Annotated in this window: 55 protein-coding genes, 3 pseudogenes and 1 riboswitch (2 of these 59 only partly in view); of the genes and pseudogenes, 28 read left to right on the forward strand and 30 right to left on the reverse strand. The window is 67.3% G+C overall.

The genetic code is table 11. The annotated features are described in order from the left end of the window. A protein-coding gene (locus ACIG5A_RS28090) for a DUF6348 family protein (protein ID WP_397245252.1) crosses the window boundary here: on the forward strand, positions 1-22 show its 3' portion. Its footprint begins 1,043 nt before the window's first position; only the last 22 of its 1,065 coding nucleotides appear in the window; the start codon falls outside the window, past its left edge; its stop codon occupies positions 20-22. A 30-nt stretch (positions 23-52) separates the two neighbouring features. On the opposite strand, the gene ACIG5A_RS28095 is transcribed toward ACIG5A_RS28090, so the two are convergent. Beyond that, complete coding sequence (locus ACIG5A_RS28095) at positions 53-1,987, reverse strand: acyl-CoA dehydrogenase (RefSeq protein ID WP_397245254.1); 1,935 nt, start codon at positions 1,985-1,987, stop codon at positions 53-55. A gap of 110 nt (positions 1,988-2,097) precedes the next feature. Here ACIG5A_RS28095 and ACIG5A_RS28100 point away from each other — a divergent pair, with 110 nt between their 5' ends. The 3 genes from ACIG5A_RS28100 to ACIG5A_RS28110 are packed head-to-tail and all read left to right on the forward strand — an operon-like array spanning position 2,098 to position 5,317. Beyond that, positions 2,098-2,751, forward strand: a complete 654-nt coding sequence (locus ACIG5A_RS28100) for a TetR family transcriptional regulator (RefSeq protein WP_397245256.1) — start codon at positions 2,098-2,100, stop codon at positions 2,749-2,751. Beyond that, a complete protein-coding gene (locus tag ACIG5A_RS28105; protein ID WP_397245258.1) occupies positions 2,751-3,683 on the forward strand; it encodes an ATP-binding cassette domain-containing protein in 933 nt (310 codons plus the stop codon). The genes ACIG5A_RS28100 and ACIG5A_RS28105 overlap by 1 nt, the downstream gene beginning before the upstream one ends. Continuing rightward, positions 3,680-5,317 carry an ABC transporter permease gene (locus ACIG5A_RS28110; protein WP_397245260.1) on the forward strand — a complete coding sequence of 546 codons (1,638 nt, stop codon included), beginning with the start codon at positions 3,680-3,682 and terminating at the stop codon, positions 5,315-5,317. Before ACIG5A_RS28105 ends, ACIG5A_RS28110 begins: the two co-directional genes overlap by 4 nt. A gap of 143 nt (positions 5,318-5,460) precedes the next feature. Here ACIG5A_RS28110 and ACIG5A_RS28115 read toward each other — a convergent pair whose 3' ends face one another. Then, positions 5,461-5,748, reverse strand: a complete 288-nt coding sequence (locus ACIG5A_RS28115; protein ID WP_397245262.1) for a hypothetical protein — start codon at positions 5,746-5,748, stop codon at positions 5,461-5,463. A gap of 193 nt (positions 5,749-5,941) precedes the next feature. Between ACIG5A_RS28115 and ACIG5A_RS28120 the strand changes: the two genes are divergently transcribed. Together ACIG5A_RS28120 and ACIG5A_RS28125 are read left to right on the forward strand one after the other, a co-directional pair. After that, a complete protein-coding gene (locus ACIG5A_RS28120; RefSeq protein ID WP_397245264.1) occupies positions 5,942-6,511 on the forward strand; it encodes a cytochrome b in 570 nt (189 codons plus the stop codon). A gap of 7 nt (positions 6,512-6,518) precedes the next feature. After that, a pseudogene (locus tag ACIG5A_RS28125) lies at positions 6,519-6,755 on the forward strand (hypothetical protein); the annotation flags it as partial. Between the two features lie 11 nt (positions 6,756-6,766). Here the strand turns inward: ACIG5A_RS28125 and ACIG5A_RS28130 are convergent. After that, on the reverse strand, positions 6,767-7,969 hold the full coding sequence (locus ACIG5A_RS28130) for a glycoside hydrolase family 76 protein (RefSeq protein ID WP_397245266.1): 1,203 nt from the start codon (positions 7,967-7,969) through the stop codon (positions 6,767-6,769). Between the two features lie 217 nt (positions 7,970-8,186). Here ACIG5A_RS28130 and ACIG5A_RS28135 point away from each other — a divergent pair, with 217 nt between their 5' ends. Continuing rightward, entirely contained in the window at positions 8,187-8,696 is a 510-nt protein-coding gene (locus ACIG5A_RS28135; RefSeq protein ID WP_397245268.1) for a hypothetical protein, read from the forward strand. Between the two features lie 28 nt (positions 8,697-8,724). Further along, entirely contained in the window at positions 8,725-9,324 is a 600-nt protein-coding gene (locus ACIG5A_RS28140; protein WP_397245270.1) for a DUF4126 domain-containing protein, read from the forward strand. Here the strand turns inward: ACIG5A_RS28140 and ACIG5A_RS28145 are convergent. The 5 genes from ACIG5A_RS28145 to ACIG5A_RS28165 all read right to left on the reverse strand — a co-directional run bounded on the left by ACIG5A_RS28145 (position 9,321) and on the right by ACIG5A_RS28165 (position 14,603). Further along, entirely contained in the window at positions 9,321-9,956 is a 636-nt protein-coding gene (locus ACIG5A_RS28145; protein WP_397245272.1) for a phosphatase PAP2 family protein, read from the reverse strand. The genes ACIG5A_RS28140 and ACIG5A_RS28145 overlap by 4 nt on opposite strands. A 69-nt stretch (positions 9,957-10,025) precedes the next feature. Continuing rightward, positions 10,026-10,373, reverse strand: a complete 348-nt coding sequence (locus ACIG5A_RS28150; protein WP_397245274.1) for a hypothetical protein — start codon at positions 10,371-10,373, stop codon at positions 10,026-10,028. 65 nt (positions 10,374-10,438) lie between these two features. Beyond that, the gene (locus ACIG5A_RS28155; RefSeq protein ID WP_397245276.1) at positions 10,439-11,338 is read right to left on the reverse strand and encodes a nuclease-related domain-containing protein; all 900 of its coding nucleotides are present in this window, start codon (positions 11,336-11,338) and stop codon (positions 10,439-10,441) included. A gap of 67 nt (positions 11,339-11,405) precedes the next feature. Next, positions 11,406-12,797 carry a DUF2252 domain-containing protein gene (locus ACIG5A_RS28160; RefSeq protein ID WP_397245278.1) on the reverse strand — a complete coding sequence of 464 codons (1,392 nt, stop codon included), beginning with the start codon at positions 12,795-12,797 and terminating at the stop codon, positions 11,406-11,408. Between the two features lie 111 nt (positions 12,798-12,908). Further along, a complete protein-coding gene (locus ACIG5A_RS28165; RefSeq protein WP_397245281.1) occupies positions 12,909-14,603 on the reverse strand; it encodes a GMC oxidoreductase in 1,695 nt (564 codons plus the stop codon). 246 nt (positions 14,604-14,849) lie between these two features. On the opposite strand from ACIG5A_RS28165, the gene ACIG5A_RS28170 reads away from it, so the two are divergent. The 6 genes from ACIG5A_RS28170 (at position 14,850) to ACIG5A_RS28195 (ending at position 18,743) form a co-directional block, all read left to right on the forward strand. Continuing rightward, positions 14,850-15,458 (forward strand): CDP-alcohol phosphatidyltransferase family protein, encoded by a 609-nt coding sequence (locus tag ACIG5A_RS28170; protein ID WP_397245283.1) that lies wholly within the window; start codon positions 14,850-14,852, stop codon positions 15,456-15,458. A gap of 47 nt (positions 15,459-15,505) precedes the next feature. Continuing rightward, complete coding sequence (gcvH, locus tag ACIG5A_RS28175; protein WP_397245285.1) at positions 15,506-15,904, forward strand: glycine cleavage system protein GcvH; 399 nt, start codon at positions 15,506-15,508, stop codon at positions 15,902-15,904. A 165-nt stretch (positions 15,905-16,069) separates the two neighbouring features. Then, on the forward strand, positions 16,070-16,549 hold the full coding sequence (garA, locus tag ACIG5A_RS28180) for a glycogen accumulation regulator GarA (protein WP_397245287.1): 480 nt from the start codon (positions 16,070-16,072) through the stop codon (positions 16,547-16,549). A gap of 64 nt (positions 16,550-16,613) precedes the next feature. Further along, positions 16,614-17,396, forward strand: a complete 783-nt coding sequence (locus ACIG5A_RS28185; protein ID WP_397245932.1) for a MerR family transcriptional regulator — start codon at positions 16,614-16,616, stop codon at positions 17,394-17,396. Positions 17,397-17,532: 136 nt separating this feature from the next. Further along, the gene (locus tag ACIG5A_RS28190) at positions 17,533-18,006 is read left to right on the forward strand and encodes a bifunctional nuclease family protein (RefSeq protein ID WP_397245289.1); all 474 of its coding nucleotides are present in this window, start codon (positions 17,533-17,535) and stop codon (positions 18,004-18,006) included. Between the two features lie 143 nt (positions 18,007-18,149). Next, complete coding sequence (locus ACIG5A_RS28195; RefSeq protein ID WP_397245291.1) at positions 18,150-18,743, forward strand: MerR family transcriptional regulator; 594 nt, start codon at positions 18,150-18,152, stop codon at positions 18,741-18,743. Here ACIG5A_RS28195 and ACIG5A_RS28200 read toward each other — a convergent pair whose 3' ends face one another. After that, positions 18,744-19,343 (reverse strand): TetR family transcriptional regulator, encoded by a 600-nt coding sequence (locus tag ACIG5A_RS28200; RefSeq protein WP_397245293.1) that lies wholly within the window; start codon positions 19,341-19,343, stop codon positions 18,744-18,746. A 93-nt stretch (positions 19,344-19,436) separates the two neighbouring features. Here ACIG5A_RS28200 and ACIG5A_RS28205 point away from each other — a divergent pair, with 93 nt between their 5' ends. Further along, positions 19,437-20,777 carry a M14 family zinc carboxypeptidase gene (locus ACIG5A_RS28205; protein WP_397245295.1) on the forward strand — a complete coding sequence of 447 codons (1,341 nt, stop codon included), beginning with the start codon at positions 19,437-19,439 and terminating at the stop codon, positions 20,775-20,777. Between the two features lie 76 nt (positions 20,778-20,853). Next, positions 20,854-20,956: riboswitch (glycine riboswitch) on the forward strand. 142 nt (positions 20,957-21,098) lie between these two features. Beyond that, positions 21,099-23,945 (forward strand): aminomethyl-transferring glycine dehydrogenase, encoded by a 2,847-nt coding sequence (gcvP, locus tag ACIG5A_RS28210; RefSeq protein ID WP_397245297.1) that lies wholly within the window; start codon positions 21,099-21,101, stop codon positions 23,943-23,945. A 199-nt stretch (positions 23,946-24,144) separates the two neighbouring features. Here gcvP and ACIG5A_RS28215 read toward each other — a convergent pair whose 3' ends face one another. Then, a complete protein-coding gene (locus tag ACIG5A_RS28215) occupies positions 24,145-24,639 on the reverse strand; it encodes an HAD domain-containing protein (RefSeq protein WP_397245299.1) in 495 nt (164 codons plus the stop codon). Positions 24,640-25,048: 409 nt separating this feature from the next. Here ACIG5A_RS28215 and ACIG5A_RS28220 point away from each other — a divergent pair, with 409 nt between their 5' ends. Beyond that, positions 25,049-25,951, forward strand: coding sequence for an alpha/beta hydrolase (locus tag ACIG5A_RS28220; RefSeq protein WP_397245934.1), 903 nt, complete (start codon positions 25,049-25,051; stop codon positions 25,949-25,951). 90 nt (positions 25,952-26,041) lie between these two features. On the opposite strand, the gene ACIG5A_RS28225 is transcribed toward ACIG5A_RS28220, so the two are convergent. Further along, positions 26,042-26,599 (reverse strand): hypothetical protein, encoded by a 558-nt coding sequence (locus ACIG5A_RS28225; RefSeq protein WP_397245300.1) that lies wholly within the window; start codon positions 26,597-26,599, stop codon positions 26,042-26,044. Positions 26,600-26,944: 345 nt separating this feature from the next. Here ACIG5A_RS28225 and ACIG5A_RS28230 point away from each other — a divergent pair, with 345 nt between their 5' ends. From ACIG5A_RS28230 to ACIG5A_RS28250, 5 genes are all read left to right on the forward strand, one after another. Continuing rightward, positions 26,945-27,496 carry a DM13 domain-containing protein gene (locus tag ACIG5A_RS28230; protein ID WP_397245301.1) on the forward strand — a complete coding sequence of 184 codons (552 nt, stop codon included), beginning with the start codon at positions 26,945-26,947 and terminating at the stop codon, positions 27,494-27,496. Between the two features lie 74 nt (positions 27,497-27,570). Next, the gene (locus ACIG5A_RS28235; protein WP_397245302.1) at positions 27,571-27,708 is read left to right on the forward strand and encodes a hypothetical protein; all 138 of its coding nucleotides are present in this window, start codon (positions 27,571-27,573) and stop codon (positions 27,706-27,708) included. 52 nt (positions 27,709-27,760) lie between these two features. After that, positions 27,761-28,306: an HNH endonuclease gene (locus ACIG5A_RS28240; protein ID WP_397245303.1), complete on the forward strand. Its 546-nt coding sequence runs from the start codon at positions 27,761-27,763 to the stop codon at positions 28,304-28,306. Between the two features lie 22 nt (positions 28,307-28,328). Further along, entirely contained in the window at positions 28,329-28,592 is a 264-nt protein-coding gene (locus ACIG5A_RS28245; protein ID WP_397245304.1) for a WhiB family transcriptional regulator, read from the forward strand. 201 nt (positions 28,593-28,793) lie between these two features. After that, complete coding sequence (locus tag ACIG5A_RS28250) at positions 28,794-30,470, forward strand: VWA domain-containing protein (protein WP_397245305.1); 1,677 nt, start codon at positions 28,794-28,796, stop codon at positions 30,468-30,470. Here the strand turns inward: ACIG5A_RS28250 and ACIG5A_RS28255 are convergent. After that, the gene (locus ACIG5A_RS28255; RefSeq protein ID WP_397245307.1) at positions 30,467-31,093 is read right to left on the reverse strand and encodes a TetR/AcrR family transcriptional regulator; all 627 of its coding nucleotides are present in this window, start codon (positions 31,091-31,093) and stop codon (positions 30,467-30,469) included. The genes ACIG5A_RS28250 and ACIG5A_RS28255 overlap by 4 nt on opposite strands. 30 nt (positions 31,094-31,123) lie before the next feature. Here ACIG5A_RS28255 and ACIG5A_RS28260 point away from each other — a divergent pair, with 30 nt between their 5' ends. Next, positions 31,124-31,501 carry a DUF6463 family protein gene (locus ACIG5A_RS28260; protein ID WP_397245309.1) on the forward strand — a complete coding sequence of 126 codons (378 nt, stop codon included), beginning with the start codon at positions 31,124-31,126 and terminating at the stop codon, positions 31,499-31,501. 98 nt (positions 31,502-31,599) lie between these two features. Here ACIG5A_RS28260 and ACIG5A_RS28265 read toward each other — a convergent pair whose 3' ends face one another. The 7 genes and pseudogenes from ACIG5A_RS28265 to ACIG5A_RS28295 all read right to left on the reverse strand — a co-directional run bounded on the left by ACIG5A_RS28265 (position 31,600) and on the right by ACIG5A_RS28295 (position 37,186). Beyond that, a complete protein-coding gene (locus ACIG5A_RS28265) occupies positions 31,600-32,433 on the reverse strand; it encodes a virginiamycin B lyase (RefSeq protein ID WP_397245311.1) in 834 nt (277 codons plus the stop codon). 309 nt (positions 32,434-32,742) lie between these two features. Further along, entirely contained in the window at positions 32,743-33,537 is a 795-nt protein-coding gene (locus ACIG5A_RS28270) for a cyclase family protein (protein WP_397245313.1), read from the reverse strand. Next, positions 33,534-33,977 (reverse strand): hypothetical protein, encoded by a 444-nt coding sequence (locus tag ACIG5A_RS28275; protein WP_397245936.1) that lies wholly within the window; start codon positions 33,975-33,977, stop codon positions 33,534-33,536. Before ACIG5A_RS28275 ends, ACIG5A_RS28270 begins: the two co-directional genes overlap by 4 nt. 45 nt (positions 33,978-34,022) lie before the next feature. Beyond that, positions 34,023-34,088: pseudogene (locus ACIG5A_RS28280) on the reverse strand (hypothetical protein); the annotation flags it as partial. 88 nt (positions 34,089-34,176) lie between these two features. Then, positions 34,177-35,004: pseudogene (locus ACIG5A_RS28285) on the reverse strand (class I adenylate-forming enzyme family protein); the annotation flags it as partial. A gap of 29 nt (positions 35,005-35,033) precedes the next feature. Next, entirely contained in the window at positions 35,034-36,179 is a 1,146-nt protein-coding gene (locus tag ACIG5A_RS28290; RefSeq protein WP_397245315.1) for a thiolase family protein, read from the reverse strand. Positions 36,180-36,229: 50 nt separating this feature from the next. Further along, on the reverse strand, positions 36,230-37,186 hold the full coding sequence (locus ACIG5A_RS28295; protein ID WP_397245317.1) for a fumarylacetoacetate hydrolase family protein: 957 nt from the start codon (positions 37,184-37,186) through the stop codon (positions 36,230-36,232). Positions 37,187-37,287: 101 nt separating this feature from the next. Here ACIG5A_RS28295 and ACIG5A_RS28300 point away from each other — a divergent pair, with 101 nt between their 5' ends. Beyond that, on the forward strand, positions 37,288-37,884 hold the full coding sequence (locus tag ACIG5A_RS28300) for a TetR/AcrR family transcriptional regulator (protein WP_397245319.1): 597 nt from the start codon (positions 37,288-37,290) through the stop codon (positions 37,882-37,884). A gap of 55 nt (positions 37,885-37,939) precedes the next feature. On the opposite strand, the gene ACIG5A_RS28305 is transcribed toward ACIG5A_RS28300, so the two are convergent. From ACIG5A_RS28305 to ACIG5A_RS28315, 3 genes are read right to left on the reverse strand one after another with little or no spacing between them, the layout of a single operon-like run. Then, a complete protein-coding gene (locus ACIG5A_RS28305) occupies positions 37,940-39,229 on the reverse strand; it encodes an acyl-CoA dehydrogenase family protein (protein ID WP_397245321.1) in 1,290 nt (429 codons plus the stop codon). Between the two features lie 2 nt (positions 39,230-39,231). Next, entirely contained in the window at positions 39,232-39,870 is a 639-nt protein-coding gene (locus ACIG5A_RS28310) for a TetR/AcrR family transcriptional regulator (protein ID WP_397245323.1), read from the reverse strand. Continuing rightward, positions 39,867-40,607, reverse strand: a complete 741-nt coding sequence (locus ACIG5A_RS28315; RefSeq protein WP_397245325.1) for an SDR family NAD(P)-dependent oxidoreductase — start codon at positions 40,605-40,607, stop codon at positions 39,867-39,869. Before ACIG5A_RS28315 ends, ACIG5A_RS28310 begins: the two co-directional genes overlap by 4 nt. A gap of 249 nt (positions 40,608-40,856) precedes the next feature. Between ACIG5A_RS28315 and ACIG5A_RS28320 the strand changes: the two genes are divergently transcribed. Then, positions 40,857-43,034 (forward strand): malate synthase G, encoded by a 2,178-nt coding sequence (locus ACIG5A_RS28320; RefSeq protein ID WP_397245327.1) that lies wholly within the window; start codon positions 40,857-40,859, stop codon positions 43,032-43,034. Between the two features lie 903 nt (positions 43,035-43,937). Then, entirely contained in the window at positions 43,938-44,066 is a 129-nt protein-coding gene (locus ACIG5A_RS28325; protein ID WP_397245329.1) for a hypothetical protein, read from the forward strand. 338 nt (positions 44,067-44,404) lie between these two features. On the opposite strand, the gene ACIG5A_RS28330 is transcribed toward ACIG5A_RS28325, so the two are convergent. From ACIG5A_RS28330 to ACIG5A_RS28350, 5 genes are all read right to left on the reverse strand, one after another. Further along, entirely contained in the window at positions 44,405-44,599 is a 195-nt protein-coding gene (locus tag ACIG5A_RS28330) for a DUF4926 domain-containing protein (RefSeq protein ID WP_397245331.1), read from the reverse strand. Positions 44,600-45,343: 744 nt separating this feature from the next. Continuing rightward, positions 45,344-45,712: a hypothetical protein gene (locus tag ACIG5A_RS28335; RefSeq protein ID WP_397245334.1), complete on the reverse strand. Its 369-nt coding sequence runs from the start codon at positions 45,710-45,712 to the stop codon at positions 45,344-45,346. Further along, positions 45,697-48,150, reverse strand: a complete 2,454-nt coding sequence (locus ACIG5A_RS28340) for a hypothetical protein (RefSeq protein ID WP_397245337.1) — start codon at positions 48,148-48,150, stop codon at positions 45,697-45,699. Before ACIG5A_RS28340 ends, ACIG5A_RS28335 begins: the two co-directional genes overlap by 16 nt. Beyond that, positions 48,147-48,437, reverse strand: coding sequence for a hypothetical protein (locus ACIG5A_RS28345; RefSeq protein WP_397245340.1), 291 nt, complete (start codon positions 48,435-48,437; stop codon positions 48,147-48,149). Before ACIG5A_RS28345 ends, ACIG5A_RS28340 begins: the two co-directional genes overlap by 4 nt. A gap of 63 nt (positions 48,438-48,500) precedes the next feature. Next, positions 48,501-49,142 carry an MspA family porin gene (locus ACIG5A_RS28350; RefSeq protein ID WP_397245938.1) on the reverse strand — a complete coding sequence of 214 codons (642 nt, stop codon included), beginning with the start codon at positions 49,140-49,142 and terminating at the stop codon, positions 48,501-48,503. 781 nt (positions 49,143-49,923) lie between these two features. Between ACIG5A_RS28350 and ssb the strand changes: the two genes are divergently transcribed. Next, a complete protein-coding gene (ssb, locus tag ACIG5A_RS28355) occupies positions 49,924-50,370 on the forward strand; it encodes a single-stranded DNA-binding protein (RefSeq protein WP_397245342.1) in 447 nt (148 codons plus the stop codon). A gap of 167 nt (positions 50,371-50,537) precedes the next feature. Here ssb and ACIG5A_RS28360 read toward each other — a convergent pair whose 3' ends face one another. Beyond that, on the reverse strand, positions 50,538-50,945 hold the full coding sequence (locus ACIG5A_RS28360) for a hypothetical protein (RefSeq protein WP_397245344.1): 408 nt from the start codon (positions 50,943-50,945) through the stop codon (positions 50,538-50,540). Between the two features lie 1,034 nt (positions 50,946-51,979). Further along, the gene (locus tag ACIG5A_RS28365; protein WP_397245346.1) at positions 51,980-53,362 is read right to left on the reverse strand and encodes an FAD-binding oxidoreductase; all 1,383 of its coding nucleotides are present in this window, start codon (positions 53,360-53,362) and stop codon (positions 51,980-51,982) included. Positions 53,363-53,404: 42 nt separating this feature from the next. Here ACIG5A_RS28365 and ACIG5A_RS28370 point away from each other — a divergent pair, with 42 nt between their 5' ends. Continuing rightward, positions 53,405-54,418 (forward strand): helix-turn-helix transcriptional regulator, encoded by a 1,014-nt coding sequence (locus tag ACIG5A_RS28370; protein ID WP_397245348.1) that lies wholly within the window; start codon positions 53,405-53,407, stop codon positions 54,416-54,418. A 271-nt stretch (positions 54,419-54,689) separates the two neighbouring features. Here the strand turns inward: ACIG5A_RS28370 and ACIG5A_RS28375 are convergent, their stop codons facing one another. Continuing rightward, positions 54,690-55,207 carry the 3' portion of a hypothetical protein gene (locus ACIG5A_RS28375; protein ID WP_397245350.1) on the reverse strand. It continues 103 nt past the right edge of the window, so 518 of the gene's 621 nt are visible here — the last part of the coding sequence; its start codon lies off the right edge, out of view; it ends in the stop codon at positions 54,690-54,692.

A 55,207-nucleotide genomic window follows, 5' to 3' on the forward strand; every position in this document is an offset into this window, starting at 1 on the left:
CGCGGTGCTGGTACCGGCATGAGGCCGCGTCCCGAGGCCACCGCGCGCCAGGTCACACCGTGCGGTCGTAGACGCTGGCGTCGTCCAGCATCGCCGCGCGCAGCATCGGTTCGGGTACGCCCATCCCCTCGATCAGGGTGAGCGCGTCCGGGCGGAGCCGGTCGACGAGTTCGTTCACGCCGCGCCGCACCGCCTTGGCGCGTTCCACCGACATGAAGCGGTGCATGATGAACCAGGACAGGTTCTCTTCGAGCGAGGTGTAGACGAACAGGTCGCACACCGATTCGGCGAGCTTGCGCGCGTCCGGATCCTGGATGCCGTCGATCCCTTCGATAAAGGCTTCCAGCACAAGGCGATCGATGTGCGCGCTGCCCGCGGTGAGGATGTGGTCCTGGGCGTTGTTGAACGCCTCGAACGGCCCGGTCTCCTTCGCTCGGGCGCGCAGCCGGTGCGCGGCGGTGCGGACCAGATAGTCCTCGCGGTCGGCGAACAGCTGCAGCTGGGTCGAGCGGCGGGAGAGGTCGCCCTCGTCGACGGTGTCGTTGGCGCCGTCGCGCATGGTCTGGATCAATTGCCTTACCCCGGAACGCTTCCGGACCACGTCGCCGGCCATGGTCGCGGCGAAGCGGACCCAGCCGAGCGCGTCGAGATCGCGCACCTCGTCGGAGTAGGCGGTGAGCAGTTCCTTGGCGACGAGCTGGGTCAGCACCACGTTGTCGCCTTCGAAGGTGGTGAACACATCGGTGTCCGCCTTCAGGGTGACGAGCCGGTTCTCCGTCAAATAGCCTGCGCCGCCGCAGGCTTCGCGGCATTCCTGGATGGCGCGGGTGGCGTGCCTGGTCTGCGCGACCTTGAGTCCGGCCGCCCGCTTCTCCAAGGCCCGCTGCGCGTGCGGGTCCACGTCCTGCCCGGTCTGCACCAGGTGCATGCGCCGCACCAGATCGTTCTGCGCGAACGCGTAGGCGTAGGACTTCGCGACCAGCGGCAGCAGCCTGCGCTGGTGGCTGCGGTAGTCGAGAAGCAGTGTCTCGCTACCGCTGTCGGGATCGGCGAACTGCCGCCGCTTCAGCGCGTAGCGCACCGCGATGCTCAGCGCGACGCGCGCGCCCGCCGCGGCGGCACCGCCGACGCTGACCCGCCCGCGCACCAAAGTGCCGAGCGTGGTGAAGAATCGGCGGCTCGGGTTCTCGATGTCCGAGCTGTAGGTGCCGTCCGGCGCGACATCGGCGTAGCGGTTGAGCAGGTTCTCCCTCGGCACCCGCACCTGGTCGAACATGATGCGCCCGTTGTCGACTCCGAGCAGGCCGCCCTTGAGGCCGTCGTCGAAGGTGGTCACGCCGGGCAGGTCGGCGCCGTGCTCGTCGCGGATCGGGACGAGCAGGCAGTGCACGCCCTGGCTCTTGCCCTCGGTCACCAGCTGCGCGAAAACCGCTGCCATACGGGCATGTTCGGCCGCACCGCCGATGTAGTCCTTGCGCGCCGACGGTGTCGGGCTGTGGATCACGAACTCCTGGGTGGCCGGATCGTAGGTCGCGGTGGTCTCCAGGTTGGCGACATCGCTGCCGTGCCCCGATTCGGTCATCGCGAAACAACCGAGTAGATCCAGCGAGATCAGCTGCCTGATGTACGCGCCGTGCCGTTCGGTGCCGAGGTTTTCCACCGCGCCGCCGAAAAGTCCCCACTGCACACCGGATTTCACCCACAGCGACAGATCCGCGTACGCCAGCATCTCCAGCCCGACCACCGCGGCGCCCGGCTCACCGGTGCCGCCGTGCTCGCGGCGGAAACCGCGCTCGGCCAAGCCCATCGAGGCGATCAACCGCATCTGCTCGAGCACGCGCGCCCTGGCGGCCTTGTAGTCGAGGTAGGGATCGCCGGTGAATTCGTCGCCCGTGAGTTGCTTCCTGGCCTCTTCGCGGACCGCGCCCCACGGTCCGTCGAGTGCCGCACGAAGGTGATCTGCCGTCGATGAGCTACCGGTGGTCATAACCCGACCATAGCCGGAGCCGTCGCGGTCGTCGGCCGACCGACCGTTGACGCGACATTCCCGCCGCAACCCTTGTGGCCCGTTGAACGCGCGTTTAGTATATTGAACATGTGTTTAGCCAACAGTCCGTTCCGCAAGGATCCACCGCCGATCTGACGACGGCGGCCCGTATTCGCGACGTCGCGATCGAGGTCTTCGGCGAACAGGGATTCCAGGTCGGAGTCCGCGCCATCGCGAAAGCGGCAGGCGTCTCGCCCGGCTTGGTGAACCACCACTTCGGTTCCAAGGACGGGTTGCGCGCCGCCTGCGACGACCGCGTGCTCCAGCTGATCCGCGACGAGAAGGTGAAGGCCATCACCTCGCAGAATGTGGCGAAGGGCATGCTCGCCGCGCTGGCGGAGATCGAGGTCTACGGCCCGCTGGTCGCCTACATGGTGCGCAGCCTGCAAGCGGGTGGGCCGATGGCGGTCTCGCTGTTCGAGCACATGGCCGAGGATGCGAACGTCTACCTGCAAAAGGGCGTCGAGGCGGGCGCCATCAAGCCGAGCCGCGATCCGGCGGCGCGCGCCAGATATCTGATGATGCTCAACGTCGGCGCCACCCTGCTGTGGGTGCAGATGCACCAGAAAGACGGCGAGAAGCTCGATTTCGGCAAGGCCGTCCGCGCGATCACCCACGAGCTCACCCCACCCGCCCTGGAGTTCTACACCCAGGGATTACTCACCGACCCAACACTTCTGGACACTGTCACCAAGGAGATGTGATGTCCGCGGTCATCCAAGTCGACGCACTGCGTAAGACTTTCGGCCATGTCACCGCGCTGGACGGGCTCGACCTGTCCGTCAGCGAGGGCGAAATCCACGGCTTCCTCGGCCCGAACGGCGCGGGGAAATCGACCACCATCCGCGTCCTGCTCGGCATTCTCCGCGCAACGGGCGGCGCCGTCGAAGTGCTCGGGCGCGATCCGTGGTCCGACGCGGTCGCGCTGCATCACGAACTCGCCTATGTACCAGGCGATGTCACGCTGTGGCCGTCGCTGTCCGGCGGCGAGACCATCGATCTCCTGGCGCGGATGCGCGGCGGCATCAACGCCGAACGCCGGGCCGAACTAATCGAGCGCTTCGACCTGGATCCGCGGAAGAAGGCGCGCACCTACTCGAAGGGCAACCGGCAGAAGGTCGCACTGATCTCCGCGCTCGCCTCCGATGTGCAGCTGCTGCTGCTCGACGAACCGACCTCGGGCCTGGATCCGTTGATGGAACAGGTCTTTCGGGAATGCGTCGCCGAGGCCAAGCAGCGCGGCGCCACGGTACTGCTGTCGAGCCACATCCTGTCCGAGGTGGAGGTGCTCTGCGATCGGGTGACCATCATCCGCGCCGGACAGGCCGTGGAAAGCGGTTCACTGTCGCAGATGCGGCACCTCTCGCGCACCTCGATCACCGCCGAATTGCTCGGCGACCCAGGCGATCTGCACCGCATCCCCGGCGTGACCGATATCGCGATCGACGGGAGCACGCTGCACTGCCAGGTGGACAGCGAACACCTCGGTGAACTCATCCGGGTGCTCGGCGATACCGGCGTGCGCAGCCTCACCAGTGCGCCGCCCACGCTGGAGGAACTGTTCCTGCGCCACTATCACGTCGACGGGGCCGTACCGGCAGCCACCGCGAGCGACGGACAGAAGGTGCGCGCATGACCACCGCGACCGCGGGCAGGCATTACGCCGCCACCTCGGCGCGCGACACGGCCGAATTCGCGGGCACCGGTCAGCTGCTGCGGCTGTACCTGCGCCGGGACCGAATCGTGTTGCCGCTGTGGTCGATTCTGTTCGCGCTGCTGCCCGCCATGTATGTCAGCAGTACGAAAGCGGTCTACTCGTCGCAGGCCGATGTGGAGAAATACGCGCGCACGATCAACGACAGTCCGGCGCTGGTCGCCATGTACGGCCGCCTCTACAACCTGCACGATATCGGCCCGGTCGCGCTGTGGAAGGCCGGACCGTTCTTCGCGATGATCGCCATCGCCACGGTGCTCACCGTCATCCGCCACACGAGGGTGGAGGAGGAAACCGGCCGCGCCGAACTCGTCGGGGCCACCAGCATCGGCCGCTACGCGGGCCTGACCGCGGTGCTGATCATGACCGCGGCGGGCTGCGTATTCACCGGTGTCGTCAGCACTTTCATGCTCGCGGCCAACGATCTACCGCTGAGCGGATCCTTCGCCTTCTCGGCCGCACTGGCCGCCTCCGGCCTGGCGTGGGCCGGGGTCGCCGCCGTGGCCGCGCAGGTGAGCACCGGTGCGCGCACGGCACGCGGCATCGCACTCGGCGCGCTCGCCGCGGCCTTCGCGATCCGCGCCATCGGCGATGTCGGTAACGGTGTGCTGTCGTGGTTCTCGCCGCTCGGCTGGTGCCTGCAGCTGCGGGCGTTCGCCGGGGAGCGCTGGTGGGTGTTCCTGCTGCTGTTCGCGCTCGCCGCGGGCACCACCGTGGCCGCGTATGTGCTACTGAGCAAGCGGGACACCGGATCCGGGCTGGTCGCCGAGCGGCCGGGCGCGGCCACCGCGACGCCTGCGCTGTCCGGTCCGGCCGGGCTGGCGTGGCGCTTGCAGCGTGGTTCGCTGTTCGGCTGGTCGATCGGCTTCCTGCTGTACGGAGCACTGATGGGCGGCGCGCTCAACAGCGTCGGCGATCTGATCAACGACAGCGGCTCGATTCGCGATGTCCTCGACCGGCTCGGCGGCACCCAGGTGCTCACCGACAGCGTCATGACCATGGCCTTCACCATGCTCGCGATCGCGGCGTCGGCCTACTCCATCTCGGCCGCGCTGCGACTGCACGACGAGGAGTCGAGCCAGCGGGCCGAGGCCACTCTGGCCGGATCCGTGAGCCGCGAGCGATACGCGTTGAGCCACATCGGTTTCGCACTACTCGGCCCGGTGGTGCTGCTGCTGATCGCCGGTGCCGCGGTCGGTGTCGTCTACGGACTCGCCAGCGGTGACCTCGGCGGCGCGCTCGGTGACGCTGTCGCCGCGGCGCTGGTGCAGGTGCCCGCGGTGTGGGTGATCACCGGAATCGCCGTGGCGATCTACGGTTTCGCGCCGCGCTTCACCCCGGTCGCCTGGGGCGTGCTGAGCGCCATGCTGGTGATCTTCTTCCTCGGCGCACTCGACGGACTCCCGCAGGCGGTCATCGATCTGATCCCGTTCACGCACCCGCCGAAGCTGCCCGGCGCCGCCTTCGCGGTCACGCCGATCCTGTGGCTCCTCGCCATCGCCGCGGCACTGATCGCCGCAGGCGTAACCGCCTTCCGCAGACGCGACCTGCGCTGACGCAGATCGCCCATGGCCCGCACAACGACGTGCGGGCCACGTCGCGAGCGTGCACTGACGACGGCATCGATCGAGAAGCCCAATACCTCAGTGCACGTTCGCCATCACGCCCAGCGGGCTCGGTTCGACCGCCGGTTTCATGGCTACGTCAGATGACTCGATGCGGCTGGTGGGTCGGGCACTCCCTCGACGTGCGATGCGACGGTTCGGCCACACAGTGGCCGAGGACGATCATTACGCCGCCGTTGGTCAGCACATGGATCGCGGGGACGTGGAGGTATGGACGGGCCGCCCAGTAACGCAGCAGCGCCGCCGCCGGTGAAGGCCAGCACCAGGCCGAACCAGCGTGCCTGGTGCGCGAACAGCGCCTTCTGCATGTTGTCCAGTGCGCGCAGAATCAGCTCTTTCGACTCTTCGTCGCCGGTCGTCATCGATCCCCTCCCGGACGCGAAATGGCCTGTACGCCATGCTCCCACAGCCGCGCACCTGCTGATTTCCCGCACATCGAATCGCAATTCCTGTGCGGGAAGCCGAGGGGTGTGCGGGCATGTCGTTGAACTGTGGGGGCGGGGGGAACGTATGTTCAGTGTGCGAGGAAATGGTCTGCGGCGAGCGGAGAAGCGCGTGGCTGACGGTGTGGTGGCGGGTGGGCGGTTCGATGTGGTCGCCCGGGTGCTGCACTGGGGGATCGCGGTGCTGGTGGTCGGCACGATTCCGGTCGGGTACGCGATGGCCAGGGCGATCGGGGACTACCAGCTGCTGGCGCGGGTGCACGAGACGGTCGGGTTCGGGGTGCTCGTGCTTGCGGTGCTGCGGATCGTTAATCGGTTCGTGCGGCATGCGCCGGGGCCGTATGCCGGGCTGGGCGCGGTGGAGCGGTTGGGGGCGGCGGCCTCCGAATTGCTCATGTACGCACTGTTTTCGGCGCAACCGATCGTCGGCTGGCTGATGGTGTCGGCATCGGGGCTGCGGCCACAGCTGCTCGGCGGCATCGAAGTGCCCACGCTGATCTCGGCCGATCCTGACCTGTACTCGACGCTGCGAACCCTGCACACCTACCTGGGCTACGGCCTCCTCGTGGTGTTCAGCGCACACATTCTCGCGGTCGCGTTCCACGCCGTCGTGCTGCGGGATGGCCTGCTCGATCGGATGCTGTTCGGCAGGCCGAGAGGAACGGTCACACGGCAGCGATGAATTCGCCGTCGCCCGCCTCCTGCGCGAGAAGCTCTTCGACCGTCTCGACCTGTGGGTGCATCCGATCACGCTCGGCGTGGGGAAGAAGGCGTTCGAGGACGGCACCGTACCCACGAACATGACCCTGCTCGCACCGCCGCAGGCCAGCCCGACGGGCACCGTGTATCTGCGCTACGCCCGCGCCGACGGTACACCGGGCACCGGAGACATGAGCGCACCCGACCGCGGTGTCGCGCGCGACTGAAACCGTGTAGCTCAGAGTCCCGCGGCGGTGAGCCGGTGGTCGGCTTCGAGCAGCATCCATCCGCTGAGCTGTACCGACAGGTCGCGGCTGAAGTTCGTCGGTGTCGCGGCGGGTGAATACGGAAGCGGGGGAACGGTTTCCGGATATTCCACCGTGACCGGGCGGGTCCAGTCCGGGCCGAACAGGGGGAGGCGGTCCACCTCGGCGCGGTGTGCCCAGGCCGCACGCGCTGACGCGTGCACGATACTCGCGGCGGTGGTGTCGCCCAGTGCCAGTGCGGCTTCGGCGAGATATCGGGCGAGGATGCCCATGAACAGCCCGGAGTCGTCACCGGCGGCCCCGGCGATCACGCCCGCGGTCGTCAGCCGGTCGCCGACCGCGGCGATCAGTGCGGTGGCGCGCCGGTGGTGGTGCGCTTCGCCGGTGCGCACGGCGAGTTCGGTTTCCAGTCCGATGGCTACGCCCTGGCTGTAGGTGTGGGTGTTTTGTTCGACCTGTCCACCGGGCTGATGGACACCGTCGAGGATCAGGCCGCTGCCGGGATCGCGTAGTCGGAAGTGCAGGAAGTCGGCGAGCTGCCGTGCGCGGGTCAGTTCACCCGAGCGCGCCAAGGCGATACCGGTCGGCCCGATCGCGGGGGTGTTGTAGAAGTCGTCGCCGTGCCGCCACGGCACCGCGCCGACGGCCGGGTTCCAGCCCTCGAGCAGGGCGGCCCGCAGATCACCGACCGCATTGCTGAAGCGGAGATCGAGTAGCCGGTCGGCGCGTTCGAGCGCCAGCGCCAGCCACGCCATGTCGTCGTAGTACCGGTTGGTCCAGCCGGTGAGGTTGCGGGCGCGGATACCGCAGGCGATCGCGGCGACCCGGTCGACGCGTTCGGGGGTGCGGTCGCGGTACGCGGCGTCCACCGCACAGTCCAGCAGATGGGCCTGCCACCAGTAGCACCAGCGCACCAACGACTGGTCGAACAGCGACGACGGCCAGACGAGCGTGCCGAGCAGCATCTCCCGCTGTCCCCACAGCGTGCGCACATGCCGTTGGACGATCGCCTGTTCCGCCTGTTCCGCCCGGATCCTCGGCTCCTCGTTGCCCGCGGAAACCTGTCGGGTGATCGTGGCCGCCTGCGTCGGCTGTGCCAGCGCGGTGAGTACGACCGCGCCCCCGGCCGCCAGCAACACAGTGCGTCGGCCGATATGGTTTTTCCGGCGATCCATCCGCTCGGACTCCCCTTGCTGAACAACCATCACGTGAGCCGGAAACCGTGCGGCCACATCCTATCTGGACCCGGTGCTACCCGGCGACCCCGCGGCCGGATCGGTGGCCTGCGCCTTCCGCGAGGATGCACCGGCGAGGAATGATCACCACCAGGCGTCATCCGAACTATCCGCGCCATACGATGGCAAGATGTCCGACCTCCACGATCGCGAGGCGATGCTCGCCGAAGCCGAGGCTCGGCTCGCACAGCGCGAAATACTGATCCAACAGCGCGAAGACACGGTGAGCCGCCGTGAGCGCGCCGCCGACCTCCGGGAACAGATGGCCGACCAACGCGAGGCCGACGCCGACGACCGTGAGCGAATCGCCGATGATCGCGAGACCATCGCCGACGACCGCGACGTAACACACGACCAGCGCGAATACGCCGCCGATCGTCGCGAGCAGACACTCGACATCCAAGAGCGGCAAGTAGACGAGCGGGCACGTCGCGCCGGTTTGCATTCCGAAGCGCTCGAGGAGCGCGCCCTTGCCGCCATCGAACGAAGCAAGGCCCTCCTGGCGGCGAGCTCGGCACGGCTGGACCGCAGCAGAGCGGTATTCGAACGCGCCGACGCCCGCAGTCGACGCCGGCGCGCACAAGTCGACCGCAACATCGGCAGCACCCAGCGACTGATCGAACGCTCCCGCACACCACCGGGCGAAGACCCGAACCCTCCCGCTTGATCGACCACGGCTGAGTCACACTGGTGGTGTGGAAATCACCTCGGCGGTCGGGGCGGTGCTCGGCGCCTTCGGGCTGTCCGGTGCGGCGGGGCTGAATGCCTGGCTGCCGCTGCTGGTGGTCGGCGTCGCCGACCGGATCGGCTGGCTCGACCTCGGCGGCTCCTACGGCTGGCTGTCGTCGACTCCCGCGTTGATCGTCATCGGTGTGGTGTTCGTCCTCGACCTCGTCGGGGACAAGATCCCGGCGCTGGATTCGGTGCTGCACGGCATCGGCATGCTCGTGGCTCCGGCATCCGGGGCGATTCTGTTCACCGCCGAGGCCAGTTTGTCCGCGCACCTGCCTCCCGCGGTGGCCGCGGTACTCGGCGCGGTCACCGCGGGCAGTGTGCACGCGGGCCGGACGGTGGCCAGACCGTTCGTCACGGGAACCAGTGCGGGCATGGGGAATCCGGTGGTCTCCTCCGCCGAGGACGGTACCTCGCTCGTCCTCGCGATCCTGGCGCTCGCGGTGCCGGTGGTCGCCTTCGTCGCGATCCTGATCCTGCTGATCGGATCGGGCTGGATGGCATTGCGGGCGGCGCGCTGGCTGCGCGGAAGACGCGGCCGCGGCAGGCCCGAGCCGAATTAGGGGATCGCGGCGCGGGACCGCCGGTGTCCCGAAAGCCATTGCGACACAGCGCAGAACGCGATGCCGAGGGCGATCGCCGCGCCCGCGCCGCCGACCACATCCGTCGGCAGGTGATAGCCGAGGCCGACCATGCCGACGGCGACCAGCGCGAGTATCGCAACGGTGAGCGTCACCGCGATCCACCGCCGCCGCGCCGATTCGGTGAGCAGCACGAAGGTGGTGGCGATCGCGACGAGATGCACGGTGTGCCCGCTGGGATAGGCGAGGTAGTCGTGCAGCGGACGATCCCAGAACGGTTTCAGCACCCAGGTGTTGATCGCCACCACGAGCTCGGGGACAACGAGCATCGTCGCGGCGCGCCACCAGTCACCGCGCCTGCCGAACCAGACCGCGGCGAGCACGAGCAGGGGGAGCAGGATGTAGCCGTTGCTCGGGACGACCAGCGCCTCGTACACACCCGGATGCGCATCCAGCGCCTCGTGGATCGGAGACGCCACCGCACGATCCACATCGGTCGGCCCGCCGTCCGCGGGAAAGCTCGTAGGCAGCGCCACCGTGACCGCGCCCGCGGATGCCGCGACACCGAGCCGCAACGCACCCTCCGATATACGGGCCTGTCGTAGTCCGATCACCGGTCGACGATAGCGGTCGTGTGCGTATCACCGATTCGGGCTCACCGACAGACCGGCCGCGATCGCGGGTCAGCGGTCGCCGAGTGCCGCGATCGTTGCGGCCGGATCGGCGACATCGACGACGATCCGCGTGAAACCCGCACCGGCCAAATCGATCCGAATCGCCTGACCCTTGAAGCGGGTGTCCCAGAACTCTTTTCGGCCCGCGCGACGGTCGTGGTAGGTGCCCGCCGCGATCACTCCGGGCAGATAGGTGCCTGGCATGCGCAGCCAGGGCGGGTTCAGGGTCCGCTCGGCCATACCGACCGCGGTGACGGCGATGCGATCGAAGGTGAACCTGCGGCGCAGTGCCCAGAAGCGGTGTGCGCCGAGCACTTCGACGTTCACCCTGCCGCCGGATACCTCCAGCTCGACCACTGCGATTCCTTTCTCGAGCAGGTGCCAGGTCGTGGTCGACCGGGCACGCCACTTTTCAGCGAATCTCAGCCGGGTCCGTAGGTCAATATCGCGCTGATCACGAACCACAGTATCCAGACGAAGGCGATCAGCATGCCGATGGCAAGGGTGATCCGCATGAAGGCGCGGCCGAAATCCATATCGCCCGATTCGCGCGGATACAGCTTCCACGGGCTGTACCAGGGCGGCTCGATGGCGATCACGCTGCCGCGCTGCGATTCGCGCTCGGCGAGCGCGAGCTCCTCCGCGTAGGCCTCGGCCTGCGCCTGCTGCGGTCCGCCGTGCCACAGCGTGATGTCGATGGGGCCGAGGAAGCCCTCGTTGAGCAGTTCCTGCGGCGCGGGCAGATAGGGCAGGATGCCGAGGCCGCGGAAGGCGGTGGCGATATCGTTGGCGGTCCACAGGAACTTCTCCTGCTGGGCCAGCGTCTCGAAGTAGTCGCGCAGCCTGCCCGGATCGTCGCCGAGGATCACATCGAAACTCGGGTCCTGCCAACCCTGTTGGATCTTCAGCTCGGCCCCGCGCAGCGGCACCACCAGCGCGACGCCGTGCACAAGCCGCTGCCCGAGCCCGCGCGCGGCCAGCCAGTTCTGCAGCGCGAAGGTGTGCTCGCGCGACTTCTCCACCGGGGTGCGCCGATCGCGGCCCTCCATCGCCACCGGCTCGCCGGAGATGGTCCACGGGCCGTTGAGCGGGATCTCCAGCACGCCGTCCTGCCTGGCGACCAGCGCCTCGGCCTCGATCACCACACAGCTGGTCGGGGTCCAGATGACCGCGTCGAACTGGTGCAGCCGATCCTGGTGGAACAGGCTGCAGTTGATCGTCGCGACGCCGTGCGGGCTCGCCGGATCCTTCCAGGTGCGCAGCCAGTCGATGAGTGCCCGCTCGGCATTGGTCCCCGCTGGATTCTGCACTCGCACGAGCATGTGGCGAGTCTAGTTGCCGCGGCGGCCCGGTGACGGGTTCCCGGCTTCGCCGCGGCACCGGCGTGTCTCAGTCCTCGACCTCGGTGGCGATCATGCCCGCGTCGACCCCCGCGACGAGCGCGGCGTGATCGGCCTCGGTCTGATCGGCGTAGCGCACCGCGAAGGCGGCGACCGCGTCGTCGAACCGCTCGTCGTCGCCGAGATAACCGGCGAGCAGGCGCGGGTCGAGCGAGCGCGAATGCGCGCGGGCCAGCAGTGCGCCTGCGAGGCGGCCGTAGTCGTCGAGATCGTCGGCGCCGAGCCCGGCCACGTCGATGCTGCCCTTGAGATTACGGAACTGCCGCACGATGAACGGCAGCTCACCGCTGCCCGGATCCAGCGAGGTCCAGCCGAGCAGGATATCGGTCTCGGACTGGACATGCCTGGCGCCCTGCACGATTCGCTCACCCTCGTGCCGGCGCGGCTGTGCGGGCAGGTAGGGGACCAGTGCCGACGGGTTGGCCTGTTTGATCTGTAGCACCAGCGATTCGCCCTCGTTGCCGTGCAGCAGCGCGATATAGGTGTGCAGGCCGACGCTGCCGGTGCCGACGATGCGGAAGGCGATGTCGGACACCGCGAATCGGGTCAGCAGGTGCCGACGCGATTCGCGCAGCGTGCCGACGTAGCGCTCCAGGCCGCCGATCACCGCGTCGGTCACCTTGTCCTCGACCGGCGTGAGAATCGGTGGGTCGCTGACGAATCGATGCTTGCTGATCCCGGTCTGGTGATCCTCGAGGTGCTCGGTCCACTTGGCGACGACCTTGGCGCTGGTGTTCTTGCGCGCCTTCTTCGCCGCCTTCTTGAAATCGTCGAGCAGATCCTCGGCCTTGGCGGTGGCCAGCACCGATTCGTCGGCAAGCATGGTCCACGCCTGCATGAACGGCAGCTCGGCCAGCTGGGCGACGGTCTCGCGGTAGGAGGTCGCCGCATCGCGCGCGGCACGCAGGCAGTCGTCCTCGGCGGCGCCGTTCTCCCGGCCCGCCAGCACCAAACTGGCCGCGAGCCGCTCCAGGTCCCACTCCCACGGCCCGGGGATGGTCTCGTCGAAATCGTTGATATCCATCACGATTTCGCCGCGCGGGGTGCCGTAGAGGCCGAAGTTGGCGGCATGCGCGTCACCGCACAGCTGTGCGGTGAGACCGCTGTCCGGGCCCGCCGCGAGGTCGGCGGCCATCAGCCCGGCGGCGCCGCGGTAGAAGGTGAAGGGGGAGGACACCATTCGGCCCATCCGCAGCGGCACCAGATGCGCGAGCCTGCCCGTATTGCTCGCCGCGAGGAAATCGAGGACCCCCGGCCGGTTCGCCGCGGCGGCCGCGCGATCGCGCGCGGTGACCGGCACCCGCTCCCGCAGGGCGCGACCACGCGCACGAACATCTTCCGCGGAAACATAGGAACGCAGATCCACACCTCTATCAGACACTGTGTTATTTTGCCGCGCCCGCGGCGCGGCGTGTTCGCGACCCCCTTGTGTCTCGCGGGCCGCGAACGGCGCTCGTAAGACTCGCGCTGTGGTCGTTGAGTTTTCGAGCGGTCAGTTCGTCTGGGCGGTCGTTTCGATCGGGGTGATCGGCAGGCGCAGCGCGCCGGGCGCGGCCTCCGGCACCACGGCCTGCTTCGGCGCCACGGGTGCGATGCGCCGGTAGGCCGCGCCGAGTTCCGGGCGCGGGTCGGCCTCATCCTTGTTGGGCCAGAACGCCATCGCGCGCTCGGCCTGGGCGGTGATGGTCAGCGACGGGTTCACCCCGAGGTTCGCCGTGACCGCCGAGCCGTCCGCGACATGCAGCCCGGGATGGCCGAAGACGCGCTGATACGGGTCGACCACACCGCTTTCCGCGCTTTCGCCGATGACGCAGCCGCCGATGTAGTGCGCGGTCGCCGGAATATTGAACACGTCCATGACCAGCCCGTGCACATCGCCGTCGACCTTCGCGCCGAACCGGCGGCCGATATCGTGCGCCAGCGGAATCCAGGTCGGATTGGGTTCGCCGCCACCCTGTTCGGTCTTGAGCTGCCCGCGCTTGCGGAAGGAGGTGAGCGAATTGTCCAGCGACTGCATCACCAGCAGGATCACCGACTTCTCCGAGGCGCGCCGCGCGTTGAGGCTGCGCAGGAACACCAGCGGATGCACCACGATGGCGAGCAGGAACCGCAGGAAGCGGAACGCGCCGCCGTCCACGATCGGCGCCGACAGCGGGAACAGCGCGTTCTGTCCCTTGCCGTAGTGGCACACCTCGATGTGGGTGTCGGCCTCCGGATGGATCGAGGAGGTGATGGCGATGCCCTCCGCGAAATCCTTGCGTGCGCGGCTCACCACATTCAAGATCGCCTCGGAGTTGCTCCGGGTCAATTCGCCAAGGCGCGGTGAGAGATTCGGCAGCACCGCCTCGTCGCGCATCTTGTGCAGCAGTTTCTGGGTGCCGAGCGCGGCGCCGGCGAAGACCACCTGTTCGGCGGTGAAGGTCTTGCGCTGCTTGCGAATCCAGCGATCGGAGCGCTCGGTCTCGACGGCGTAGCCGCCGTCGGCGAGCGGGCGCACCATGGTGGCCGTCGTCAGCGGATGCACCTCGGCGCCCGCCTGTTCGGCCAGGTAGAGGTAGTTCTTCGTGGTCGTGTTCTTCGCGTTGTTCGGGCAGCCGGTGAAGCACTGCGCGCAGTGCACGCAACCGCGCCTGCGCGGGCCGACGCCGCCGAAGTACGGGTCGTCGACCTCGGTGCCTGGATCGGCCTCGTTGAAGAAGACGCCGACATTCGTCGCGTGGAAGGTGTCGCCGACGCCGAGATCGTCGGCGATCTCCTTGATCACCTCGTCGGCCGGGGTCATCCGCGGATTCGTCGCGACGCCGAGCATGCGCTGCGCCTGGTCGTAGTAGGGCGCGAGCTCGGCCTTCCAATCGGTGATGTGCGCCCACTGCTTATCGGTGTAGAAGTTCGGCAGCGGCTCGTAAAGGGTGTTGCCGTAGATGAGCGATCCGCCGCCGACACCGGCGCCGGAGAACACCGCGCACTTGCCGAGCACGCTGATCCGCTGCGGTCCGGTCAGCCCGAGTCGGGGCGCCCAGATCGACTTGCGCACATTCCAATTGGTGCGCGGGATGTCCTCGGCGTTCCACCGCCTGCCCGCCTCGAGCACGCCGACCCGGTACCCCTTTTCGGTGAGCCGGAGTGCACTGACGCTGCCGCCGAATCCGGAGCCGATCACCACCACGTCGTAGTCGAATGCAGGCATGATTTCCTCTCGCTCACCGATAGCTAGGTGAGATAGTTTCATAGTCATTCTGTCACCGACAGGCATGCGGCGGAATTCATATGAACGGCGCGCCCGGATGGCGTTTCAGTGGGTCCGTGGGGTATGACCGGGCTGTGACAACCGAATCCGGGACGACCGAACCCGGCGAACGCGACCAACAGACCGCCCGCGGCATGAGCCTCAGGCCCGGAGGCGGCAGCGTGCGTAACCACGGAGGGCCGGCGAATGCCGCAGATTGAACGCAGCGGGATTTTCGCCGATCGGATAGTGACCGTCCCCAACGCGCTGAGCGTGTTGCGGCTGGTCGGCGTTCCGGTGTTCCTGTGGTTGCTGCTGGTCGAGCGCGCCGATGGCTGGGCGTTCGCACTGCTCGTGCTCAGCGGCGTCACCGATTTCCTCGACGGCAAGCTGGCCAGGCTGCTCGATCAGTCCTCGCGGCTGGGCGCGCTGCTCGACCCGTTCGTCGACCGGCTGTACCTGGTGACCACGCTGGCCGCCTTCGTCATTCGCGGGCTGATGCCGTGGTGGGTCGCGGTGGTGCTGATCGGGCGCGATGTGATCCTCGCCCTGCTGCTGCCGATCTACAAGCGCCGCGACCTGCCGCCGCCGGAGGTCATCTACCTGGGCAAAGCGGCCACCTTCGCGCTGATGTCGGCTTTGCCCTGGTTGCTGGCCGGTCAGATGGACTGGGCGGCGGCGGGTTTCGGACGAGCCTTCGGTGGGGCACTACTGGTCTGGGGTGTCGCGGTGTACGTGTGGACCGGCATCCTCTACGTCGGCAAGGCCATCGCGGTCGCACGAGCCATACCGCCTGTGCCACACCACACCCGCTAGCCACTAGAGTTGCGCACAACGATCACAACGGAAAGGACGGACGGCCTGTGACCCAGACCCCCGCAGATCTGCATTACACCGAGCAGCACGAGTGGGTGCGGCGGATCGCGCCGACCCGTGTTCGGGTGGGCATCACCGATTACGCCCAGTCTCAACTCGGTGACGTTGTGTTCGTGCAGCTGCCCGACGTGGACAAGGACGTGAAGGCCGAAGAGGGCATCGCCGAGGTGGAATCCACCAAGAGCGTGTCCGATATCTACGCCCCGCTGGCCGCGAAAGTCGTTGCGGTGAACGACATGCTGGTGCAGGAGCCGGAGACGCTCAACACCGATCCGTACGGTGACGGCTGGCTCTTCGAGCTCGAAGTGGCCGACGCCGCCGGCCTGGATGTCACGCTGGGTGAACTGCTGGATGCCGCAGGTTATCAAGGAGTTATCGGAGGCTGAGTCAGCCTTCCCTGTTCTACCTGCACGGGTACGCCCTGGCAGGGTACGGTCAATGCCAACGGATGTGCCGGCGGTCTCATGCCGGAGTCTGACGACACGACAGCTCGTGTCGATGAAGGCATCACCTGCTTGCATGGATAATCAGGTTCGAGGAGGAGAGAAACGGTGAGCGAGAACAAAGACCCGGGTTACCAGGAGACCGCGGCCGAGACGACGTCGGTCTTCCGCGCGGATTTCCTGAACGAGGTCGACGCGTCGCGCTCCGCAGAGGCGACCGGCGAAGCGCCGGTCCAAGGGGTCGAGGGCCTGCCCGTTGGCGCTGCCCTCTTGGTCGTCAAGCGCGGTCCGAACGCGGGCTCGCGGTTCCTGCTGGACCAGCCGACCACCTCGGCCGGCCGCCACCCCGACAGTGACATCTTTCTCGACGACGTCACCGTCAGCCGTCGGCACGCCGAGTTCCGTCAGGACGACGATTCCTTCCAGGTCGTCGATGTGGGCAGCCTGAACGGCACGTATGTGAACCGGGAGCCGGTGGACTCCTCGGAGCTGCAGAACGGCGACGAGGTGCAGATCGGCAAGTTCCGCCTGGTCTTCCTGACCGGTCCGCGGGCGGCGAACGACTCGGCGGGTGCGGGCACGCTATGAGCACACCGGCGCTGGGGAAAGGCTCAGTGCTGTGACCGGTGCGGCGCAGTGGGCGCGCGGGGGCATGTCGATCGGCTCCGTGCTCGACCTGCTGCGACCCGATTTTCCGGACGTCACCATCTCCAAGATCCGATTCCTGGAATCGGAAGGGCTGATCCGGCCGGAGCGCACGCCGTCGGGGTACCGCCGATTCTCGGTGGCCGATTGTGAGCGTCTCCGGTTCGTCCTGACCGCGCAACGCGATCAGTACCTGCCGCTGAAGGTGATCAAGGAACAGCTGGAAGCGATCGACAGTGGGGCGGCGACGCTCGGCGTGCGGGAAGCCCGCGCCCGGGCGGGCCGCAACGGTGCCGCGGAATCGGCGCACGGTTCGGATTCCGAACATCCGCTCGCCGAGATGCACGGTCGCGCCGCGCCACGTAGGCTCGGCGTCGTGCCAGGTGAGATCTCGCCGGACGAGCTGCGATTCGATCACGAAATCCGGCTCACCCGTGCGGATTTGCTGACCGAGGCGGGCATCGACGAGAAGTTCCTGAGCGATCTCATCCGGGCCAATCTGATCACCCCCGGCGCCGCGGGATTCTTCGACGCCGACGCGGTGACGCTGGCGAGGACCGCCAAGGCGATGGCCGAATTCGGGCTGGAAGCAAGGCATTTGCGCGCGTTCAAGCTGGCCGCCGACCGGGAGGCCGCGCTGGTCGCGCAGATCGCCGCGCCGATCGCCAAAAGTCGCGACGCGAGCGCCCGCGCGCGTGCCGAGGAGACGGTGCGCGAACTCGCGGCACTGTCGTTGACGCTGCACACGTGCCTGGTGAAGACGTCGGTGCGCAACGCGCTCGGCGGCTGAGTAAACCTCAGACAACACGCCGATTTCGACCGATGTACACGGGTCACTGCATGCCTCCAGGTTCGCCTAGACTCGTGGTACGGCGAGCTCCGCAGCGGTCATGCCGGGCGGCCGGCGAGTATGGGAGGCATGAGGGATGAGTGAGATGCGTGTGATCGGCATTCGTGTCGAGCAGCCACAGAATCAACCCGTGCTGTTGCTCCGCGAGGTGGCCGGAGATCGGTATCTACCGATCTGGATCGGGCAGGCCGAAGCGACCGCCATCGTGCTCGAGCAGGAGGGGGTGACGCCCATCCGCCCGCTGACCCACGATCTGATCAAGATCCTGATCACCCAGCTGGGCCATACGCTCAAGGAAGTCAGGATCGTCGACCTGCAAGAAGGCACGTTCTACGCGGATCTGGTGTTCGAGAACGATCTGCGCATCTCGGCACGGCCCTCGGATTCGGTAGCGATCGCCTTGCGTGTCGGTTGCCCGATCTACGCCGAGGAGCCGGTGCTCGAGGAGGCGGGTCTGGTGATGCCGGACGAGCGCGAGGACGAGGTGGAGAAGTTCAAGGAGTTCCTCGAGTCGGTCTCTCCGGACGATTTCAAGGCGACCGACAGCTGACAGACGCCGGTCTCTAGTAGCGGTCGAGACTTTTACCGCGCGTCGCGCTTGGTCGGACGATGTCGCTCCCTGGACAATCGAGGGGAGTAATCTCGACAGTTGGGCCACGTCCGTTATGGCCGGACGGGAGAGCCGGGTCATCGATGAGGCAAGGCGTCGGCGAAGCAAGGGAGTGGTCAGTGGCAGAGCAATCGCAGGATGTGGTACAGCCAGGCCTGTTCCCGGACGATTCGGTCCCCGACGATCTGGTCGGCTACCGCGTCCCCAGCGCATGCCAGGTGGCCGGGATCACGTACCGGCAGCTCGACTACTGGGCGCGCACCGGTCTGGTCGTACCGTCCATCCGTGGCGCCGCGGGCTCGGGTAGCCAGCGGCTGTACTCGTTCAAGGACATCCTCGTCCTCAAGATCGTGAAACGACTGCTGGACGCGGGCATCTCGCTGCAGAACATCCGGATCGCGGTGGATCACCTGCGCAGCCGCGGCGTGCAGGATCTCGCGGGTATCACGCTGTTCTCCGACGGCACCTCGGTCTACGAGTGCACCTCACCCGAGGAGGTCGTCGATTTACTGCAGGGCGGGCAGGGCGTTTTCGGTATCGCGGTGAGCGGCGCGATGCGCGAATTGACCGGTGCGATAGCGAATTTCCCGGCCGAGCGTGCCTCGGCGGTTACCGAGCGGCCCGAGGACGAGCTGTCCTTCCGCCGCAAGGCGAGGATGAACCGCAAGACCGGTTAGTCAGGTGGCGATGAGCGCGGTCAACGCGACCGCGCTCGCGCGCACATAGTCACGATCCACGTACGGGCGCAACGCGTTTCCGTGTTGCGCGAAGCCGGATAGCAGTGCCTCCACCGCGGGAGCCATGCGTGCCGCCTGGGCCGCGGTGGTGCGGATGCCCGAGTCGGCCCTGCGATCGGTCAGCAGTTCGGTGAGCAGCGGAAGTGCTTGCGGCACCTCTGCTTCGATCTCCGCCATCAACCGCGGATCGCGCAGCGCGGCCGCCATCGTCTCCAGTTCGAAGGCGAAACGCTCGTGCGCACGGCCGTCGGCCGGGCCGAGCATCGCCGCCACGTAGCCGTCGAGCACCTCGGTGAGGCTCAGCACCGGATCGGCGAGCGGGCGCAGCGATTCGTTGAAGTCCTCCACCGTCTGCCGCGTCGCGGCGACCAGCAGCGCGCGTTTGCTGCCGAAGATGGAGTAGACGGCGCCGGTGGTCAGGTGCGCGCGCTCGGCGATCTCGCCGAGTTTCGCCGCCTGGTACCCGTGTTCGGCGATGTCGGCGACTGCCGCCGCGATCAGCGCCTTCCGGTTGTTCTCCCGAATCTGCTCGCGTCGCATGCAGCGATGATAACGTCGTTATCGAAATAACGGAATTATCTGAAGCCGGATCGTCGCTGGCCGGTCGGCTCGCGAGCGGATGTGGAGGACGCGGTGGACGAACTCGGCGCACTCGTCGGGCCGATGCGGCCGATCGAGGCGTTCCCGACGGTGGACGAGCTGAACGAGCTCGCCGACAAGCTGGGCGCACGGCATCCGGAACGGGTGATCATCTCCGAGATCGGGCGCTCGCGCGGCGGCGACGCCATCCGATCGGTGCGGGTCGGCTCGGGGGAGCGCCAGATCATCGTGATCGGCAACCCGCATCCGAACGAGCCGATCGGTATGGCCACCATCGCGCACCTGCTCGACCGGATGGCCGAGGACGAAGCGCGAACCCTCGGCGCCACATGGCATTTCGTGCTCTGTGCGGATCCGGACGGCACCCGGCTCAACGAGGGCTGGTTCGCCGGACCGCTCACCCGCGGCCGGGTCGCGCGCGGCTACTACCGGCCGCCCGCCGGCGAACAGCCGGAGTGGTCGTTTCCCACCACCTGGCGCGGGCGGGCGGTCGGCACGCCGCTGCCGGAGACCGAGGCGCTGATGGACCTGATCGACCGGACCAGGCCCGCGTTCATCGCCTCGCTGCACAACGCCGATTTCGGTGGCGGCTTCTTCTACACCTCCGGTGGTGACGAGACCTATTGGTCGGCGCTTACCGACCTGCTGATCGCGCACGACCTCCCGGTTCACGACGGAGCGGCGGACGCGCCGGGAGCCGCGCTATGGCAGCGCGGCGTCTTCGCGGTGCCCACCTTCGCCACCATGGCGGACGCGCAGGTCGCCGCGGGCGTGCCGGAGGACGCGGCGGCGGTCGGCGGTGGCGGAATTCGCGACTACGCGGCCCGGTACGGGGCGGCGGTGCTGGTCTGCGAGCTGCCGCTGTGGATCGACCCGCGGGTCGACGACGCGACGCCGAGTGGGCGGACACTGCGCGAGGTCCTCTCGGAGTGTGCCGCCGGGTACCGCGAGGTCGCCGCGACGGGTGCGGCGGTACTCGAGCGCATCGCGGACCGGCTGACCGGAGCGAGTCCGTTCGAACGCGCGGCAACGGCGCTCGTTGCCGCGCTGCCCGAAATCGCGCGGACCAAAGAGGCTGCCGCGGACCAGGATCGGATCGCCACCCGCGCCGAGGAGTTCACCGAGGAGTACGTCTGGCTCGGCGTGTTCCGGTTGCGGCTCGGCGGCATGCTGATGCGGCTGCTGGACGAGGTGGCGGGGCCCGCGGCGGTGGCGGCCGAGCGGGCGCGCTTCGGCGCGATATTCGAGAAGTGGTGTGCCGATGTCGAAGCCGATGCCCCCGGCCGGGCGGTGCCACGGGAACAGTTGGTCGCGATTCAAGCGAGTGCGATCGCCACCGCCGTGACCAGGTTGCGGGCCGGGCTGCCGCTGTGAGTGACGAGGGCGACACGGCGAGGAGGGGGCCTGTGGCGCGCGACGGCGTGTCGGCGGCCTAAACTAGCGGGTGCGTCGTAGCCGTGCGGGAGAGTTCCGGTCTTTCACAAGAAGTCCGGGCGCCGAAGGAGCAGCACCTCCCCGTCAATCTCTCAGGCAAAAGGGACCGTGCGGGCATCGACGCCTCTGGAAAGCGGTGACGGCTGTGCGCAGCCGGTCGCCCGCCCACGGGGAAAGGGGTTGTCACCCCGAATCTCTCAGGCGCCACGACAGAGGGGGAGGGCTGGTATCCGTCGATCCCCGTGATCGACCCGCCCGACCATGGGAGCTACTGCCGTGACTCGATCATTTGCCGACCGCCACATCGGACCCGACCGGGCCGAACTCGACCGGATGCTCGACGTCGTCGGCGTCGCGTCGCTGGACGAACTCGCCACCGCCGCGCTGCCCGCCAGCATCCTCGACGGCACCGGCCTGACCGGACTGCCGCCCGCGGCAACCGAACACGAGGTGCTCGCCGAACTCGCCGAGCTCGCGCACTCGAATACCGTGGCCACCTCGATGATCGGGCTCGGCTACTACGACACGCTCACCCCGCCCGTGCTCGTGCGCAACCTGCTGGAGAATCCGGCCTGGTACACGGCCTACACCCCGTACCAGCCCGAGATCAGCCAGGGCAGGCTCGAGGCGCTGCTCAACTTCCAGACCATGGTGTCGGACCTGACCGGCATGGACGTGGCCAACGCGTCCATGCTCGACGAGGCCACCGCCGCCGCCGAGGCGATGACGCTGCTGCGCAGGGCGGGCCGGTCCAAGTCGGCGCGGCTGCTGATCGACGCCGACCTGTTCCCGCAGACCCGCACCGTGCTGCACACCAGGGCCGAACCGCTCGGCATCGAGATCGTCGAGGCGGATCTGTCCGGTGGTGCGCTGCCCGAGGGTGACTTCTTCGGCGTGCTGCTGCAGGCGCCCGGTGCGTCGGGTCGCATCGTCGACTGGACCCCGGTCATCGCGGCGGCGCACGAGCGCGGCGCGCTGGCCGCCGTTGGCGCGGATCTGCTGGCGATGACGCTGATCACCTCGCCGGGCGAGCAGGGCGCGGACGTCTGCTTCGGCACCACCCAGCGCTTCGGTGTCCCGCTCGGCTTCGGTGGTCCGCACGCCGGATACCTCGCGGTGCGGCAGCAGCACGCGCGTCAGCTGCCCGGCCGCCTGGTCGGCGTCTCGGTGGACGCGGACGGCGATCTCGCCTACCGGCTCGCGCTGCAGACCCGCGAACAGCACATCCGCCGGGAGAAGGCGACCTCGAACATCTGTACCGCACAGGTACTGCTCGCGATCGTCGCGGCGATGTACGCCAGCTACCACGGCGCGGACGGGCTGCGCGCCATCGCGCGCCGGGTGCACGGGCACGCCGCCACCATCGCGGCCGGGCTCGACGGTGCCGTCGTGCACGCCAGCTTCTTCGACACCGTGCTGGTGCAGGTGCCCGGCGGTGCGGAAGCCGTTGTCGCCAAGGCGAAGTCGCGCGGGATCAACCTGCGCCTGGTGGACGCCGATCACGTCGGCATCGCCTGCGACGAGGCCACCACCGAGGGACACGTCGTCGCGGTGCTCGAATCCTTCGGCACCGCACTGTCGTTGGATCAAGCACCGGCATCGGACAGCGCCGACCCGCGGCCGGTCGCGGCCGCCATCGAGACGCGCACCTCGGAATTCCTGACCCACCCCGCGTTCACCCGGTACCACACCGAGACCGCGATGCTGCGTTACCTGCGCTCGCTGTCCGACAAGGACATCGCGCTCGACCGCAGCATGATTCCGCTCGGCTCGTGCACCATGAAGCTCAACGCCACCGCGGAGATGGAGGCCATCACCTGGCCCGGCTTCGCCAGGGTGCACCCCTACGCGCCGGTCGAGGACGCGCCCGGCCTGCTGAAACTCATTGCGGACCTGGAGAACTGGCTGTCCGACATCACCGGCTACGACTCGGTGAGCCTGCAGCCGAACGCGGGCAGCCAGGGCGAATACGCCGGGCTGCTGGCGATCCGGCGCTACCACCTCGATCGCGGTGACGCACACCGCGATACCTGCTTGATCCCGTCTTCGGCGCACGGCACCAATGCCGCGTCGGCGGCCATGGTCGGGCTGCGGGTCGAGGTGGTCAAGTGCCGCGACAACGGCGACGTCGACCTGGACGACCTGCGCGCCAAGATCGCCGACCATGCCGATCGGCTGGCCTGCATCATGATCACCTACCCGTCCACGCACGGCGTGTACGAGCACGAGGTCGCCGAGCTGTGCGGGCTGGTGCACGACGCGGGCGGCCAGGTGTACGTCGACGGCGCGAACCTGAATGCCCTTGTCGGCCTGGCCCGTCCGGGCAAGTTCGGCGGCGACGTCAGCCACCTGAACCTGCACAAGACCTTCTGCATCCCGCACGGCGGCGGTGGTCCCGGCGTCGGGCCGGTCGCGGTCCGCGCCCACCTCGCGCAGTACCTGCCCGGCGATCCGCTGGAAACCGGTTCGCACGCGGTGTCCGCCGCCGAGTACGGCTCGGCCTCGATCCTCCCGATCACCTGGGCCTACATCCGCATGATGGGCGCCGACGGCCTGCGCCGTGCCACCCTCTCGGCCATCGCCTCCGCCAATTACATTGCGCGACGACTGGATCCGCACTTCCCGGTCCTCTACACCGGCGAGAACGGCATGGTCGCCCACGAGTGCATCCTCGACCTGCGCGAGATCACCAAGGAAACCGGCGTCACCGTCGACGACGTGGCAAAGCGCCTCGCCGACTACGGCTTCCACGCTCCCACCATGAGCTTCCCGGTGGCGGGCACGTTGATGGTGGAACCCACCGAAAGCGAAAACCTCGCCGAGGTGGACGATTTCGTCGAAGCCATGATCGCCATCCGCAAGGAAATCGACCAGGTCGCCTCCGGCGCCTGGCCCGCCGACGACAACCCGCTGCGCGGCGCCCCCCACACCGCCGCCAGCCTGGTGGGTGAATGGAACCACCCCTACACCCGCGAAACCGCCGTCTACCCACGGGGACTCGGCCACGCCCGCGCAAAGGTCTGGCCGTCGGTCCGCCGCATCGACGGCGCCTACGGCGACCGCAACCTGGTCTGCTCCTGCCCCCCGCTGGAGGCGTACGCGGACTGAGAGCCGACCGATCGTAGAACGGCCCAGCGCCCCAGCGGTTCCCGGAACCGCTGGGGCGTTTTTGTCTGCCTGGCCAGGGCGACCGGTCAGTCGACGGCCGGTTCGGCCCTCATCGTCATCGGCGTCGTCATCCCCGCACTCGCCGTCTATTTTGCCGCCGTCAACGCATACCACCGAGTGTGGCCGTTGGCGGAAGGCATCAGGAGACCCGCAGCCAATGGGCGAGGGCGGTGAAGTCGTCGTCGCCGAGGCCTCGGGACGGTTCGATGTGCCGCAGGAGTGCGCGGGCTCGATGGTGGGTGGCGACCCAGGTGCGGTCGGCGTCGGTGAACTCGTCGTCGACCCAGGCGAAGGGGCGCCCGGCGGCCCAGGCCACCAGGGTGCGGGTTTTCCAGCACAGGCCGAACCAGCGGTCTTCGTGATCGTGCTCGGGGGTAGGCTCCGGCCAGCAGACGACGGGGAGCGGTGGGAGGCCGAGCCGTGGCGCTATTTCGGTGTTGGCTCCGTGTTCCCATGCTGTGGCCCAGACCAATTGGCACGACAGCGCTGCCAGACGCTGCCCCAGATCGGGGTTGAGCCGCGAGAAGCGGTCGTGCGGTGCGGCATCGGGCAGATCGCGGTGTGCGTCCGCGCCGAAGGGGAGCAGTGGGCCGTCGACATCGAGGAACAGCAGCGGGAGTTGCCTATCGGTCATACCGCGCCGGTCCGATCGGCGAACTCGGCATTGCGGGCGGTGATCTCGGTGTCGATCATTGGGACTCATCGTCCCCGCCCGGCTCGGCGTTACGGCTTGTCGAGGGTGTCAGAGCCGAGATGGCTGGTTCTGTATCGAGTACTGCTGTGGTGCACCATCATCCGTGCGCGGCAACCGCGTGACAGCGGGTTCGCTGTCGTCGTGCACTGCCCTGTTGTCTCGGGGTATCCGCGCTGAGCGGACACTTTTCGGGTGACGGGGGTGATTTTCGGGCCGTTCGGGCGAAAAGTGTCTGCTCAGCAGAGGTGAGGCGGGTGGGAGTGGCGGGCGTCGCAATGTGATCGCAAAGTGGGGGCGGTACAACGGAATAGTGAGGGCTTCAAAGTATTTGGGCGTGGTGGTGGGTGCGATGGTGCTGGCGGCGCTGAGTGCTTGTCCCGTGGGAGCGGCTCCGCCGGGGGCTAATGTGGTGCGCGAGGAGTCGTTGGGGGAGGGCGCCGTTCGGGTCGATGTCTATTCGCCTGCGATGGATCGGGTGGTGACGAACAGGGTGCTTCGGGCGGCGGGCGGTGGGCCCGCCCCGACGTTGTACCTGCTGACCGGGCTCGGTGGCGGCCTGGATGGCATCTCGTGGTGGGACAACACGGATGTGCGGAAGTTCTTCGCGGACAAGCACGTCAACGTAGTCATGCCGGTCGGTGGCGCCTCCACCCTGTACACCGATTGGCTCAGTGCCGATCCGGTGCTCGGGCGGAATCGGTGGCAGACCTACCTCACCCAGGAACTGCCCGGCGTTATCGACGCGCAGCTCGGCACGACGGGGCGCAACGCGCTCGCCGGCGTGTCGATGAGTGGAGGGTCGGCGGTCGACCTGGTCATCCAGTCTCCGGCCCGATACGCCGCGGTCGCGTCCTACAGCGGGTGCCCATGGGCCGCGAACCCGGCCGGTATGGCCATCGTCAGCGCTCAGGTCGCGCGCGGCGGCGGGAACCCGGTGAACATGTGGGGCGCGCCGGGCGGCAACGGCTGGCGCGCGCACGACGCATTCGCGAACGCGGCGGCACTCACCGGTAAAACGATCTACCTGTCCGCCGCCACCGGCGTGCCCGGCGCCATCGACGGCGGCGGATGGATCTCCCCGACGGTCGAGGCGATCACGAACACGTGCACGTCCGCCTTCGCCGACCGCCTGGGCCAACTCGACATCCCCGCGATCCACGTCGAGCGCCCGCAAGGCGCCCACACGTGGGGCCTGTTCGAAGCCGACCTCCACGACTCCTGGCCGCACCTGGCCCGCGCCATCGGCGCCTGAACAACGAGCCACCGCGCACGAATCCCAGCGCCGCGCACCGATTTTCGCGGTATCCGGTGCGCGGTGCTGCGGAACCCGCGCGGCGGTGGGTCAGTCCGGCTCGGCGAGGTATTCGAGTTCGGCGCGCAGGGCAGCTACTTCGGCGGCCAGTTCGGCGCGGGCCATTTCGCGTTCCATGAGGTCGGCGCGCAGGGTGTGGATGGTGTCGGTGGCGGTGGCCAGTTTGCGGTCGGCGCCGATCAGGAGCCACTCGACGAAAGCGCGGCGGTCTACCTCGGCGTTGGCCTTGCCGATCCAGTCCACGACGTAGCCCAGCCATTCGGGCGGTTTCGGCGGCTTCGCGGGTGCTTCCCAGCCGCGCCGCAGTGAGGGTTTCGAGGAGAGGACCTGCTCTGTCCCGGGGGATTTCATCTGGGCCAGGTCGAGTTTCCCGGCGCCGGTGACCACGGCGATGAGGCGGTACTGTCCGGCGAGGTGCATTTTCAGCTCCGCCGTGCCGCGCGCGTCGACGTCCAGTGTGCCGAGCCACGGCCCATCCGCGGCGCCGACGATCGACTCGAGTATTTCCTGCTGCCCGGCGCCGCGCCGCAACCGCGTCACCCGCTCGCGAAGATCCTCCGGCGTAGCGGCCATCTGATCCCAATGCATCGCACCCCGCTCTCCTCGACCGACCCCACCCGTCGACCAACGATGCCGTGTCCACCCCGCCATGCCGGACTCGACACGCCGCAACACTCCTGGTCAAGCGATCATCAGGAACTCAGGTAAGTGACGCCCGAGAGGCGAGTTACGTGAGTTCCTGATGATCGGCTGTCCAAGTCCTCTTGCGGACCCCGGGCAGGCAGGCGGGATCCGCACGGCCGCATACCGATCGGGAACCCGCCGAGAGTATGAACTTTTTCTGACGGGGCGGCGTTAACGGGCGGATCGGCGGAGAATATTGAAGTCAGGGGGGCAAAATCCCTTTCGGTTCCACGATCCGGAGGAAATGACATGGTGTCCGCACGCAAACTCGCGCGCAACCCGATCACCTGGCTGGTGACGGTGATAGTAGTGGCGGGTCTCGTGTTCGCCATGGCGGCGCTGCAGCCGTGGCGACTGTTCACCAACAGGACGGTGGACGAGTCGATCCCGACCGTCGTCGCGCCGAGCGGTAAGCCGGGGACACCGCAGACGCCCGGTCAGCAGCAACCGCGCACGCTGGCGCGCGGCACCCTGATCTCGCACGAACACGCGACCTCGGGAACCGTCGTCATCCTCCAATTGGCCGACGGCAGTAGGGTTTTGCGGTTGGAGAACCTCGATACCTCGGACGGTCCCGACCTGCGCGTGTGGCTCACCGACGCCCCGGTGATCGAGGGCAAGTCCGGCTGGTTCGTCTTCGACGACGGCAAGCACGTCGAACTGGGTGACCTCAAGGGCAACAAGGGAAGTCAGAACTATCCGATCCCCGCCGAGGTGGATCTGAAAGCGCTGACCAGCGTCACCATCTGGTGCGCGCGCTTCCACGTGTCGTTCGGCGCCGCACAGCTGCAAGCGGGCTGACGACACCGCATAACGATCGCGGTAAAAAATGACCCGACAACCACGGGTCCGCTGTGCCACCATGTGATTCGACGATGATCGCCGCCACCGAGGCGGTGATCCATGAGCTGTACGGAAAGGAGGAAGCGGCTGTGAATATCGATGCCATGCGGCAGTACACGCGTGATGTGCGCGAGGGTACCGAACTCGGCCGCTTCCCGGCCTGCGCCTGATCCGCCACCTTTCCGCAATTCGCTCGCTTCTTCTCGAAACATGGTGATTCCCATGATCTTTCATCGCGCCGCCGCACCGGCGGTATTGACCGTCGACAACTGGATACACACGCGGGTGCTGGTACTGAACGCCAGCTACGAGGCGCTCGACGAGATCAGCGCCGACCGCGCGGTGGTGCTGGTGACGGCGGGCCTCGCCGAATCGGTCGCCGATCGGGAGCCGCACTTCCCGATCCGCTCCCAGCATCACGAGGTGGCGCTGCCGGAGACCATCCGGCTGCTGCGCTACGTGTACATCGAGCACACCGCGCGGGTACTCGACGAGAGCAGGGCCACCCTCGCCGGTGTGCTGCGCAGGGACAACCACCGCTGCGGCTACTGCGCCGCCTGGGCGCGCACCGTCGACCACATCCGGCCGCGCAGCCGGGGTGGCCCGAACACCTGGAACAACCTGATCGCCTGCTGCGCGCCGTGCAATACGGCCAAGGCCGATCGCACACCGGAAGAGGCGGGCATGCGACTGCTCTGGCAGCCGAAAGCCCCCAACGATCGAGAGAAGACCCAGCGGCGCATCTGGAAGCAGCTCGCCGCGACATAACCGGGAAGGAGAAGGAACAGCAATGGAGACAACCGCAGTCGCGGAGCTGACGCTGGCCGACCTGCTCCCGCTCTCGGACAGCCGAGGGTGGCATCGGGCCGCGTGCCGTGGCGATCCGAACCACGAGGCGTGGTTCCCGTTTCCGTCGCAGGATTTCGACTACGCGCGAAAGATCTGCGGCGACTGCCCCATTCGTGATGCTTGCGGTGACTTCGCCGCCCGCACCGGTCAGTCCGGTGTGTGGGGTGGGCACGAATTCGACCGTGGCACCATGATCCGCGAGTGACGGTCACCGCCGTGGCTGTATCGAATGGCGGCATGCGCGGCGCCCTACGTGGTTACGCTGCGCTGCCGCCTCCGGGCGCGTCGCGCATGCCGCGGTACCCGGCGGTGACCGCCCGGCGATTCCGGGAAGCCACGCCGCAGGTCAGGTCACGACCGGATACTCAGCGACCCGGCTAACCGCAGGTGAACATACACTGATGCCGTGGGCACTCATCGCAGCGGAACCAGGTCCCGGGGCGTCAGCAAAGGTCCGGTTATCGCAGTGGTGGTCATCGCACTACTCGCCGCCGTGGTCTTCGGCTGGTTCTGGCTTCGGGATCGGTCGACCGATCGGGACAGCGCGGCGGCGGCCGGCTGTATTCAGGGCACCTCGACTCTGAACGTCACCGTCGATCCCGATATCGCGGCACCGGTGCTGGTGCTCGCGCAGCGCTACAACGACACCAAGCCGCGGGTCCGCGATCATTGCGCGCAGGTGATGGTGCAGGTCAAACCGTCGGCGGCGGTGGTCGCCGCGTTCGCGGGGAACAAGCCGTGGGATCCGGCGCTCGGTCCGCAGCCCGCGCTGTGGATTCCGGATTCCAGCCGATCGATCGAGTCGATGCGGGTGCCGGGCCTGATCGAGGGGAATCCGGCGCCAATCGCGGTCAGCCCGATCGTGCTCGGTGTCCAGGAGGACCTGCGCGGCGCGCTCGAGCAGGCCAAGGTCAGCTGGTCGGATCTGCCACGGCTGCAGCAGGGTTCGCTCGGCGAGATCGGGCTGACCGGCTGGTCCGGGCTGCGGATGGCGCTGCCGCCCGGTGATGCCACACTGGCCGCCGCCGCGGCCGTCGGTTCGGCGGTCTCGGGCGCCGATCCGCTCAGCGCGGAGGCGGCACAGTCGGGGCAGGTGGTCGCGGCGGTCTCTGGCCTGGCCGCCAACGCACCCGACGCGACCGACGTCCAGGCCGCGCTCGCCGCCGTCGCGACCGCGGCGCAACCGCAGGCCGCGCCGGTGCACGCGGTCGCCGCTACCGAGCAGCAAGTGAAAAGCCAGGCCGGACTCGCCCTATTCCAGCCGGCGGGCGCCGCGCCGGTGGCCGATCATCCCGCCGCGGTGATGTCCGGGCAGTGGGTGGATCAGACGCAGAATCTGCTGGCGGGGCTGTTCTCCGATTTCCTGCGCACGCCCGAGCAGGCACAGGTCTTCGCCGCGGCCGGATTCGCCGCGGCGCCGCCCGCCGCCGCGCCGGTGCCGCCGCGGGCGGCATTGGACAAAGTCCGTGCGACACTGGCGAATCCGGTGCTCGGCGTGCAGGCGACGGTGCTCGTCGACGTCTCGTCCTCGATGGCGAATACCGACGGCTCGACGACCCGGCTCGCGAATGTCCTCGGCGCCCTTCGCTCCACGATGAACGTGATGCCGCCGGACTTCGGCCTCGGGGTGTGGACATTCGGCAAGAACATCGACGGCACCACTCCGTACAAGGTGCAGACGCCGACGGCGCCGCTGACCAACACCCAGCGCACCGCCGTCTCCACCGCGCTGAACGGCGTGCGCGCCAGCGAGATTCGGGCCGATCAGGCCTATCCGACGCTGCTCGCCGCCTATCGCAGCGCGGTCACCAACTACGTCAACGGCCGGACCAATTCGGTGCTGCTGATCACCGACGGCCCGGAGGACGATTCCACCGTCACCGGCGCCAAACTGCTCACCGACCTCGCGGCCGCCGCCGATCCGGCCCGGCCGGTGCGGGTGGACGTCATCGTGATCGGCGGTGCGGGCACCGAGACCTTGCAGACGGCCGCGCAACGCACCCGCGGCGCCTACACCCGTCTGGCCACCTCGGACGACATCAGCTTCGGTTCCGCCATGGTCCAGGCGCTGACTACGCCCTAGTGCCGCAACGGAACTCGGCAGTTGTCACCGCCGGTGCGCACCGGGCGCAAGTGGTGGACGACGGCGGCCGTAGCGGTGGCGGTGACGTCGTCGACCCAGTCCGGAATGGGCGCCGCGGCCGCGATGTACTCGCGAACGAGTCCGTAGGGAATGGCCTTGACGGCGGCCGTCGCGATCGCCATGCGGTGTTCGTCGGCGTCGCCGAACTCCGCGACGACGGCGGCGCGCAGCATGTCCTGCATCCGGTCGTTGACCGTGGCGATCTCGGCGCGCAGTTCCTCGGGGCCCACATCGAGTAGTTCGTCGCGCCGGAACATCTTCATCGCGCGGGCCTCGGTGGGGTGTTCACGGCAGTACCGCGTCAGGTAGATCGCGGCGGTGAGCAGTGGATCGGGCCCGGCCAGCGCGGCGATGAACCCGACATGGAAGCGCCGGATCGAGCGCAGCCACAGCCGGGCGAGCAGCTCTTCGCGGGAGGCGAAGCGTACATAGATCGACCCGGTGTGGATGCCGGAGGTGGCGCTGATCGCGGCGATACCCGGTCGCGTCGTTGCGGGGTCGGCGAGCAGATCGCGTGCCGCGTCGAGAACCTGATCATCGGTGAATCGCCGGGGTCTTGCCATGTGGCACAGCTTAAGGCAAGGTTTCGGAATATGCATTCAAAAACTCAGTTCCCGCTCACGGGCGCCATGCTCGCCTTCATCGGATCGGTCCACACCGCGCTCGGCATTGTCGTTTGGGCGGCCGGTGACAAGGAGACGGAGCTCGCGTTCTGGTTCACCGCTTTCGGAGTCGCCGCCGTCTGTCTCGGGATCGCCGTGATCGATGTGGAGCGAACCCGCGGCTATGTGCCCGCGCCGATCCTTGTCGCGACCGCCGTTCTCGTCATATTCGGTCTCGTGGTCGAACCGGTGTCCGGGTTTCTTACCGTCCTGGTACCCCTGGCCGTCGGTGTTCGCGGATGGACGCGTCATCGCCGCGGTTCCGGCGGCGCGCCGAATCCGGCCGGCCCAGTGACCGCGCTTGGGTGACTGCGGTCGAGAACCGCTGTGGGGCAAGCATTTCGAGTCAAGTCGGGCGATCGCGCCCGGTGGCCGGAGACGCGATCGCCGCGCGGGTGTGGTTGCCGTCAACCGCCGATCGGAACCCGAACCAGCGCACCGGATTCCATCGCGACCCAGATGCCGCCGTCCGCGCCGACGGTGAGCCCGTGGGGTTCGGCGCCGGGCAGCGGGTATTCGGTGATCTCACCGGTGGTGGTGATCCGTCCGAGCTTGTTCGCGGCCCACTCGGTGAACCACAGTGCGCCATCGGGTCCGGCGATGATGGCGTGCGGCCGGGCATTTCGGTCAGGTAGTGGGAACTCGTCGACCTTGCCGTCGGTGGTGATCCGGCCGATCTGCCCGGCGCCGATCTCCACGAACCACAGTGCGCCGTCCGGCCCCCGCGTGATGCCGACGGGATTGGCCGCCTCGGTCGGCAACGCGTGCACGGTGATGCCGCCCTCGGTGGTGACCCTGGCGATCGCGTTGCCCTGATTCAGGGTGCACCACAGCGCGCCGTCCGGGCCCGCGACGATCATCGACGGCATGCCGTCCACGTCGAATTTCGTGATTTCGCCATCGGCGGTGCGCCGCCCGATGCGTCCGTCCTGTACCTCGGTGAACCAGAGCGCGCCGTCCGGTCCGATGCAGATCCCATAGGGTGCAACGGCTTCGAAGCTGGCGACCGTGCCGTCGCCACCGATCCTGCCGATCCGGTTGCCGCGGAACTCGGTGAACCACAGGGCATCCGGTCCGCTGATGATCACCGTCGGCTGCCCGTCGGCGGATTCGAGGGCGAAGGTGTCGACCCGGCCCGCCGCATAGCGGCCGATCGTGCCCTGCGCGGGCATCGTGAACCACAGCGTGCCGTCACCGTCGGCGGCGATCCCGTACGGCGACCCCACGACCTCGACCGTCATCTCTGCTACTCCCATTCCGTCGAACAGACCTCCAGCCTGCCATTGTCGGCAAACCATTTAACGGCGATGTCGGCCTTTCGAGAGCGAGTTGACCGGTAGCTGGTGGCCGCGCGCCCACCACGTCGGCCGAGGCGAACCGGCAGCACGATCCGCAGCGGCCAGCCGGGTCGATGTCACCTTCGACGCCGTCGCACCCGACCGCACCGCGGTCACCCTGGTCCACGCCGACTTCGAAAAGCACGGCGACGGCTGGGAATCCATGCGCGATACGTTCGGGGCCCGGGTGGCCGACCCGATCTGCGCCGTGGCTCAGTCGTCGAGAAAGGCGACGACGCGCGCCGGGGCGGCGCTCGTCCCGATCAGTTTGATCGGGAAGAAGCCGACGGTGAAGCCGGACAAGGGGAGAGCGGCGAGGTTGTCGAGTTGCTGGACGATGAAGGCCTCCTTGTCGCGGATCGCGTAGTGGCCGTCCCAGATCTCGCGCGGGTCACCGGTTTCGCGGAATGCCGCGGCCATCACCGGGATCGGGCGATCCCAGCCGATGGCGTCGGTGCCGAGGATCTTGGCGCCCTGGTCGGCGAGGAATCGTGTTCCCGCGCCCGACATTCCGGGGTAGTTGAAGTATCGGAGATCGGAGATCGGGTAGGCCTCCTGACCGGTGCGGATCAAGACGGCGTCGCCGGGCTCGATAGCGCGGCCCGTCGCGGCGAGTGCGGACTTCAGCGCGTCCACCGGAATCGCCTGCCCGGGGCGGGCCCGTTCGCGCACGTCGAGAACCATGCCGGGAACCAGCAATTCGGACAGCTCGATATCGCTGATCGTGCGCGCCGGTGCGCCGCCGCTGACGCTGCCGGAATGCCACGGCGCGTCGACGTGGGTACCGCAGTGGGTGCCGAAATCGTTGAGCACCTCTCCGGCCATGCCCTCACTGCCGGGCAGATCGTCGGGGGTGCAGCCGAAGAATTCCATCATCATGTCGCGCCCGCGGCCGGTATGGGTCACCCACTGTACGGAAGGGCCAACGATCGCGGCCATTTCGGGAATCGGCACGGTGTCGCGGAAGGCGGGGTCGATAGGGTAGGTGAGATCGATCAGGCGCGTCATTGCGGACCCTTCTGAGTGGAGAGTTGTTGTCTGAGTTCGGTTTTGCGGACCTTGCCGTAGCCGTTCTTCGGCAGTTCGGGCACGAATCGGTAGTCGCGGGGACGTTTGTAGCGGGCGAGCAGGCCGAGGCAGAGCGCGTCGAGCTCGGCCGCGGTGGGGGCCGTGCCCGGCGTGGCGACCACGAAAGCGACAGGGAGCTCGCCCCATTCGGGATCGGCACGGCCGACCACGGCGGTCTCGGCCACCGCGGGATGGGTCAGCAGCACCTCTTCCACCTCACGCGGATAGATGTTCGACCCGCCGGAGATGATGACGTCCTTGGCACGGTCGACGAGGGTGAGCCGTCCACCGTCATCCATCCGCCCGATATCGCCGGTGTGCAGCCAGCCGTCGCGCAACGTGGTCGCGGTGGCCGCGGGGTTGTTCCAATATCCGGCCATCACCGTGTCCCCGCGCACCACCACCTCGCCCGCCTCGCCGGCGCCGAGTAGTGCGCCGCTGTCGCTCATGATCGCGACCTCGACGCCCGTCCGTGCCCGGCCGACGTGCATGAGGCGACCGTCGGCGGGCAGCTCGACATGTTCCTCGGGGCCTGAGATGGGTGATGGTGCAGGGAGATTCACCCTGTCCGAAGGCTTGCCACAGGCGCTGCGGGCCGAATCTGCCGACTACCCTGCGCAAGTCGTCCACATAGGTCGGCGCGCCACCGTAGAAGATGCGGCGTATCCGGGGGATCGACGCATCCGGCAGCAGCGCGGGATCGAGCAGCCTGCGAAGGATGGTCGGCACCGCGAAGAACGACACCGGCTCGAAGGCGGTGAGTGCTTCGGCCATCGTGGCGGCGTTCACCGCGCCGTCGCGCGGAAGCACATTCGCGCGGCCGCGCGCGATGAAGGCCAGCGCGAACAGTCCGCCCGCGTGGGAGAGCGGTGTGAGATGCAACAGCGACGCGTCGGTCGCGTCGCCGAGGTCGGCGAGTGTGCTCAGGATCGCGGCCATCAGGTTGCGGTGAGTGAGCGTGGCGCCCTTGGACTTTCCGGTGGTACCGCTCGTGTAGAACAGCCACGCGGGATCCTCGGGCCGGACCGGCGCCGGCGCGGGCCGCGCAGCGGTGGCGCCGGGCGCGGTGAGCGCGGTGACGTCGAGTGCGGGCACCGACCGTGGCGGTGGGAGATCGTCGGTGGTCACGCAGTATTCCGCACCGCTGTCGGCGATGAGCTCGTCGAATTCGCGCGGGTGCAGCCTGGGATTCATGGGCACCACCACCAGCCCGGCCCACCACGCGCCGAACAGGATCGCGAGGTAGTGCGGAGAGTTGGTCATGGCCACCGCGATCCGGTCGCCGGGCCGCAGGCCGTGCGTACCGGTGAGCCGCAGGCCGACGGCGTACGCGGCGTCGGCCAGTTCGCGGTAGCGGTAGACCACCTCGTCGCCGTGGCCGATCGCCGGGGCGTCCGGATCGCGCATGGCCGATTGATGAAGCAGGACAGCGATGTTCACGGCGCCTCCAGGATGGTGACGGCCGCGGCGGCCTCCTCGGCACCGAGGAACCCGCCGCCGTTCTCGGCCAGGCCGATCCGCGCGCCCGCGACCTGACGTGGTCCCGCCTCGCCGCGCAGTTGGGTGACCAGCTCGTGGATCTGGCCGAGCCCGGTGGCGCCGATCGGATGGCCGTTGCATTCCAATCCGCCCGAGGTGTTCACCGGGACGCGGCCGCCGAGCGCGGTGTCGCCGCGGGCGGCGGCGTCGGCGTCGGCGAGCCCGAGGTAGCCGGTCTGCAGGATTTCGCCGACCGCGGTGGCATCGTGCACCTCGGCCACCGAGACGTCCTCGGGGCCGATACCGGCCCGCGCGTAGGCGATTCGAGCGAGCCTGCGGACGATGTGGTCGCTGTCGTCGCCGGGATCGTGCGGCGTCGCCGACGCGAGCGCGGTGGCGCGCACCCGGACCGCGCGGGTGCCTGCGAGCCGGGATCGTTTGCCGCACAGCAGGACCGCGGCCGCGCCGTCACCGATCGGCGCGCACATCGGTTTGGTGAGGGGCGGTGCGATCATCCTGGCCGCGCAGATCTGCTCGACGGTGAGCGGGTCGCGATAGGTGGCAAGGGGATTCAGTGCGGCATGGCCGCGGTTCTTGGCGGTGACCGCGGCGAGCTGACGCTGTGCGAAGCCGTGCCGTTCGGCGAGTGCGGCGTAGATGCTCATGAAGACGGTGCCCTCTCCCGGTCGCGCACCCAGCCGCGTGAGGTCCGCGATCCGGTGCGCGACATCGATGCCGCCGTCGAACAGGTGGGCCGCGGTGGCGCGGTCGGCCGCGGACAGTCGTTCCACCCCGATCGCCAGTGCCACGTCGACCTGTCCGGCCGCGATCGCCTGTGCGGCCAGATGGAGGGCGGATGCGCCACTGGCGCAGGCGTTTTCGACATTGACGATGGGTATGCCCGCGATGCCGGTGTCGCGCAGCGCGACCTGGCCGCGGATGGTGTGCTGCCCTTCGACCGCACCCTGGCCCGCATTCGCGAAGAACACCGCGCCGACATCCCCGTGTACCGCATCGGCATCGGCGAGGCAGTCGGCGAGCACGGTCCGCGCCAGCTGCGCGATCGTGCGTTCGGGAAAGCGGCCGTATCCGGTTCGTGCCACCCCGGCTACGAAAATATCGGTGCCGCTGGATGTTCGGCCAACTGTCGCGGTCACAGCGCGACCCGATTGCGCAATGTGCCGATGCCCTCGACCTCGAGCTCGACGAGGTCACCCGCGGACAGCCGCCTGCCCACATCGAAGCCGGTGCCGGACGCCACCGTCCCCGACGCGATGATCTCGCCCGCGACAATGCCGCCGACCCGGCTGAATTGGGTGATCGCCTGCTCGAAGCCGTGCGTCATCGACGCGGTGGTGCCGAGTGAGAGTTGTTCGCCGTTGACCCGAGCGCGCATGGTCAGGTCGTAGGGATCGGCGATCTCGTCCGCGGTCACCAGGCAGGGGCCGATCGAGGTGGCGAAATCCTTCGATTCGCCGGCGCCGACACCGGTCTGCATGAGTTTCAGCTGCAGGTCCCGTGCGCTCCAGTCGTTGAAGATGGTGTATCCGAAGATGTGGTCGGCGGCCTGCTCGATGGGCACGTCGCGCCCGCCGCGCCCGACCACCGCGGCGAGTTCGAGTTCGTAGTCCAGCTCCGCGGCGCCCTCGGGCGCGGTGATGATGTCCTCGGGTCCGCACATGCTGAGCGGATCGACGGTGTAGTAGAGCACGCGCTCGGCGAACAGCGGGTGCAAGGTGAACCGGCCACTCGCCATGAGCTGCTCGAACGCGGCCTGCGGGTCATCCGCCCCAGCGGCTTGCCTGCGCGCGATTTCGCGCAGTGCCGCGGCCAGATGTTCGGTGAACAGACCGCAGTCGCGCACTCGCGGTGGTCGCGGGAGCGGCGGGCGCCGCCTGATCTCGGCGGCGTCGTGCAGCGCGTCGGTGGGCCGGTCCGCGGCCAGTTCACGGGCCCGGTCCAGGCCGTCGCGGCCGGATTCGATGAGCGCGAGCATCGAACGGAACTCGGGTAGTTCGGGTGCGGCCATGGCCAGGTCGAGCACGGTTTTGTCGTCGTCGAGCAGGACTCCGACGCGGTCGTGATCGGTGGCGAAGGTGATCAGGCGCATATGACTCTCCGATGAGCGATTGGACCAACAGCATAAGATTGGACGCTCAGCATAGGCAAGGACGAACAGCATAGGATTGCGGACATGAGAGAATTTGCGGCATGGCCGGTCGTCGTGAGGAGTCATCCGCGGAAAGTCGCCGCCGCCTGCTCGAGGCGGCGACCGAACTGGTCGCCGAAGTAGGGCCGCGCGGCACCTCGGTGCAGGCCGTCGCGGAACGGGCGGGAATCAGCCGCGGCTCCATCGCCTGGCACTTCGGGTCCAAGGACGGGCTCATTGTGGAAGTCGTCCAGCACACCTTCGAGACGGCAGTACAGGAGTACCGCAAGCGCATCGCCGACGCGGGCGAGATGACCCTGGAAGTGCTGATCGAAGCGCACCTGGCCGTCGTCGCGGGAACCTGCGGGCGCGTCTTCGCCACCGTACTGCCCGAAGTCATGCTGGCGCCCGGCCCGATTCGCGACGCGTACGTCGCGGGCTACGACAACAGCAGGCGATTCTGGATCGACGCGGTCGGCCGGATCACCGCGGACGTCCCGGACATGCCGGATCCGGCAACGCTCGCGGATGTGTTGTTCGGCAGCGCGATCGGCGTCAACGTCATGCACCGCCTCGACGAATCCGTCGACCCCGCAACGGGTCTCGGTGCACTACACACGATCTTCGACCTCGCGATGCGCGGAGCGAAAAAGAAGTAGGCGCGGCGCGCAGCGTGCTCGGCTGCGCGCGGCGCCGCGTGGTGAAAGCCGGTCGTCAGAGGTTGCCGACGATGTGTTCCAAGCGCTCGGCGACGAGGGCGCGGGCCTGTTCGCGCAGGGTGGGGCGATAGCCGCTGGGGTACACCGGATCTCCCGGGGCGTAGTCCTTCAGGACTTCCTTGGCGAGGGTGATTTTGTGGACTTCGGTGGGGCCGTCGGCGATGGCCATGACCTCGGCGTAGTTCATCATGTCGACGAAGGGGAGGTCCTGGCTGACGCCGAGGGCGCCGTGCAGGTGCAGGGCGCGCTGGGCTATGTCGTGCATGACCTTCGGCATCGCGACCTTGATGGCGGCGATGTCTTTGCGCACCTTCAGGTAGTCCTGTTCCTTGTCGATGCGCCAGGCGGTGCGCAGGACCAGCAGGCGGAACTGTTCCATCTCGATCCAGCTGTCGGCGATGCGTTCCTGGGTCATCTGCAGGCCGGCGAGTGGGCCCTTGCGCATCGGGCGGGACACGACGCGCTCGCACATCATGTCGAATGCCTTGCGCACCTGGGCGACCGTGCGCATGGCGTGATGGACGCGGCCGCCGCCGAGGCGGGTCTGCGCGACGATGAAGCCCTGGCCCTCGGCGCCGAGCAGATGATCGGCGGGCACGCGGACATCGGTGAAGCGCAGATGCCCTTCGTGTTCGCTGAAGCCGTGCACGTGGAAGTTCTTCACGATCTCCAGGCCGGGGGTGTCGGCGGGCACGATGAACATCGACATGCCCTGGTACGGGCTGACTTCCGGGTTGGTCACCACCATCACGATGTGGAAGGCGGCGAACTGGGCGTTGGAGTTGAACCACTTCTCGCCATTGATCACCCAGTGGTCGCCGTCACGCACCGCGCGGGTCTTGAACAGCGTGGGATCGGAACCGCCGGTGGGTTCGGTCATCACGTAACAGGAGCCGATCTCGCCATCGAGCAGCGGCCGCAGATATTTCTCCTTCTGCTCCGGGGTGCCGTAATGCGCGAGGATCTCGGCATTACCGGAATCCGGTGCCTGGCAACCGAATACCGAGGGCGCCCAGAACGAGGTGCCGAGCACCTCGTTGAGCAGGCCGAGCTTGAGCTGCCCGTAGCCCTGGCCGCCGAGTTCGGGGCCGAGATGGCAGGCCCAAAGCTCCTGCTCCTTGACTCGGGCCTTGAGCGGGCCCATCAGCGCCATCGCCTCGGTGTCGGTGCGGTCGTAGGGATTCGGGTAGAGCTGATCGAGCGGCTCCACCTCGGTACGGACGAATTCCGCCGCCCAGTCCAGCTTCTTCCGGAACTCTGGATCGGTCTCGAAATCCCAAGCCATGATCAGCCTTTCGTATCGGTGTCGGTCGCGACCACGACGCCGTGCAGGAATGTGGTCGCGAGAATTTCGGCGATTTCATCGGGGGAGTGGCCGCCGTGCGGGCGATACCAGAAGGTCACCATGTTGAGCATGCCGAGCACGCTGTTGGTGACCACGTGGTCGGCGGTGCGCAACAGCCCCGCCTCGTGCCCGTCATCGATGACCCGCTGCCAGCAGTATTGGATCCGGTCGCGCATCTGCTGCAGTTCGTCGGCGCGCTCCCCGGTCAGCGCGGTGACGTCGCGCAATTGGATGGCGACCTCGCGCCGATGCGCCACGATCAGGCCGACGTGGCTGCGAATGAGCTTGCGTAACTTGGTGATCGGATCATCGGCGGCGCGCACGATTTCTTCCGCCTCGGCAAGCATGCACTGGGTGTAATCCCGCAGGATCTGCCAGAGCAGTTCCTCTTTGGAGCCGATGTGGTAGTACAGGGCCCCGCGCTGGACATCGGCCCGCTCGCCGATCTCCGCCACCCCGGTGCCGTGAAAACCCTTCTCCGCGAACAGCTCCACCGCCGCGCGCACGATGCGCTGCATGGTGTCGCCGGATTCCGCGGCGGGTGGGCGGCCGCGGCGGCGTGGCGGCGCGAACCCGGTCATCGCCAGCCGCCGTCGAGCGCGAGCGTCGCCCCGGTACAGAAGGCCGACGCCTCGGTGGCGAAGTACATGGCCGCGCCGACGATTTCGTGTGGCGCGCCCGCCCGGCCGAGCGCGTTGCGTTCGCCGATCGCTGCCCACATCTGCGGGGTCCATGCCTTCGAGATGTCGGTGGCGAACGCGCCGCATTGAATGGCGTTGACCCGGACCTTGGGGCCGAAAGTCTGTGCGAGACCGGCGGTGAGCGCGTTCAAGCCCGCCTTGGCCGCGGCGTAGGGGACGGCGAGCGAATCCGGTCGCGCGGCCTCGATGGAGGAGATGTTCACGATCCGCCCGCCCTCGCCCGCCGCCATCCGCGCGCCGATCAGCGACGAAAGCCGGAACGGCCCCTTGAGATTCACGCCGAGGACCTTGTCGAACATCGCCTCGGTCACCTGATCGACGCTCGGATACAGCAGCGACATCCCGGCGTTGTTGACCAGCACGTCGACCCGCCCGAACTCGTCGTAGACGGTGTCGGCGAGCGCGTCGCACTGCGCCCAGTCGCTGACATTGCAGGCGACCGGCAGTGCGCGGCGGCCGTAGGCGTCGCGGACTTCCTCGGCGAGTGCGACGCAGCTCTCGACTTTGCGGCTGGCGATCACCACATCCGCGCCCGCCGCCGCGAACGCGAGCACCATCTCCAGGCCGAGGCCGCGGCTACCCCCGGTGACGACGACGATCTGGCCCGTCAGCGGCATCGCGGCCTCCTCGCGGTGAAGAAATGTTCCGATCAGTACATTAAATCGGGCGACCGATACAATCAAGGAGTTGTTCGGCCGACCGCCGACACCTGCACGACGCGCCGACCGATCGACCCCTCGGGAACTGGCGTTTCGGAACAGAACGGGACTTCGGCGTGTTAACCCAGCGCATGGTGGTATCACTACCGGCGGGTAACATCTAGACCGACTTTTTCCCACCCGGCTTTCTCAGAAGTGAGGCAGTAGATGACAGAGCGGATTCAGGTCGGCGGGCTCCAGGTGGCCAGCGTTCTCCATGAGTTCATCGAGAACGAGGCGCTCCCCGGTACCGGCGTAGATTCCGCCGCGTTCTGGGCCGGGGCCGAGCAGGTCATCAACGACCTCGCCCCGAAGAACCGTGCCCTGCTTGCCGAACGCGACGCGATTCAGGGCAAGCTCGACGCCTGGCATGCCGAGCACCCCGGCGCCGGTTACGACAAGGCCGCCTACAAGAGCTACCTCGGCGAGATCGGCTACCTGCGCCCCGAACCGGCCGACTTCCAGATCGCCACGCAGAACGTCGACACCGAGATCGCCACCACCGCGGGCCCGCAGCTGGTGGTTCCGGTGATGAACGCGCGCTTCGCGATCAACGCCGCCAACGCCCGCTGGGGTTCGCTCTACGACGCGCTCTACGGCACCGACGCCATCTCCGAGGCCAACGGCGCGGAAAAGGGCAAGGGCTACAACAAGGTTCGCGGCGACAAGGTCATCGAGTGGGGCCGCAACTTCCTCGACGACGCCGCCACCCTGATCACCAGCTCGCACCACGGCTCGACCTCGTACACGATCGTCGACGATGAGCTCGAGGTCGGCCTCGAGGACGGCACCAGCATCGGCCTCGCCGACCCGTCCGCGCTCGTCGGCTACCTGGGCGACCCGGCCGCGCCGACCTCGATCCTGTTGAAGCACAACGGATTGCACATCGAGATCCAGATCGATCCGAGCTCGCCGATCGGTAGCACCGACACCGCGGGCGTCAAGGACATCGTGCTGGAGTCCGCGGTCACCACGATCATGGACTTCGAGGATTCGGTCGCGGCGGTGGACGCCGAGGACAAGGTGCTCTGCTACCACAACTGGCTCGGCCTGATGAAGGGCACGCTCGCCGAGGAAGTCAGCAAGGGCGGCAAGACCTTCACCCGCACCATGAACCCGGACCGGGTCTACACCGCCATCGACGGTGGCGAACTCGTGCTGCACGGCCGTTCGCTGCTGTTCGTGCGCAACGTCGGTCATCTGATGACCTCCGACGCGATCATCGACGCCGCGGGCAACGAGGTGCCGGAAGGCATCATGGACGGCCTGGTCACCTCGCTGATCGCCACCCACTCGCTCAAGGGCGACACCGAGCTGAAGAACAGCCGCACCGGCTCGGTCTACATCGTGAAGCCGAAGATGCACGGCCCCGACGAGGTCGCGTTCACCAACGAGCTGTTCGGCCGCGTCGAGGACGTGCTCGGCCTGCCGCGCAACACGCTCAAGGTCGGCATCATGGACGAGGAGCGCCGCACCACGGTGAACCTGAAGGCGTCCATCGAGGCCGCCAAGGAGCGCGTGGTGTTCATCAACACCGGCTTCCTCGACCGCACCGGCGACGAGATCCACACCTCCATGGAGGCCGGGCCGATGGTCCGCAAGGCCGAGATGAAGACTCAGCAGTGGATCCTGTCCTACGAGGACTGGAACGTCGACACCGGCCTGGCCGCCGGCCTGCCGGGCAAGGCGCAGATCGGCAAGGGTATGTGGGCCATGCCGGATCTGATGGCGGACATGCTCGTGCAGAAGATCGGCCACCCGAAGGCGGGCGCCAACACCGCGTGGGTGCCCTCGCCGACCGCGGCCACCCTGCACGCGACCCACTACCACCAGGTGGACGTGTTCGCCAGGCAGCGTGAGATCGCCCGCGGCGGCAAGCGCGCCACCGTGGATCAGATCCTGGAAATCCCGTTGGCGGCGGACCCGAACTGGTCCGACGAGGAGAAGCGCCAGGAGCTGGACAACAACTCGCAGGGCATCCTCGGCTACGTGGTGCGCTGGATCGATCACGGCGTCGGCTGCTCCAAGGTGCCCGACATCCGCGATATCGGTCTGATGGAAGACCGTGCCACCCTGCGTATTTCGAGTCAGCTGATGGCGAACTGGCTGCGCCACAACGTGGTCAGCGCCGACGAGGTGATCGCCAGCCTCGAGCGGATGGCCCCGGTCGTCGACCAGCAGAACGCCGCCGACCCGAGCTACCGCCCGATGGCCCCGGACTTCGCGAGCAGCATCGCCTTCCAGGCCGCCAAGGAACTGGTGCTCGAAGGCACCAAGCAGCCCAACGGCTACACCGAGCCGATCCTGCACCGCCGCCGCCGCGAGGCCAAGGACGCCAGCAAGTGAGTGATCGGCAGTGATTGAAAAGTAGCTCCAGACAGCACTTTTCAGCTTGAAGCCCCGTGTCGGCAGTGCCCGGCGCGGGGCCTTCTCGTCACCGGAGGTCATCCCCAATACTGGCCTCTCACGCTCAAAACGGTCACAAAAACGGTCACAACGGTGACACCTCGCTGATGCGTTCTACCAGCGGATCTGAGCCTGATCGGGTGATCGAATCCCGCAGTGGGCTTGCTCGGTGGCGTCGTGCGTGCCGTGAGCGGGGGATGGCGGTGCCGAAGGTGGGAGCAGGCTGACGGCACATCGCCATCACCACGGTCTGGACGTGGCTCCTGGCGTGTCGAGCGCACGACACGCCGGAAATTTCTTGGATTGGCAAACCGTTAGCAACCCACTCGGTGCTGAGACTCTGCGGCTCCAGCGGGCATCGATGAGCTCGTGGCGGGATACGAGCTGTGCTCGCCGGTGCGCGCTGAACAAGACTTCTCGTATGCGACGGACCGGTTCTGCGGTCCTGGCCACTTCATGGTTGGTGACCCCGCATGATTCCTCGATCCGCTGCTGTCCACGAGCGTGCATCTGGCGGTCTGCAGTGCCCTACTTGCCGCAGCGGCAATTACGGAAATCGAGGCTGGCTCGGTCGTCGAGTCCGACGCGCTCGAATTCTATGAACTGACCTACCGGAGGGCCTATGCGCGGCTGTCGGCATTGGTCTCTTCGATGTAGGACACCTACGACGGCCCACCGACCTACTTCTGGCTGCCCAGCAGATAGTGGAAGAGCGGAAGCGGTATGAGGGCAACAATCGAACACTCCCTTCCCGGAGGCCGCAGGTTCAAATCCTGTCCCCGCTACTAGAGCTTGCTGAGGCTCGGGCTGCTGTGGCCTGTGTGTGGTGCGCAGAAATCCGATGTGCTGCCCACCGATCACGTGAAGATCGTCGACCAACCGTTCCGCATCGTCGGTGCAATCCCCATCCCGCACAACCCGATCACCGGCTGGTCACCCGGCAAACGGTTTCGGATCACCCGCGGATTCTGAAACCGCTGCGGCGGTTCTCATGGAGCTTGCTGAGGCTCGGGCTGCTGTGGCCCGTGGGTGGTGCGCAGGTAGTTCACTGCACCGCAGGAAGGGCACTCGAGCTGGTATTCACCGACGATGCCATCTGGGCCGGGTGTCCATGTCACTTCGAGGAAGTCGTCGTTTTCCGGGCACCGGATGCCTACGGTTTGACCCGCAGTGACCTGTTTCGCGGCGGTGATCCACCGGCGCGAGCTTGATGAAATCATGAGTCTCCCATCACAAATTGCGACACCGCCGCCGCAGAGTCGAAAATTTCCTGGGCTCAGGTGACTCTCTTAAGAAAGGCTTCGATAGGATCAGGAGAACTTCTGAAGATCGGTGCGTCGAGCGACGAAACTGGCTATTGTCTCACCCGTAGATGGATCGGAAACCTCTACCTCGTAAGCATCCTCGGAGTGCTTCTCGATGACGTACCCGACTGATCCGATCGCCGCTCCTTCGGCAGTGAACCGGTCAGTCACGACACGCACCTTGTCGTAGTTGTTGATCAAATTCTTCGCTCCTTCCTCATCGGGCAAATCCGGAAAACGGTGTGTTCAGCGTCAGAGTTTCATCCGGTCGGAGCATTCAGCCCGAAACCAGGTCAGTGGATTTTCCCGCAGCTGCTCCCTGGCCCTCGATGTGGATTGGGATATTCAATCTCTGACCCCCACTGATCGGCACGGCCCAGTGCGTAATCCCCAGCTAACAGCTTCTGGTTCGCTTGATCGACGTACATGTCTACCAGCGCCTGGCTGTCATCCATCCATATCCATACGACCTGAAGACCGCGTCCTTACCGTGGCCTGCCTCAGGTCGGAAGATGTACTCGCGGAACTTCCGTATATCGACCGAGGCAGTGCCCGGGGACTCCACGCCAATCGAGCCAGCCACGCCAGATGCCCCGAGTTCACTGGTCAGGGCTTCGGCGCCAAGTGCAGAGGCGCCGCGTTCGGAAAGTTCGCGGATGGACCGGGTCTTCCGAGCTCGAATGTGCCTGCGATGCGGATGTTACCCGCGTTTCGTAGACGTCAGGGCGAGATAGACATTCGATGCATCCGGTTCGAAGACTCCGTCGTCGTCGAGTCGGTACGCAGTGGCTTCCCTGGCTACGGGGGTGTTATCGGACATCGTCCTGTTCAAGGTGTTTCAACGCCTCCTGCATCAACCATTCGCTGGCAACGGAAGTGTTCACTACTTACCCTCCAACGTGGCGTTGCCTTCAAGAGGGGACCTTAAAGGTTTGGCCTGTATCACTAGCTGTCGAAGTCGATCAGGTCGTCGACGGCTTTTCTGAGCCAATCATAGAAGGAGGGATAGGAGCCGCGCTTTTCCCATCCAGGCTCAGCGAAGTCGTGGACAATGATGATCTCGGACGATCCGTGCTCCCAGCACGCAACGTCGTCATTGTCCGTGCGTGCTGCGAACGGTACGAGTTGCCTGTCGGGGTAGCGTTCACGCATGCCGTGGTATCGCAACTCGAGTATCTTGCCGTGCAAGATGTTCCAGGGTTCGAGGTCCAGTAGGCCGAGGTCCACTATCCGGCCGAATTCATGGGGATACGTGAACCCCGCAGGCAGATCCGCGTCGCTCAATAGCTCAATCATCGTCAGTTTCCCGTCCACCCCGTCAGCGGCGATCCTTCGGGGTATGTGTTTCGAAATCGGGTGCTCTGGTTTGCGATGCGATTCTCCATGGCCTCACCCCACGTCTGCGGAAGATCACCCTGCCGGGTGAAGCGTACCGCCATGGACTCCGGGATCGGCTCATCAAAGGCATGGATTCGCGCCAAGATCGGCGTATCAGTGTATTTCGCGGCCAGAACTCGCGTATTGTCGACAGCCGTCAATCCGCCATCGGATGCCACGACCACGTCGATGGGATCACCGACCCAGCCGCTGCGGGCCATGCTCTCGATGATTTCGGCAGCATCGTTGACCTTGTTCTGGCTGAACCGCACCGTTGACGGGTTCAGCGCCACGATTCCGCTGGGGCCACGTCCGCCGAGAGCGGTTCCCGCAGTGCCGAGTTGACTGGTGAGAGTTTCGGCGCCGAGAGCGGTCGTGCCACTTTCCAGCAATCCCCGGGAGAGAAGCTGGGTGCCGACCAGTCGTCCGGCGGTGTAGCCGAGTTCGGCGACGCCGGTGACGGCCATGACGGCGTTGAAGACGAGGTCGGCGTTGTCGATGACGTTTCCGGCGTCGGCTTTGGTGGTGCCGGTGGGCAGGGTGATGCCGTCGATGGTGGTGAAGGTGGTGGTTTGGACGCCGGTGTAGTCGGTGTAGTTGACGGCGAGGAGGTTGCCGTTTTTGTCGAAGTAGGCGGTGGCGAAGAGTTCTTCGCCGTCGTTGCCGCGGAAGAACCATTTTTGGGTGCTGGTGCCGTCGGGTGCGGTGATGATGGGGTCGCGGTGGGTGACGGGGTCGCTGTGCCAGGTGCCGGTGACGGGGTCGTATTGGTTGTTGTAGTTGGTGGTGCCGATGGCGTTGTTGTAGCGGTCGATGGGGATGGCGGTGCCGTCGGGTTGCAGGACGTAGCGGCTGCCGTCGTCTTGGGTGATGATGCTGCCGGGTCGGCCGTTGGTGTTGCCGCCGACGGTGTTGACCTGGGTGTGGCTGCCGTCGGGGTTGGTGATGTCGGTGACCGGTCCCAGGACGCTGGGCCGGAAGTCGGCTTGGCTGATGGTGCCGTCGGTGTTGTATTCGGTGACGTGGCCGGACTGTCCACCGGGGCCTAGTTCGACGGTTTCGGCTGGTGTGCTGCTGCCGGGTGCGGGATCTTTGACGATCAGGCCGTTGGGATGTTCGGCGCTGGGTGGATAGGCCACGGAGTTCGATCCGTCCGGGTTGGCGGTCCAGGTTGTCACGCCGCCTTGGCCGTTGGGGACCGATCGCATGTCGGTGGTGGTGCCGTCGGCGTTGTTGATGCGGGTGTCGACCGTGCCGCCGCTGTTCGGGACCGGGGTGGACAGCGCGGTGGTGACACTGCCGCGGCTGTCTTCATACGTGGTGAACACGCTGCCGTCGGCGTGGGTGCTCGTGGTGGTGGTGCCGCCCTTGCTGTCGCTGCTGATGGAGCACTGCGGGACGGTGTCGGGGTCGGCCAGGATCGGGAAGACGTTGTTCTCGTCGGGTTCGATGTGCTGGACGATGGTGTCGCCGTCGACCTCGTAGTGGGTGCGTACCGGTCGGCCGAGGGCGTCGTAGGCCCACGGTGGGTTGGTGTGGGACATGACGGTGCCGTCGGCGTCGAGGACATCGACCGACCCGTCGGGGTTCTTGCGCAGTTGCCCGCCGGGCGGAACTTCCTGCGGGAAGCGGTATTCGCGGGGAGCGGACGGGTCGGTCATGAGGATGAATGTCTGCTCGCCGCCGTCCCACGGTTTGGTGATCGTCAGCTGCTGTGACGACGTACCACCACGCGACCGGAACGCGGGTGCGATGAATGCCGCGGCACCGGCCAACAGCAGCAACGGGATTCGTCGATCGGGGCCGTCACCGGGCTCGGCAGCCGTGCTGTGGTCTTTGGATTCGGTCGGAGTCGAGGGTGTGGGCACGGTCCTGGTCGGCACCGGCGGAACTGGGGTTGGTGTGTCCGCTGCTTGCGGTGCGAGTGACGGGGCCTCGGTTGGCTGCGGAGGTGCAGCTGGGATCGATTGTGGTGCAACTGTTCCCGGCACCGGCGCGGTTGGGGGCTGGTTGCCGGGCAGGCCCGGTGTCTCGGCGCCGGGGACCGGGACGATCGGGGTCCCGTTGCCGGGCGCGATGGGTGGCGGGGCGAGCGCTCCGGCGCCGATACCGCCACCATTACCCGGCTGCTCGGGCAGGTTCGGGGCTTGTGTCGGTAGTGGTGGCGGGGTGGACACGGTGGGCGGGCCGCCCGGTGGCGGTTGTGGGGTGTCGATACACGGCCAGCCGGGGTGCATGGCCTGCCATTGTTCGCAGGGGATGTAGCCCTGCGCGGTGGCGTGCGGGGTGCCGGTGAGTGCGGCGAACCCGAGCCCAAGGCCGGTGGCGGTGATCGCGAGGGTGAGTGCGGCGTGCCGGGCAAGGCGGGTGCTCATCGGCGGTTCCGGCGGGCCTTGGCCTGGTCGTGCAGGGTGTCGATGCCCCACCAGGTGAGTCGTCCTGCGAGGGACATGTAGAGGAAGAAGGCCAGGTAGACCAGGATCGCGCCGTAATCGTCGGCCCACCCGGGCATCCGGTTGAGGTTCGCGAATACCACGATCAACAGCAGCAGGCCCAGTGCGGTAGCGCCGATCGCGGCCGTGGTCGGGCTGATCGGCTCGACAGCAGGACCAGCGGGCTGGGCGGCGCGGTGGCTGGTCGCGGGGGTGGCGGTCTCGTTCATCGTCGTGCCTCTCTTGCCGGGCTCCGGCGTTCACGCCTGCCCGGTCGCTCGGGGGTGAACCGGTCAGAGCCAGATGGGGTCGCCGTAGACGGTGATGCTGTTGTCTGCGGTCGGGGTCGAGATCGCCGCGGTCGCGAACGAGCGGATGGTCACCTGGCCTGCGCAGGCGTCGACTTTGATTTCGACCTGGCCGGCGCTGATCGAACCCTGCGACTCCGCCAGCGGTTTCGAACCGAACGGCACGGTGGTGATGGCGCCGGGTTTGAGGGTGGTGGAGATGTTCGGGTTCACCGATGCCTGCCCGCCGATGTTCACGCCGGGGAATTGCGAGATCGTGACGCTGGCGTTCGGGCCGATCGAGAATCCCAGACCGAGGGTGACGCCGTTGGAAACATCGACCGCGCAACCGATCTGGTAACCGAGGGTGATGGTGCCCGCGGTGACCGGCCGACGGCCGCTACCGGTGATCTCGGCGACCGCCTCGAGGCTGACGAAACCCTCACGGCTGACCGGGGAACCAGCCAGGTTCGGCCAGCGATCCAGGGTCTCACCGGTCTTGGACACCGACAGGGTCCAGCCATCGCGGGTGAGGACCTGGCGATACTTGTCGGCAACCGGATCCGCACTAGCTGATCCCGCAGCCCCCACACCGATCAGCAATACCGTAACCAGCGCACTGATACCGGCGGCGATGGTTGATCGCATCGTCACCACGAAGCCCCTCCACATCTAGTTAACTTTCAGCAAACTCGGTGTGAGGTTGGCACGCTCCTGAAGTCGACGCCAGGCAATTGAGATGTGCATCACTTGACCTCCCCTGCTATGGCGGAGGTCACTTCGGCCGCGACGCTGTCCGAAACTCGTTCGAGGACCGCCTGATTGGCGCGGCCAGGGTGCGTACACGCGAGCGGCGAGCGGTTGCGCGTGTCCAGATCGTTACGGACATGGAGAGGCTGGCCATTGGCCGGAGTGCTCTCGAAGTGTCGAAACCCAGGGGCGGCCGTGGCCGAGCCGCAGTGTGGCCCGAACCGCGGCGCTGGCCGCCGCCCGACGAGGCAACTCGGGCCCCTGCTCATGTCACTGCATCGTCGGAACCGACCTCCGTTTCCGGCATGGCAGGCATCGACCCGTCCCGTCCAGCGCAAACACGAGTCTGAGGGTGTTCAACACATACTGCTGGGAGATTCGGGCTGTTCCCGGAGTGCCGGGCGATCTGCCCCAAAGGGATCAGGGACGAGCCGGGTACCCGCCGATGAACCTGCGGGGCGAGATGGGGACAAGCCTTCGCTGCGCTCAGGTCGCCTGCGGCGATCCCCATCCCGTCCTGCAGAACCCTCGCCGGCCCTGCGGGCCCGGCTCACCCCTGATGGCGGAGCCGCAGATCGCCAGCACTCCAGGCACCGCCCGATCACGGTTTTTCTGTATCGGGGTTCGGGAGATGTTGGCGGTCAATCCAATCCGTTTCTCATCCGAGGAGTGCATTGTCATGACTGGAGAAATCACGCTCACCGTCGTCGGTAACCTCACCGCCGACCCGGAGCACAAACTGTTGCCGAGTGGTCAGACCGTCGCTAATTTCACTGTCGCCCAGAACTCGCGTGTCTACGACCGCGCATCCAATGAATGGCGCGATGGTGCGGTGGTTTTCATGCGGTGCTCGGTGTGGGGTGAGATGGCCGATCACCTCGCGGCCAGCCTCGCCAAGGGTGTCCGGGTGATCGTTTCCGGTCGGCTGCGTCAGCGCAGCTACGAGGACCGCAACGGTGCTACCCAGTGGATCGTCGAGCTCATGGTCGACGCGGTCGGCCCCGACCTGCGTTTCGTCACAGCCGACGTCCACGCCGCTGAGGCTGGGGACGCCGAGCAGTCGAGTTCCCGCCCCGGTGATCGGGATCTTGTCGCAGCTGGCGCCCATGATCGGCCCGACTTCTGACCGTCCCTACGGTACTGCTCTCGATTCGCTCGGGGAGCCGCTCACCGAGAGCGGCTCCCCATTTTTTCCCTGCGTCTGTTAGGAGGTGGCTTCGATGTCCACTCACGAACTCCCGTTTGAGTTGTTTGGTACTGGTGCGGTGCTTCCTTCGGTGCTCGAGCTCTGGTTCATTTTTCGAGGGCTTGCCCGGCAGGGCCACGTATCCGATACCAGTCTTCGACGCGATGGAGTCGATCCTGGGCACGGTAGAACAGTTCGGTCACCGCGTGGTCCAGCGCTGCTGCCGCCTGAATGACCCGCGGAGAGCCGTGCAGCAGCACAGCCACGTGGGCGTCATCCCAGCTGCTGTCGTCGCGGACGCGTGCGACAAGTTCGGAGAACACCGGGTCGGCTGGATCAGCCAGGGCGACCGTGCGAATTCCTTCGACCGTTGGCCGGAACGCTTCCGCGAGGCGTTGGTGGCTCGCGGCCGTCTGGTCGCGTCTCCACCGTGTGGTTTCCGAGCGTGCGTCCCAGAATCGCCCGAGGATGATGCCCAGGGTTGCGGCTATCGCCGCTACGATCGCTGCCGTCATCAGCCACCTCGCTTCCGCATATCGGGCCAGGGACACTGCTTGGTATCCCGTTGCAGCAGTGGGCAACCCGGCAGCATGGATGTGGCGGTGGACAAGCCGCAGCGGCGATATCGTCGCTCACGCCGCGCCGGTTATTATAGAATGTATGTTCGATATTCTGCCTGGTGGCTGCCGCAGAGGTCGAGCATGATCCGGGTGGAGACGGCGGACCAGAAAGGCCTTTCCCCAGATCAAAGAGCCGTCTGGCTTCAACGCAGGCTCGATAAGAGTGGCGAGGACGACTGGATCCCGAAGAGGCGGTTGCCGACGATCGGCGCGCTTGAGGAATTGCTGCCGAGCTGCGCCCGTGGCAAGACCTGTGCTACGGCTGGAGTACTAGAAGAACGTCACAGACGTCGAGACCGCCGTCGCCGAGCCCGTGTAGTCCTGGCGGCCGGCGGATCGGTGCCGAGGGGTTCGCCCGATCCGCCGGCCTATTCACACCGCACGCAGATGCGTGCGGCTGGCATAGACGTGTTCGGCGATGAGGGTGGCGATGCGGTCCGGTGTCTCCAGCATGGGCACGTGGCCCACATCGTGGATGAGAATTCGGTCGTACGTCGACTGGCACAACCACCGTCGCCTGCACGACGAAATCGGACTGGTCCCGCCCGCCGAGTTCGAGGCCGCCTAGTGGGCAATGAACGCCGCATCCGGCTAGGCTCAGAAACCGGTCATCACCGAGGCCGGAACCAAATCACCGAGCCTCCAAGGAACCCGGGGCGATTCACTCCTCGGCGACCGTCTTGTCCTGCAACTGCGGGTAGTCCGGCACCTCCTTAACCATCAACGCCAGGTACGACTGCGGAATCCCAGAAGAACTCGGCCATCCATCGAGCCTGTCACCAGCGCGTGAGCAGGTACAGCCCTCCCTTCCGGTAACTAGGGGTGACCACACCAGCGGTGTCGCCGACGAAGTGCACAGGCTCGACGGATGACGGTGCAAGCGGCAATGGTCACTCGCTAGATGCGACGCCGTGACCGTCCGAGGACCGTCAGATGCGGTCTACGTCCGAGTCGTTCAGTGGCGCAGGCGTCGGGATCGGGTGGTTGGCGTACAAGACGCCGCGCGGGTCATAGCGTGCCGTGATCTCGCCGAGGCGATCGGCATCTGCTGGCGTGAAGGCGGATCGCACCTGATCTGGCTCGAGAGGGCCGAAAGTGAAATTCAGCGAGAGCCCGAGCGTGTGGGGTGCGAAGGGTGCGAGCAGGTCGTCGTGGACCTGAGACACCTCGCTCGGATCGCCGTCGTGGAGCAGGGACAACACGCCCACGGCGAACTGGGCAGATCGGTGGCCCACGGCGTTCGGAACATTCGGGGTGCGCGCCAGCGCGCCCCCGAGGTGTCGCACCCCGACGGTGCACCCGCCGGCTCGATGGGCGAGTTCGGTCACCGAGTGCGGATCGAGGTCGTCGACCAGCACGCCCTTCCCGCGATAGCCCGCCGGCCGGTCCGGTTCGTCGGAGACCGCTCCGGACTGCGTGTAGGGAAGGGTGCGCAGCGTGTTCCGCAGCTGCGATCCGGCGTGGAGCAGCGGCTCGACGAGACGTCGTCCCTCTTCCTCCGCTCCGGCGAAGCTGACCTGAAGTTGGACCACCCGACGCCCTCGCACGTCCGCGGAGATCATGGGTAGGTCCGGGAAGGGGATCACCACCGCTGCCGAAGTCATCGCCTCCGGTACCGACCTGGTCCACTCGGTCCAGGCGGTGAGCACCTCTGGGGATTTCGCGAGGTCGAACATCAGGTTGCCGCCGTAGAGCTCTGCGACGGGCATGAGGTCGATCTCCATGCCGGTCACGACAGCGAAGTTGCCGCCACCTCCGCGCAGTGCCCAGAACAGATCGGGTTCGTCCTCTGGGGTCACCTGCCGGATCTTGCCGTCGGCGGTCACCGCCTCGAATCGCGTCACGTGGTCGGCTGAGTAGCCGTAGCGTCGGGCGAGGAGCCCGATGCCCCCGCCCAGGGTGTAGGCGACTGCGCCGACCGTGGGAAGGCTGCCCGACAGCGGCGCTAGTCCGTGTGGTGCCGCCTGCTCGATGACATGCTGCCACGTCGCCCCGGCCGGGACCCAGGCCCTACGCGTCGCGGCGTCGACCCTCACCTCACGCATGCGCCTCGTATCGATTAGCAGGCCCCCGTCGAGAGCGCGCGTGCGCCCATGCCCGGTGGCCTGGACCGCCACCTGCATCCCGTGATCCGCGGCGAAGGCGACGGCCCGAGAGACATCCTCGGCGCTGCTCGCCTCGAGCACGACCGCCGGGTGATGCGGGGCAAGGAGCTGAGCCCCCGCCCTGTCTTCCGGGTCTTGGATACCGCTGTATACAGTTCCGTCTACGTACTGGTCGAGGGGCTGGATGTCGGTCTCGGTGATCTCCATGGCTGCGACACTAGACATTCTTCCGGACATTAGACGTCCGCAATGAGTGACAGACTGGGCTCCGTGATGGACGAACCCCGACGGCGGGATCTGCCCGAGCGGATGCTGCGGCTGCTCGGCCTGCTGCAGTCGCGACGGACCTGGTCGGCCGCCGAACTGGCCCAGCGGCTGCACGTGACCGAGCGAACGGTGCGCCGCGACATCGAACGGCTGCGTACCCTCGACTACGCGGTCACCGGAACCACCGGAACATCGGGCGGGTACCGGCTTGCAGCCGGGAGCAGCATCCCGCCCCTGTCTCTCGAGGACGAGGAGGTCGTCGCGGTCGCTGTGGGGCTGGCCATGGCCAGCCGGGGTGGTATTAGTGGGCTCGAGGACGCCTCGCTCACCGCCCTGGTCAAGCTCGAGCAGATCTTCCCGGCGCGCCTGCGCCCGCAATTAGCTGCGCTCTCCCGTGCCACTAGCGCCGCACCCGGCAATGACGCAGCACAAGTCGACCCGGCCACGTTGTCCGTGCTGGCTGCCTGCCGCCGCGACCACGAGATCGTCCGCTTCGACTACCGCGACCGCACCGGACGCCGTAGCGCGCGGCGGGTCGAGCCGCACAGTCTCGTCACCCTCCACGGATTGTGGTACCTCGTGGCATATGACCACGATCGCGAGGACTGGCGCATCTTCCGCATCGATCGGATCAACGCCCCCCTCCGCACCCACCGACCCGCCGAACGACGGGACCTGCCGACCACCGATGCCGTCAGTTTCGTCATGCGCTCACTGGCAGCGGCCTCCTACCGCTACACGGCGCAACTAACCGTGGACCTCTCGGCAGCAGACGTCAGGGCAGGCATCTTCGGCCCGATCCCCGGCGCGATCGACGACATCGGCCCTGGCCGGTGCCGGATCCGCCTCACGGCCGAGTCTCCGGAGATGGTCACCCAGTACATCGCGCTCATCGCCGCCCTCGGAGCCGAGTTCATCCTGGACGCACCCCCGGACATCACCGATCGTCTGCACCAGCTCGGAACGCGACTGGTTCGGACCCGGTCGCATGATTGATGACGTAAGCCGGGCGCGATCCCGATGCAATCGGCGCTCCTCCACCTGCTCAACGAGGCGGCCCCACGGAGAGCGAACCATCCCGGGCACCTCCGTCATTGTTGCCCGAGCACCGGCAGTACGCCGATCCGTACGGCGGTAGCCTCCGGTCCTCTTGGCGAAGCCACGGACCCGTGGCCTGGCCGGAGGTGCATCCGGTCACCGCCGATGCGCACGTCGGCCTCAAACGAGCAGTTCGTCGGCACCGCCTGGCGACGGTGCCGAGTGCACTTCATGCGCAACATCGGCGCCGCCGTCTCCGCCAAGCAGATGCTGCGGTCAAGACGATCTTCGCGCACAAGCCCCTGACGACGCGAGAGCCTGGTGGGATCAGGTCTCGCAGTCGTGGGCCAGTTCCTGCCCGAAGGTCGTTGCGATGATGGACGCCGCGAATTCGGTCAAGCGGCTGTCCCAGTGTACCGAGAGACAAGTTCCCGATCACCACGTCTTCGATCAGTCCTTGGCCGGGGCCGCCCGCCGACGGCGGTGGAATCCGGTCGCGTGGGACCGGCGGATCGAGCAGGCTGGGCTCGCCGGGTGGGGCACCCTTGGGTCCGCGGATCGCTTTCCACTCGGCTAGTTCGTGGTTGTATCCGGCGCGCTGAATGATGGTGGCGTAGTTGCCCGCGGCGCGCGCTATCGCCTTGATCTTGATGATCGCCTTCACGCTGCGTTCGTCGTAGCTGGCCGCCCAGGTCCGTGCCTCCTCGTAAGAGCCGCACATGTTTCCGCAGGCACTGAGCGCGTCCC

Source organism: Nocardia sp. NPDC052566, from assembly GCF_044547285.1.
GTDB lineage: Bacteria > Actinomycetota > Actinomycetes > Mycobacteriales > Mycobacteriaceae > Nocardia.

Excerpts from the sequence above, each read along its gene's own strand:
- ACIG5A_RS28095 (WP_397245254.1), bottom strand. The coding sequence starts at position 1,987 with ATGACCACCGGTAGCTCATCGACGGCAGATCACCTTCGTGCGGCACTC.
- ACIG5A_RS28105 (WP_397245258.1), top strand. The coding sequence starts at position 2,751 with ATGTCCGCGGTCATCCAAGTCGACGCACTGCGTAAGACTTTCGGCCAT.
- ACIG5A_RS28110 (WP_397245260.1), top strand. The coding sequence starts at position 3,680 with ATGACCACCGCGACCGCGGGCAGGCATTACGCCGCCACCTCGGCGCGC.
- ACIG5A_RS28115 (WP_397245262.1), bottom strand. The coding sequence starts at position 5,748 with ATGACGACCGGCGACGAAGAGTCGAAAGAGCTGATTCTGCGCGCACTG.
- ACIG5A_RS28130 (WP_397245266.1), bottom strand. The coding sequence starts at position 7,969 with ATGGATCGCCGGAAAAACCATATCGGCCGACGCACTGTGTTGCTGGCG.
- ACIG5A_RS28135 (WP_397245268.1), top strand. The coding sequence starts at position 8,187 with ATGCTCGCCGAAGCCGAGGCTCGGCTCGCACAGCGCGAAATACTGATC.
- ACIG5A_RS28155 (WP_397245276.1), bottom strand. The coding sequence starts at position 11,338 with ATGCTCGTGCGAGTGCAGAATCCAGCGGGGACCAATGCCGAGCGGGCA.
- ACIG5A_RS28165 (WP_397245281.1), bottom strand. The coding sequence starts at position 14,603 with ATGCCTGCATTCGACTACGACGTGGTGGTGATCGGCTCCGGATTCGGC.
- ACIG5A_RS28170 (WP_397245283.1), top strand. The coding sequence starts at position 14,850 with ATGCCGCAGATTGAACGCAGCGGGATTTTCGCCGATCGGATAGTGACC.
- ACIG5A_RS28185 (WP_397245932.1), top strand. The coding sequence starts at position 16,614 with ATGTCGATCGGCTCCGTGCTCGACCTGCTGCGACCCGATTTTCCGGAC.
- ACIG5A_RS28190 (WP_397245289.1), top strand. The coding sequence starts at position 17,533 with ATGAGTGAGATGCGTGTGATCGGCATTCGTGTCGAGCAGCCACAGAAT.
- ACIG5A_RS28195 (WP_397245291.1), top strand. The coding sequence starts at position 18,150 with ATGAGGCAAGGCGTCGGCGAAGCAAGGGAGTGGTCAGTGGCAGAGCAA.
- ACIG5A_RS28200 (WP_397245293.1), bottom strand. The coding sequence starts at position 19,343 with ATGCGACGCGAGCAGATTCGGGAGAACAACCGGAAGGCGCTGATCGCG.
- gcvP (WP_397245297.1), top strand. The coding sequence starts at position 21,099 with ATGGGAGCTACTGCCGTGACTCGATCATTTGCCGACCGCCACATCGGA.
- ACIG5A_RS28215 (WP_397245299.1), bottom strand. The coding sequence starts at position 24,639 with ATGACCGATAGGCAACTCCCGCTGCTGTTCCTCGATGTCGACGGCCCA.
- ACIG5A_RS28220 (WP_397245934.1), top strand. The coding sequence starts at position 25,049 with ATGGTGCTGGCGGCGCTGAGTGCTTGTCCCGTGGGAGCGGCTCCGCCG.
- ACIG5A_RS28225 (WP_397245300.1), bottom strand. The coding sequence starts at position 26,599 with ATGCATTGGGATCAGATGGCCGCTACGCCGGAGGATCTTCGCGAGCGG.
- ACIG5A_RS28230 (WP_397245301.1), top strand. The coding sequence starts at position 26,945 with ATGGTGTCCGCACGCAAACTCGCGCGCAACCCGATCACCTGGCTGGTG.
- ACIG5A_RS28235 (WP_397245302.1), top strand. The coding sequence starts at position 27,571 with ATGATCGCCGCCACCGAGGCGGTGATCCATGAGCTGTACGGAAAGGAG.
- ACIG5A_RS28240 (WP_397245303.1), top strand. The coding sequence starts at position 27,761 with ATGATCTTTCATCGCGCCGCCGCACCGGCGGTATTGACCGTCGACAAC.
- ACIG5A_RS28245 (WP_397245304.1), top strand. The coding sequence starts at position 28,329 with ATGGAGACAACCGCAGTCGCGGAGCTGACGCTGGCCGACCTGCTCCCG.
- ACIG5A_RS28255 (WP_397245307.1), bottom strand. The coding sequence starts at position 31,093 with ATGGCAAGACCCCGGCGATTCACCGATGATCAGGTTCTCGACGCGGCA.
- ACIG5A_RS28260 (WP_397245309.1), top strand. The coding sequence starts at position 31,124 with ATGCATTCAAAAACTCAGTTCCCGCTCACGGGCGCCATGCTCGCCTTC.
- ACIG5A_RS28265 (WP_397245311.1), bottom strand. The coding sequence starts at position 32,433 with ATGACGGTCGAGGTCGTGGGGTCGCCGTACGGGATCGCCGCCGACGGT.
- ACIG5A_RS28270 (WP_397245313.1), bottom strand. The coding sequence starts at position 33,537 with ATGACGCGCCTGATCGATCTCACCTACCCTATCGACCCCGCCTTCCGC.
- ACIG5A_RS28275 (WP_397245936.1), bottom strand. The coding sequence starts at position 33,977 with ATGGCCGGATATTGGAACAACCCCGCGGCCACCGCGACCACGTTGCGC.
- ACIG5A_RS28295 (WP_397245317.1), bottom strand. The coding sequence starts at position 37,186 with ATGCGCCTGATCACCTTCGCCACCGATCACGACCGCGTCGGAGTCCTG.
- ACIG5A_RS28300 (WP_397245319.1), top strand. The coding sequence starts at position 37,288 with ATGGCCGGTCGTCGTGAGGAGTCATCCGCGGAAAGTCGCCGCCGCCTG.
- ACIG5A_RS28305 (WP_397245321.1), bottom strand. The coding sequence starts at position 39,229 with ATGGCTTGGGATTTCGAGACCGATCCAGAGTTCCGGAAGAAGCTGGAC.
- ACIG5A_RS28310 (WP_397245323.1), bottom strand. The coding sequence starts at position 39,870 with ATGACCGGGTTCGCGCCGCCACGCCGCCGCGGCCGCCCACCCGCCGCG.
- ACIG5A_RS28315 (WP_397245325.1), bottom strand. The coding sequence starts at position 40,607 with ATGCCGCTGACGGGCCAGATCGTCGTCGTCACCGGGGGTAGCCGCGGC.
- ACIG5A_RS28320 (WP_397245327.1), top strand. The coding sequence starts at position 40,857 with ATGACAGAGCGGATTCAGGTCGGCGGGCTCCAGGTGGCCAGCGTTCTC.
- ACIG5A_RS28340 (WP_397245337.1), bottom strand. The coding sequence starts at position 48,150 with ATGAGCACCCGCCTTGCCCGGCACGCCGCACTCACCCTCGCGATCACC.
- ACIG5A_RS28345 (WP_397245340.1), bottom strand. The coding sequence starts at position 48,437 with ATGAACGAGACCGCCACCCCCGCGACCAGCCACCGCGCCGCCCAGCCC.
- ACIG5A_RS28350 (WP_397245938.1), bottom strand. The coding sequence starts at position 49,142 with ATGCGATCAACCATCGCCGCCGGTATCAGTGCGCTGGTTACGGTATTG.
- ssb (WP_397245342.1), top strand. The coding sequence starts at position 49,924 with ATGACTGGAGAAATCACGCTCACCGTCGTCGGTAACCTCACCGCCGAC.
- ACIG5A_RS28360 (WP_397245344.1), bottom strand. The coding sequence starts at position 50,945 with ATGACGGCAGCGATCGTAGCGGCGATAGCCGCAACCCTGGGCATCATC.
- ACIG5A_RS28365 (WP_397245346.1), bottom strand. The coding sequence starts at position 53,362 with ATGGAGATCACCGAGACCGACATCCAGCCCCTCGACCAGTACGTAGAC.
- ACIG5A_RS28370 (WP_397245348.1), top strand. The coding sequence starts at position 53,405 with ATGAGTGACAGACTGGGCTCCGTGATGGACGAACCCCGACGGCGGGAT.